Raw genomic sequence first — 53,492 nt, forward strand, 5'->3', positions numbered from 1 at the left:
CTTATGGATTACATGCTCGCTTTGCTCTCATGCATATTGAGGCTCTTCTTGTTCGTCTGCTTCTTATTCGTCTAGCTTTTATTCCAAGTTCTGCACATAAGAGCCACTTATGGATTACATGCTCGCTTCGCTCTCATGCATATTGAGGCTCTTCTTGTTCGTCTGCTTCTTGTTCGTCTAGCTTTTATTCCAAGTTCTGCACATAAGAGCCACTTATGGATTACATGCTCGCTTTGCTCTCATGCATATTGAGGCTCTAATTCAGCAAAAGATGCTTCATAAGAGCCTCAACAAAACACCCCTTCCAACGCATTGAACACGTCAGAAGGGGTGCTAATTGTATATCTTATATCACTTACTTGTCGATAATTCGTGTAACACGGAAAGCTCTTTCTCAAGCGTGCTCAATAAACTCTTGCCTTCCGCTCTATCAATCAAACCCAACCTCACCGCAAAATTTATCTCTCGCGACAAGCCGTACATTTGGGTATCCAATACTTCTTCATAGGCCGGACATTGAGGTAAAGTTAAATTATCCATCTGCACTTTAATTAACTGCAAAATTCTTTTCGCGTCTTCTTTAAGAAGAGTAATTGCCTCTTCTCTGTGATCTATTTGTTTATCTGTCATCACAGAACCCCCCATTCAACACACACTCGTATGCGCTTAATCAATCTATTATATCGAAAGCATAATTTTGCAAATTTTATCCTCTTTAGTATAGCATATTTTTTTTGCCATGTAACCTGATATCCTAACATTTTTTAAGAAAAGGATCTCGTTGACAGCTCGTATAAAAAAAAGGTAAAGCACAAGCTCAGTGGTATGGACAAATAAATGATAACCTTATCAAAAAACTGGAAACGGCGATAGAACGATCGGATGAATGAAACTAGCGTAATTAGCACGTATACCAGGACTAGCGCAAACCCAATACCGAATGCCCAGTAAAAACTATCGAACCAAAATACTGCTCGTCGAACAAATATTAATGCTAAAAAAGCACCAACTGATGCCAATAAAGTACACACCATTTCTTTATGCCCCGCTTTTTTCTCTAATACCATTTCTTTAACCTCCGCTAAATTGCCATTGTTTATCTTTTATTTTTTTCATGCTATAATAAAATTACGAGGTGAGCGCAGTGAAAGCACAATGCATTTTATGTGAAACAATAGATGAACTAGATGATAAGAAATTTAAAACGAAACAACTTCGCAATAAGCCGATTCGAATGTATCTTTGCCCAGACTGTGAAGGGCGTATCGCTGACAAAACAGTGGCTCGAATCAATTCTGGCAAGTTCGAATTCCATAAACCAAAAACAAAAAGCTTTATCGAAAAACCCGCTAGCATCAAATAGCGGGTTTTTTCGTTGCCCTCAAGCGTGATTGTGTGCTCACACATACTTAGTGCTTGCAGGCTTTTGTTTCTAAACTAATCATTCGCCAGATCCACCGGGGTTGGGTAATGCTATTCTCGCTCGGATTTTATTCTGTAATCCTAAAATCTAAATCGATAGCTTTCGCGGTTTTCGTTGGTAATGCTTTTTCCGCAAAGTCATTTGGATTTGGCACGGCTAGCTTGGTTAGATGCACAAGCGTGTAGTAATTCTGTTTGTTGAGCATGTATGTGATTGCACCTTCTCGTTTTGATTTCGCTGGGAAGATGTTATGCGCTGATGGGCTACCAGATAATTGATAGGCTGTTGGTACGAAATTCTCTAAGCTAGCGCCTTTGGAAATGCCACCACCATTAATTTGGATGCGTTCTGCCAAATAGTTAATGTTACTTGCAGATGTATTTTCAATGATTACATCTGCTGTCACCACGAAACCGTCTCGGTTCGCTAAATACGATTCCGGGCTATATGGATCCATTTTTTTATTTGCTCCTGTCACACTTTCCAACTTGTATTGCTTTACAGTTACTTTTAACGGGCCAAAATCAGCTGTTTCAGGCGTTGTATTCAAATATACGAGCGACACTGTTCCACCTGTTTTCGGCGCTACTGCGGATTGTTTAAAGCCCTCTGCACTTAAAGAAAAGTTAACTGCTTTTGGCGTTACAGCTTCTGCTGGTTTTTTTGTAGTATCTTTTTTAGGTGTTTCTGTCGCTTGATCAGGAGTTGTAGCTTCTGCCTCTTTCTCCTGCGTGTCCTCTGCTGTTGGTACATCTTCTTTTGTTGTTACTTCTTTATCTTGTTTTGCTTCTGTTTTATCTTTTGCTTCTTCGCTGGAATTCACATCTTGTTTTGCTGTCTCTGCTTTTTTCGTCTCCTGCTTTTCCTCTGTTTTCGTTGCTTGTTCCCCTGATTCAGAGCTTTTCGAATCCTCCCCTGAGCCACAAGCTGCCAGTCCAAAAACCAATACACTCATTGTGCCTACCATCAGTAATTTCTTCATGTAAATCCCTCCTTCTTTTACGTTTCCCTGTGTATTAACTATACCAAACAAAGAGACATATTACAATCATGTTACAAAAATATTTATCTTTGCGAATTTTTCAGCAACTAAAAAAGCCGCCCAATAAAGGACGACTTTCTAAAAAATTTATTCTGATACTTTTGTACGTTTCGCAGCTTTTTCACGTTCGTTTTTGTTCAAAATTTTCTTACGCAAACGAATGTTTTCAGGTGTGATTTCGCAATACTCGTCATCGTTTAGGAATTCTAATGATTCTTCTAGTGTCAATGTACGAGGTTTTTTGATCACGTTTGTTTGGTCTTTATTTGCTGAGCGAATATTTGTCATTTGTTTCGCTTTTACAATATTTACTGCGATATCGCCTTCACGATTATTCTCGCCGACAATCATGCCTTCATAAATATCTGTACCTGGCTCTACAAAGATAGTACCGCGATCTTCTACTTGCATTGTTCCGTAAGTAGTTGATTTACCAGTTTCCATCGATACAAGAACACCTCGGCTACGTCCACCAACACGTCCCTTTTGCATTGGTTGGTAAGAATCGAATGTGTGGTTTAAGATTCCATAACCACGAGTCATCGATAGGAATTCTGTTGTATAACCAATAAGTCCACGTGATGGTACTAAGAAAATCAAGCGTACTTGACCTGAACCGTCATTGACCATATCAGCCATTTCACCTTTACGTAAACCAATAGATTCCATGATGCTACCAACATATTCTTCAGGAGTATCAATTTGTACGCGCTCCATTGGCTCACACTTCACGCCATCAATTTCGCGGATGATAACTTCTGGTTTAGATACTTGGATTTCGTAACCTTGACGACGCATGTTCTCGATTAAAATAGAGAGATGCAACTCACCACGACCAGACACAATCCAAGCGTCAGGTGAAGCAGTTGGGTCGATACGCAAACTTACATCTGTTTGTAGCTCAGATAGCAAACGCTCTTCAATTTTACGGCTTGTTACGTGTTTACCTTCGCGACCTGCGAACGGACTATTGTTCGTTACGAAAGTCATTTGCAAAGTAGGTTCGTCAATACGCAAAATTGGTAATGCTTCTTGGTGATCGTCTGGTGTTACAGTTTCCCCAACGAAGATATCTTCCATTCCAGAAACGGCAACGAGATCGCCAGCTTTTGCTTGTGTAATTTCGATACGTTTTAGTCCAAGGAAACCGAACATTTTCGTTACACGGAATTTCTTCACGGTGCCATCTAATTTCATCAAGGCTACCGATTGACCAACTTCCATCGTTCCACGGAAGATACGACCAATACCGATACGACCAACGTAGTCATTGTAATCAAGTAAAGAAACTTGGAATTGCAATGGCTCATCACTGTTATCCACAGGTGCTGGTACATTATTAATGATAAGATCAAAAATTGGGTCCATTGTTTCTTCTTGATCTTCTACTTTATCGCTTAATGAGCTTGTTCCATTAACCGCCGCAGCGTATACAACCGGGAACTCCAATTGATCCTCATCTGCACCAAGTTCAATGAATAATTCTAAAACTTCATCTACAACTTCTGCAGGACGCGCGGATGGACGGTCAATTTTATTAACAACAACAAGTGGTGTTAAATGTTGCTCTAACGCTTTTTTCAATACGAAGCGCGTTTGTGGCATTGTACCTTCATAGGCATCAACGACTAAGACAACACCGTCAACCATTTTCATAATACGTTCTACTTCCCCACCAAAATCGGCATGTCCAGGAGTATCTAAAATATTAATATGCACACCGTTATGATTGATGGCAGTATTTTTTGCTAAAATTGTGATACCGCGCTCTTTTTCAATCGCATTACTATCCATCGCACGTTCAGCTACTTGCTCATGATCATTGAATGTTCCTGACTTACGCAAAAGCTGATCCACCAAAGTTGTTTTACCATGGTCAACGTGGGCAATAATGGCTACGTTACGAATATCTTCTCTTAATTTCAAAATGTTTCCTCCTAATATTAAATTACCTTCCGGAAGCTGGCGTCTCAAAGTACGCTCAGCTACTCAAAAATGGCCTAACTAAAGTCAAGCGCTCTTTATATATGGTAATACGACTTAGCTACCAGAGCCAAAAGAAAGAGGAAAATTGGCTTATTTTCCCCGTTTCTGGATCGTTTAGTTTTAATCAACTTTCCAATTATAGCACATTTGCTCGGGTTTAGCACGATTTTTATTCCATAAAATGAAATTTAACGAACGTTTCAAGCTTCCAAACATTTAACGACCATAATCCCGCAGAATCTCTGCATGAACGCCAGGGCTCGCAACAAAAGAGTCACCTTTTTCTGTGATAATCATCTCAGAACCATCAACCCTTGTCACAACGGCGCCTACTTCTTCTGCAATAATTTTTCCAGCGCCAATATCCCACGGTGATAGGTTCGCACTCACATAAGCATCTGCTCGACCAGTTGCAACCGCCATGTATTCGAGTGTTGCCGCACCATATAATCGTAACCCGCGAGCCTTTTGAATCACAGGAAGCATATGTGGGAATTTCCGTACCGATGCTGAATTAATAATCACGAGGGCATCTTCTAATCTTTTATCCACCGCGAGTTTCGGAATTTCTACATCATTCACAAATGCGCCCTCTCCACGCTTAGCGAAGTAAAATTCACCACCAACGATATCATATATATAAGCAAGCTCCCCGACACCATTCTGATAGATGCCAAGTGAAATAGCAAAATTCCGTTTCTGTTCAACAAAATTCACCGTACCATCAATCGGATCCAGCACCCAAACAATGCCTTCTAAACTCGTAATTTCTACGCCATAGCCTTCTTCACCTAGTAAGCGATGTTCCGGGAAATAAGCCTCAATTTTTTCAGCAAAATAACGTTCTGTTGCTTTGTCTACATTCGTCACTAAATCATTGCGATCCGATTTTGACTCAACTTCAACATTAGACTGCTCAAGTGCCATAAAAATCCGATTACCCGCTTCTTCCAGCCATTCTCGCGCTAGTTGATCTATTTTCTCTAGTACCACCTTCGCACCACTCCTTCTTTTGTTTTTCCTAGCTTATCATAATTTCAAGCTAAATACAGCCTCAAAGTTCTATTTTACGTTATAATGAACTATATGAAAGTGAGGAATTTTAATGACTTTTACAAAAAAAGATTTTAAAGCGATGCAAACGCCTGGGCTTGAAGAACGGATGGAGGCAATCCAAACACAGATTCAGCCAAAATTTCGCGAAATTGGTGAGAGCCTCGCAACTTATTTAAGTGCCAAAACTGGAACCGACATGTTTCTACATATTGCGCGTCACGCTCGTCGTTCGGTAAACCCACCTGATAGTACTTGGCTTGCAGTAGCTAACAGCAAACGTGGCTACAAAAAACACCCGCATTTCCAAGTTGGGATTTGGGATGATTATGTTTTTATCTGGCTTGCCTACATATACGAAACAGAAAACCGCCAAATAGTCGTGCATAATTTCCTAGAAAACCTTAGCCAATTAGAGAAATTACCTGTAAACTTCTCAATTTCACCAGATCATACAGAAAAACCAACGAGCCCTATTCAAAATACAGATTTAAAAAAAGTTTTAGAGCGATTCCGTGACGTAAAAAAGGGCGAATTTATGGTTGGCCGTATTTTCAAACCCGGTGATAGTGCTTTGAAAAATGATGCTACGTTTACAAATGAACTCGAGAAAACGATAGACTTGTTGTTGCCATTCTATGCTATGAGTTTTGAAATGCAAGAAATTTAAACGATAGGATGTACAAAACCGCTAAATCTCTGTATAATGGTGAGGTTGTGATTATTTGAGAAAAAGGAGTTGAGCACCATGAAAACGAGTATCGCGCCAAGCGAACCAGATCCGTATCAGAGGTCATACAGGGATTCAAGTCATGGCTTGCAACAGCACTCCATATGGCCGAATCCTTAGAAAAGGAGGAATACGCCTATGCATCAAATTTTCAAATCGAATGAAGCTGGTAAATTAGAAGAATTAGAGAAACCTGAACGTAATTGCTGGATTAATATCGTGGCGCCATCATCGGAAGAAATTAATCAAATTGCCGATCAGTATGGGATTCCACTTGAATTTCTTGAAGATCCACTGGATAAAGATGAAAGTGCACGGATCGAGCGAGATGACGATACGGAAGCGGTCTTAATTATTTGTGACTTTCCGATTGTCGATGAGGATGATATTCACTATGCTTCGTTTGAAACCATTCCGCTTGGGATGATTATGACGAAGGATTATTTTATCACGATTTGTACGATTGATTCATCGATTATCCAGTCCTTCATTAAAAATCGGATAAAGGGCTTTTTTACACACATGAAAACGCGCTTTGCACTGCAGATACTGTATATGATTTCCACTCAATTCCTCCGTCATTTGAAACGGATGAGCCGCCAAACGGATGATATTGAAAAAGAACTACATGAATCAATGAAAAATAAACAACTCTATGATTTAATGGGGATTGAAAAAAGTTTGGTTTACTTCTTGACTGCCCTCAAATCAAACAAACTAGTGCTCGATAAAATGATGCGTCAACATATCGTGAAGATGTACGAGGAAGACCAAGATTTACTAGAAGATGTTATTATTGAGAACCGACAAGGGATTGAAATGGCGGAAGTTCACTCAAACATCTTGAGCGGGATGATGGATGCCTATGCCTCCATTATTTCAAACAACATGAATATCGTAATGAAATTTTTGACGTCGTTTACTATCATTTTGACGATACCAACAATGGTGTTTAGTTTTTATGGAATGAACGTTGATTTGCCTCTATCTCAAGCACCATTGGCTTGGATCCTAGTCATCTGTATCTCGTTTGGAATCGCTGGGATACTCGGATTTGTCTTTTGGAAACGGAAATTTTTCTAACTTTAAACCACTTTCTATTACAGGAGGTGGTTTTCTTATGTAAAAAGCGGGAAAACCTGTAGCAAAGAGGTGAAAAGTAATGAATGCTAAATTTATGATCATTCCAGTCGTTTTTAGTACGCTACTTCTTGCAAGCTGTGGTGGTTCTTACTCCTCAAACAGTTCGGATAGCACAAATTCTTACGGCAGCAATAATAATAGCTATGGCAGTTCTGCAAACGATAGCAACAAAAACGACATGCGTAGTGATTCAAAACCGACGATACTGACGCAAAAAGATGTTTTGAAAACGGTAAAATCAAAAATCAACTCAGATATTGTGGTGATGCTTCCAAAAGATATTCCCCTTTCATCTGATAGTCACTTTTTAAGCGCAAAAACAAGCGATTCTCCGGATGCCTACCAAGTTATTTTTTACGAAACAAAAACACCTATTTCGGTGAATAGTAACGATTTGAAAGATGTATCTAAAGCCACAGCCATTGCTACTGTTTCCGGTAAAAGCTACATGACAGAGCAAGAAGCAGCGGACGCGACTGGTCATATGGATAACGTCAATACAGGCGTGAATGGCGTAGATCTTGGCTCAAATATTACTGGGTATGCTGATGCTGGCGCCGGTTCAACTTTCCTCAACTGGGCGGAAGGTCGTTGGAGTATGAGCGTGCGCAACACGACAAGCGCAGACCAGCAAGATTCCGTTAATCTCGCAAAAAAAGTAGTGACTATGCTTGAAAAAGAAACACTTCCTGCTCCGCATCAAGTTGGGGGTATGAAGCTAGAAGCCGCGCCAAATAAGGCTGAAGGCAATATCATTAGCTGGCAAAACGACAAAACAGATTATACAGTTAGTAATTTCGCAGACCCGCTAGATGGCGTGAAGATTACCACAAGTTTTACTAAATAAAAATAAGCGGCGACTCCAGCTTTTGAAGTCACCGCTTATTTTATTCTTTCCCTACTTCTTCTAAAATCAGTTTTTCCAATTCTTCCGGTGAAATATGTTCATCAAAAATATGTTCTCCAATAATCACAGTTGGCACAAGACGGATATTTGCAGCATTTGCTTCTGCAATAATTTTCGCCGCCTGTTCCTTATTATCTTGCTCCGAAAGTCCAAGCTCATCTTCTGCAAAATTGGCAACTTCTTCGTGCGTCAAAGAGCCCCAAAGATCCTGTCTGGCATACACCTCATCTAAAACTTCAAGCGTTTGCTCTGGCGCTGCGTAATCTAAATAATGATGTATAATATTACCGCGTTGCAATGACTCTTTCTCTTTATCAAATGGCTTAACAATAAGCTCAATCCGCCCTGAATCCAAATAACGACTGATTACATCACGTGATTTTTCATGCCACTCACGGCAAAATGGACAACGCACATTCACAAATGAAATCACTTTCACTGGTGCATCGCTCTTCCCAATATGAATCCCTGCCTCTGTTCCTACATTACCTGCAATAATTTCACTAATATCCATCTAAAATTTCCTCCTTATGGTTGCATTTTGATTTTACTTGTCGTCGCATTCTTCACGAGTTGCATGACACGATAGGGTGAATAACCGCTTGCCTTCTCAAACTCTTTGCCTAGGCTTTTTTCTTCACCGATGGAGCGTACGACTTGCTTAAAATCACTATATTTCGCTTTTATTTCTGACGCATCGATACCTACTTCATAGGCTTTCTCAACGGCTTGATAAAAGTTAATAACTGTCGCCATTTCTTCTTTGGACCAATCTAAATTTATCGGATAACTATATTCCATGTTTCGTCCCCCCTTCATTTGGCAAACCTGCTTGTACAGCATTTTGTAATGATTTTACAGTTACTGCTAGCCGTTTTTGCTCAGAATCAGAAAGTGTTAAAGGAACAATCGTCTTCACACCAGATGCGGCAATGACAGCTGGAACACTAATAAATCCTGATGTCATTCCGAACTTATCTTGCACGTGAACGCCTACCGTCAAAATCATTCCTTCATCCTCTAAAATAATTCTTGTCAGTTCTACTAAAGCAAGCGCAATGCTGCAATCAAACAAACGGCCCTCAGCTAACGGCTCCTTAGGTAACTCTTGCATCTGTTTCACGATGGGCTCTAACTTCTCAAAAGAATAGCGATCCGGATCGTCCATAATGTAGCTCAAAATTGGTCGGCCTCCAATAAAAGCCCTACTCCAAGCTGGAACACCATTTTCCAGCGTACTTCCAATCATATAAGCATGGACATTTTTTGCGTTAACTTGAAAATAGCGACCCAATTCCGATTGCAGAAAAGCTGTATCAAGCATCGTTCCTAGCGCAATGATTTTTTCCGAAGCAAGACCTGAAAATTTCATAATCCAATGCGCCACCACTTCACTCTGCGGCGTTGCAACTAGACAAATACCCTGAAATCCCGTCTCCATCCACCGATTGACGAATCTCCGAACAACCGATGAAGCTTGTTGCGGATTTTCAGCGTCCAGAAAAGGATCATGTGCAAAGATAATCATGGTAGCATTCCGACATTCTGCAAAACTACCCGAAGTAAGTCCCGTTTTAGGTCTAAAATAAGCACCGTACATCATGTCTCTCAGGGATTGCACCTTCTTATCTGCAATCAGACAAACCTCCGCATTTAGCTGTCGATTTATCACCGCAAAAGCATAACTTGTGCTTATCTTATTATTTCCGATAACCGCAATCCTCTTCTGTTCTACTGCCAAACCCGCCTCACGCTCCCTTTTTCTGATGTCCTACTTCATTTTATCATGAAAGCGGCAAGCTTAAAAATAATGTGATTATAAAAAACGCCAACTCTACTCCCGCAGAATCAGCGCCAAAACTATTCATCTTCGCTTTCTAAGGCAAGACGTTTATTTTTTCGAATATAATGTGTTGCAATACAGAAAAACGTTGGTAGAACATAACTCACGATACATAGTAAAATGATTTCTATAACAGATTTTTGGATAGTTCCACTCGTCAGCTTGATAAAACCAGTAATTGGTGTTTCTAAAATTTGTATCACGGATTTTATCCCACCAGTATCATGCATATGATGGAAAAATCCGATGATAAAAGCGATAATCGTTAGTACAAAACAAATTCCTGATATGATATAAGCCAACCACAATAGACCTCGTTTCCATGTCCCCATTTTTTCACCCATCTCTCCTTGTATTTTGTGTGTTTACCTTGGTATCATTTTACCCCTTTTATTATGTAAAATCACACAAAGACAATTTTAGTGAAGAAATCGACTGTTTTCGTGTGTCTCCAAGTAGTCTTGTTTCAAGAAATAAGTCGCTACACAGAAAAACGCTGGCATCAAATAGCTGATAATAATTGCTAAAAGCATCGACCAAACTGGATTTGTCATATGAATAGTAAACATAGCAGGATCAGTTACCGGACTTGCTAAAATACGAAGGACTGCTCTCCAACTATCGGTTTCATGCATGTGAATAATAAAGCCATGAACGATATTAACAACAAAACCTAGAAAGAAAATCGCGGAGAAGCCATAAACGATACCAAAAATAATTTTTTCTATCTGCTTTTTCATTTTTACACCTGGATTCTTTTAATTTATATATTTATCATACTACTTTGTTTTTAATTTCACAATACTTTAGTCCATAGGTAAGACGCTATCCGGAATGTTCCCCAGATAGCGTCATTTTTATTACATGTGGATTGGGCGTCCTAATGCTAGTTCTGCAGCTTCCATTGTCAACTCACCTAAAGATGGGTGAGCATGGATTGTAAGCGCGATGTCTTCTGCTGTTACGCCTGTTTCGATTGCAAGTCCGATTTCAGAGATAATATCGGATGCATTCATTCCTGCAACTTGCGCACCGAGGATAAGGCCGTCTTCTTTACGTGTTACAAGACGTACAAAACCTTCTGGAGCGTCAAGAGATAGGGCACGGCCATTACCACCAAATGGGAATTTAGCAGCTTTTACGTCAAATCCTTTTTCTTTTGCTTCTTTTTCTGTTAAACCAACTGTTGCTAGCTCGGGATCACTGAAAACGACTGCTGGTAATGCTGTATAATCATTTTCAGCAGTTTCTCCCGCAATTGCTTCAGCAGCAATTTTTGCTTCATAGCTTGCTTTATGGGCAAGTGGAACGCCGGGAACAATATCACCAATCGCGAAAACGTTAGAAATATTTGTGCGACCTTGTTTATCTACTTCAATCAAGCCACGTTCGCTTAATTTAACGCCTAGTTGTTCTAAGCCAATATCGTCTGTATTTGGACGACGACCTACTGTTACTAGTACATAGTCAGCTTCAATAGTTTTTGTTTCGCCACCAGCTTCATACGTTACTTTTACACCGTTTTCTGTTTCTTCGGCAGATTTTGCAAGTGCTTTTGTTACGATTTCTACGCCTTTACCTTTAAGGTTACGTTTTACAAGAGAAATCATATCTTTTTCATACGTTGGCAAGATTTCTGGTCCGCCTTCAAGAATTGTCAGCTCTGTACCAAGGTTGGCAAATGCGCCACCAAGTTCTGTACCGATATAACCACCGCCGATTACGACAAGTTTTTTTGGAACTTCTGTAAGAGCTAGCGCACCTGTTGAACTAAGAACGCGTTTACCGAATTTAAAACCTGGAATCTCAATTGGGCGAGAACCAGTAGCGATAATTACGTTGTTGAATGTGTAAGTTTGCGCTGATTCAGGGTGGATAACACGTAGGGAATGCTCATCAACAAAGAAAGCTTCTCCTTCTAACATTTCCACTTTGTTCTTTTTAAGCAAACCTTTCACGCCTGTTGTTAATTTGCTAACGACAGAGCCTTTCCATTCTTGCGCTTTTGTGAAATCTAGGTTTACGTTATCTGCTGTGATACCCATATTATCGGAATGTTTCGCTTCAGCAAAACGGTGACCAACTGTGATCAATGCTTTGGAAGGGATACAGCCAACGTTTAAACAAACGCCGCCGTAATGTTCTTTCTCGATAATCGTTACTTTTTGTCCTAATTGTGCTGCGCGAATTGCTGCAACATATCCGCCGGGTCCTGCACCAATGACGATGGTGTCTCTTTCTTCTGGAAAATCGCCTACTACCATTTTTTACGCCTCCATTAGTAAAAGTTCTGGGTCATTTAATAACCGCTTGATATTGTTCATAGCCTTTTGAGCTGTTGCGCCGTCGATTACGCGGTGATCGAAGCTTAGCGATAGAGCAAGTACAGGTGCCGCTACGATTTCACCATCTTTAACGATTGCTTTTTCAGCAATACGACCTACACCTAAAATCGCAACCTCAGGGTAGTTGATAACTGGTGTGAACCATTGTCCGCCAGCAGATCCAATATTAGAGATTGTAGAAGAACCATGACGCATTTCTTCTCCTGTTAATTTGCCGTCGCGTGCTTTTGTAGCCAATTCGTTAATTTCATTGGAGATTGCGAAAATCGATTTTTTGTCAGCGTCTTTGATAACTGGTACGTAAAGACCGTGATCTGTGTCAGCTGCAATACCGATATTGAAATAGTGTTTATATACTAGTTCGTCCGTTGCATCATCGAGTGTTGTATTTAAGACTGGGAACTCACGCAACGTGTTTACTAGCGCTTTTACCATATAAGGTAGGAATGTGAGTTTGATACCTTTTTCAGCTGCTACATCTTTGAAACGTTTACGATGAACCATCAAAGCAGATACTTCGATTTCATCCATTAACGTTACATGTGGTGCAGTATGTTTTGAGTTAACCATTGCTTTTGCAATAGCTTTACGTGTTGGTGTTAATTTCTCGCGTGATTCTGGGTATGTTCCACCGCTAACAACTGGCGCTACTTTTGTTGCCGGTTTTGCTGTTGTAGTTTCTTGTGTAGCCGCCACTGGAGCCGCTTCATTTGTCGCTACTGCTACAGTATCACCATTTAGGAATGCATCAACATCTGCGCTAAGAACGCGGTTGTTTTTGCCTGAACCTGCAACTTGACGAAGGTCTACACCTTTTTCACGTGCATATTTACGAACAGATGGCATAGCGATAACAAGACCATTTGAATCTTTTTGTGATGATGGTGTACCGTTTCCACCTGATACCGGTGCTTTTGCTGCGTCATTGTTTGAAAGTTTCGCAGTGTCCGCCGGTGCTTCTGGGGTAGATGAGTGATCTGCTGTTGCCTCACCTTCAAAATCACCCTCGAATGTGATTAACACTTGACCAACTGTTGCTACTACGCCTTCACCAACTAGAATTTCTTTTACAGTTCCCGCTACAGGAGATGTAATTTCTTCAACAGATTTGTCGTTTTGTACTTCAAAAATAGTCGCGTCTTCCTCGATTTGATCGCCTGGTTTTACGAACCATTTCACGATTTCGCCTTCATGAATTCCTTCACCAATGTCTGGCAATTTGAATTCGTAAATGCCTTTGCCACCTGCCGGTGCCGGAGTTGCTGCAGGTGTTGTGGCCGGTGCTGCTGGCGCTTCTTCTGCATCATTTTCGTGACCTTCAACACCGTCAAATGTGATTAGAACTTGCCCAACTGTTGCTACTACGCCTTCACCAACTAGAATTTCTTTTACAGTTCCAGTTACGGGAGATGTAATTTCTTCAACGGATTTGTCATTTTGTACTTCAAAAAGAGATGCATCTTCTTCAATTTTATCGCCTGGTTTGACGAACCATTTGACGATTTCTCCTTCATGTATACCTTCACCAATATCCGGTAATTTAAATGAATATGCCATTTTTTAAAAGCCTCCTGTTTTGTTGAAGCTCTTAGGAAATGTACTTTATTTCCCTAGAGCCTCAATATGCATGAGAGCAAGGCGAGCATGTAATCCATGTGCTCCGCTCTTCATGTTTGGTATCTTCGAATTCAGATTCACCAGCTAACTCCTCGAAAACTTCACGCCCTCCACAAAAACCAAGTACAGGTTTTTCTTGCGATCGCTCCAGTTTTTTTCGGAGCTAGACGGGCTGGTTCAGCTTTTCTAATTTAGAAAGCAAGTACTTCTTTCACACACTCAACAATATCGTTATGGTTTGGTAACCAAACTGTTTCTGCTTGTGCAAATGGGAAAATGCTGTCTGGTGCTGTTACACGCATCACTGGTGCTTCTAATGAAAGGATAGCACGATCATTAATTTCAGCAATAACATTAGCAGCAATTCCTGCTTGTTTTTGCGCTTCTTGAACGACTACTACGCGATTTGTTTTCTTAACGGAAGCAATGATTGTGTCGATATCCAACGGGCTGATTGTACGAAGGTCAATAACTTCAACAGATACGCCTTCTTTTTCTAGTTCTTCTGCTGCTTTCACAGATTCTTGAACCATTGCACCATATGTGATAACAGAAACGTCTGTTCCTTCACGGCGAACAGCTGCTTTACCAATTTCAATCGTGTACTCACCTTCTGGAACTTCTTGACGGAATGAGCGGTATAATTTCATGTGCTCCAAGAAAATAACTGGATCGTTATCACGGATGGCCGAAATTAAAAGACCTTTTGCATCATATGGAGTTGATGGAATAACTACTTTTAGACCTGGTGATTGTGCCATTAAGCCTTCTAAATTATCCGCGTGAAGCTCTGGAGTATGAACCCCACCACCAAATGGCGCGCGAATTGTGATTGGAGCAGTACGCGTACCACCCGTACGGTAACGCATACGTGCCATTTGACCAGACACAGAATCCATTACTTCAAAAACGAAACCAAAGAACTGAATTTCAGGGACTGGACGGAATCCTTCAAGGGCAAGACCAATTGCCAAGCCACCGATACCTGATTCTGCAAGTGGCGTATCGAATACACGATCTTCGCCAAATTCTGCTTGAAGACCTTCAGTAGCACGGAAAACCCCACCGTTATTACCTACATCTTCACCGAAAACTAAAACGTTCTCGTCATTTCTTAGTTCTACTGCAAGCGCATCTGTAATCGCTTGAATCATTGTTTTTTGCGCCATGATTATTTCGACTCCTTCGCTTCAAAAATTGCCAGTTGCTCTTTGATTGGAGCAGTTGGTGTTTCGTACATATTTTTAAGAAGGTCTGATACTTTTTGTTTTGGTGTAGCGTCAGCTTCTTTGATAGATGTTTTGATTTCTTCTTTTGCTTGCTCGATTACTGCGTTTTCCTTCTCTTCATTCCATAGTCCTTTTGCTTCTAGGAAAGTACGGAAACGAACGATTGGATCTTTTAATTCCCATTCGCCATCAAGCTCTTTCGTACGGTAACGAGTTGGATCATCACCTGAAAGTGTATGTGGTCCATAACGATAAGTCATTGTTTCGATTAGAGTTGGACCATCACCTGCAACTGCACGATCACGCGCAAATTTTGTTACCGCATAAACTGCTAGTGGATCCATGCCGTCTACTTGAACGCCTGGGATACCTGCTGCAACAGATTTTTGAGCCAATGTTACGGCTGCCGATTGTTTTTCACGCGGTGTTGAGATAGCGAACATGTTATTTTGAACAACAAAGATTGCTGGAGCTTTATAAGCACCTGCGAAGTTCATACCTTCATAGAAATCACCTTGTGAAGATCCGCCATCACCTGTATATGTGATAACAACTGCATCTTTTTTACGCTTCTTAAGTCCCAAAGCAACACCAGCTGCTTGAACGATTTGTGCACCGATGATGATTTGTGGCGAAAGAACGTTTAAGTCGTCTGCAAATTGGTTTCCGACAAAATGTCCACGTGAAAATAGGAACGCTTTTGTTAATGGAAGACCATGCCAAATCATTTGTGGCACATCACGGTAACCAGGAAGCACGTAATCTTCTTTTGTTAAAGCATAGTGACTTGCAAGTTGTGAAGCTTCTTGCCCAGCTGTTGGCGCGTAGAAACCTAAGCGACCTTGGCGGTTTAAGGAAATCGAACGTTGGTCAAGAACACGTGTCCAAACCATGCGTGTCATTAATTCTACCAGTTGCTCGTCTGTTAAATCAGGCATCAAGTCAGGATTAACAACCTCTCCTTTTTCATTTAAAATTTGGACCAATTCAAATTGATCGGCAACAGCTTGAAACTGTGCTTGTACATCTACTACAGTCTTCTTTGTTTTAGAAGCCATCGTGTAATCTCTTCCCTTCTGGTTTGAAATATTTTAAGAATTGAATGCGCAAACATTAGTTATTCTTTTCACTACGTATAATGTAGCAAAAGTTCCGCTTGTCAGGCAAGCAATACAATGTATGGTTCACTTCTCAATTTTCCTAACTGGATTCATGTATCATTCGGCAAAATGAAAAACTGCTACTAGCGAAATCTATCTATCTTGTTGCTTATTCCCAGCTTTCACAACTGAAAACATGATTTTGGGATGAGTTTGTGAAAAAGATACGAAATACCTTCCTATTCACAAATTCATCTCACTTGCCCAGATTTAGACTTTGCTGTTACATTTTTTTAATGCCTTAATATTAATACACCAATCTTCTTCTTTAATTTACACCATCTGACCACTTTCGTCAACAGCTTAAGCTTACTTTGTTTTTATCGCAATACCAAGGTTTTACGCCCAAACATTCGCTTTCAAAAACTGTATTAGGAATTGTATTTCTAAGATAAAACTGTTATATAATAAAGCAAAGATGGCTTAGGCTTCATCTTTAGAATTTTATTTAAAAGAGCTTTATATTGTTTGCGAACTCACAAACAAATGTATTTGTATAACAGATCGACATATCGAACAATACAATGCTTGTCATTTTTAACGTTCGTCTTTTTAAGTGCTTATATTTTAACATAAAAGTTATTTCCTTCCTAACATTTACCCTTTTGAATATGAGCTAAAAGTAAAATTCATTCACAATGAGAGCTTTTTTTGATAAAATGGAGATAAGTTTATAAGAACAGGAGAGAAAATAATGCTTACAATGGATGATATTGTCCGTGAAGGAGATCCTGTTTTGCGCACTGTCGCAGAGCCTGTCACTTTCCCACTATCGGATGAAGATAAGAAAACTGGTCAAGAAATGTTGCAGTTCCTCATTAACAGTCAAGATCCCGACATCGCTGAGGAGCATGAACTGCGGGGCGGGGTTGGTATCGCTGCTCCACAAATCGCCGTTTCTAAACGTTTGATTGCAATTCATGTTCATGACGATAATGATCGTTTATACAGTTATATTTTATACAACCCGAAAATTCGTAGCCATTCCGTAGAAAATGCTTGTTTAGGTGGCGGTGAAGGTTGCCTATCTGTTGATCGCGAGGTTCCTGGTTTTGTTGTGCGCCATGCGCGTGTGACATTAGAAGCTTTTGATATCGATGGAAAGCCCTTGAAATTACGTTTGAAGGGTTATCCCGCAATTGTCGTTCAGCATGAGATTGATCATTTGAATGGAATTATGTTTTATGATCATATCAATAAAGAGAACCCATCGTATCTGCCACCTGATGTTATTGTTTATGAGTAGAAGAGATACGAAAAGCAATCTGAGCACTGAATTAGGCTCGGATTGCTTTTTTGGTGGCTTTATTTTCAAAAAAATAGTACATCACAATTTTTGAAAGGTGATAATGAGCTTGTATCGTCTAATTTTACTGATGTGGTCAACTTAAACACACCTAGCGACTATACAGTAACTTTGCAGATCATTAATAGAGCTTGTATTCCGACAATTACATTACAGGTGACAGTGCACGTTGTTACTGTAACCCCACCATTATCTGATAAACCTCTGTTTGTTTGATTTAATATAGCTCTTGAATATCGTATTGATTTGGTCCAGTACTGGATTTCACGCACATGAGCAACAAAATCATGGCCTGTCCAACTGCTGGAATCAGACCAATGAGCACAAACCAACCAGTTAAATTCATATCATGCAATCTACGCACAATTAATGTAATACAGGGCAAAATAATTGCAATTTGATATAGCACGAGTAAGACGTTTCCAACTGCTACGACAATAATCCCAACAGTGCTATCAAATCCTAATAAATCAAAAATATCACCCAGTTTCGTTGTTCCTGTTAAAATGCTCATAATGGCGATATGCCATAGCATAACATACCAGAATTCCCATCTGACAGATCTCCCCTTGAGCTCTGTGTAATTCAGCCAAAATAATTTGTATGCAAAGAATAAATTCATTGTTCTCCTCCTATTGATGTAAACTCCCATTATACATAAAAATCGTTCTGAATGGAACTAATTTTAAGCAATTACATGTTCTGCGTTTTTTTTCAAGCTTCCTACGCATTTTTCTGGTAAAATAAAAGTGCAGAAAGAAGGTGTTTCACATGGAGCGTTACGATCGGCAATTACGAGTGGCACAGATTGGGAATACAGGACAAGAAGCGTTGCGTTCGAGTACGATTCTTATTGTTGGAGTTGGAGCGATTGGTACATATGCAGCTGAGATTGCCACACGTATGGGGTTTGGCCGGCTTATTTTAGTGGATCGTGATTTTGTGGAATTATCGAACTTGCAACGGCAAACACTGTTTACAGAACAAGATGCGATGCATAAGGAGGCAAAAGCTTGGGCCGCAACGAAGGCTTTGCGTGCAATTAATCAAGATATTCAAATTGATTTCTTGGTGGATGATGCGAATGGCCAATCACTGTTACCTTTTGCTGGAAATCTGGACGCGGTTTTGGATTGTACAGATAATTTTGCAACGCGGCGATTTTTAAACCAGTGGTGCTTGGAACAGCAAATACCTTGGATTTTTGCGTCGTGCGCAGGTACATTTGCCAATGTGATGCCGATTATTCCAGGTGAGACGGCTTGTTTGCATTGTCTAATGGAGAAGATGCCACTTTTTAATGAAACGAGTTGTGACATTATTGGGGTACATGGTGCGCTGATTCCAATGTTGGCTGGGCTTCAAGTGTCACTTTTGACGAAATTATTACTTGGGGAGCGACGGACTAATTACTATCAATTGGATAATTGGGAGATGACGTTTCAGAAATTTGGTGTGACGCGAAATCCAGATTGTGTGGTTTGTGTCCATAAGAAGAAGCTTGATACCACTTTTTCAAAACAACCGGTGTTGCTTTGTGGGCGTGATACAGTGCAGTTTCAGATTGGCACAGCTATTGATTTCAAGGAGTTTCAGGCAGTGCTTGGTCAACAAGAAATCCCCAATAACGCCAACCGTTTCGTTCTTACTTTTCATTTTCAAGGATATGATTTTACGGTTTTTCAGAATGGACGTGTGTTGATACACGGAACAAATGATTTAATGATTGCTAAGAAACAATATCAGCACTTTTTTAATGAAATTTGAGGAGGCGCAAAAATGGAACAGAAGGAATTTATTCAGGCTCGTGTTGGGATTTTAACGATTAGTGATACGCGGAATTTGGACACTGATAAAAGTGGACAGTTACTTGCAAAGGCACTTGAGACAGCTGGACACCTTGTTGTGCAACGTATTGTCGTGAAAGATGACGATTTCTTAATCAATGAAGGACTTGCAAAATTGAAGCCGAAATGTGATTGTGTGATTTCAAATGGTGGCACGGGAATTGCCATGCGTGATGTAACGTTTGAAGCTTTATGGGATCAAGTGGCACAGGAGATTCCGGGTTTTGGAGAATTGTTCCGAATGCTTAGTTACAAAGAAATTGGAACACGTGCTATGTTGTCACGTGCATTTGCAGGATTTACGCTGGATAATGTGCTACTATTCGTGATTCCTGGCTCTTCCAATGCATGCGAGCTCGCGATTAATCAACTTATTATCCCAGAATTGCCTCATTTTTTAGCAGAACGACGAAAATAGAATAAATCCTAGCGGTTTGCATATCGCTAGGATTTTTTGCGTTTGTTAATATGTGCGAATTATTGGTGGTGTATAGGAGATTATAAATTGGTCTATTTCATCGAGCGAATCAGATATTAGTATCTTGTCTCGATCAGCTTGTGTCAAAAATCCTTCCTCTACCATTTGATTATAAAATTTCCCTAGCAGATTGTAATAGCCATCTACATTGTATAATATACATGGATTCTGATGTTCACCAATTCTTCCCCATGAGACAACTTCTGTAATTTCTTCAAGTGTTCCAGGGCCTCCTGGCATAGCCAAATATACGTTTGCAGAGGCAATCATTTGCGCTTTTCGTTCATGCATATTGGCTACGACATACAGTTCAGTTAGCCCTTCATGCGCAATTTCCCTGTTCTTTAGTGCTTCTGGAATAACCCCGACTACATCTGCGCCATTTGTTAAAACTTCATCTGCGAGAATTCCCATCAAACCTACTTTTCCACCACCATATACGAGACCATCGTATTTTTCTGCAATCCATTTTCCTAACGCCTTTGTTGCTTCTTGATAAACGGAGCTATTTCCCATACTTGCTCCACAAAATACTGCGATGTAATTCAAAACTAGTACCCCTATCTGTTTTTATTTGACTAAAAGACTAGCGAATTCACTAGACATAGATTGCAATGGTATTTTATAACGTGCGAAGTCTTTTTCAATATTTTTAAATTGACCGGACTCATCAAACATATCATCAGAAATATCTAGGGCCGGATTGGTAGCGATATTGTACATATGAAGCCCTTGCGTGACGAGTTTCATACTTAACGTTGCTTGAAAACCGCCGTGCCCACCGTAACACATAATACTTACAGGTTTCCCGCGCCACTCATCGTATAGAAAATCCAATGCATTTTTGAGAACTGCGGGATATCCCCAATTATATTGTGGAAAAACAAGGACGAATCCATCATATTCATTAATCACGCGACTCCAAGCTTTCGTGTGCTCCTGCTGATAATTACGATGTGCTGGAATCTCTGGTTCATCTAAAAATGGAAGATTTACCTCAGCAAGATCAATCAAACTTAGATTTAGCAATCCATGTTCCATCTCTTTCATTGCCCATTCTGCCACCGTGCGGCAAACACGCGTTGGACGGGTGCTCCCAATAATGAGGCCTATTCTTGGTTTTTCTGTCATTTTATTCGCTCCTATACAAGAAAGTCCGCACCTCCAAAAATGGGGATGCAGACCTTTCCTAATTTGCATACAAAATATCTTTTTTTACTCGGCGTACAGAGACTATCCACCTATCTGGCTCATGCGTCGTGTTGTCGGTTTATGAGACTGCATTTCATCTTGCAGCGCAATCGCCATCTCGTGACTTTCTGGTTTATTATCAATAGATTTTTGTACGAGTGCCATTAATTTTTCTGGGTCATTGATGAACGGGCGAATATTCATTTCCTCATCCCAATAGAGACATGCTTTAATGTAGCCATCAGCAGTCAAGCGCAACCTGTTACAACTCGCACAAAAATGAGAACTAACTGGGTGAATCAAGCCAAATGTGCCTTTCGCGCCTTCTAAGCGATAGTTCTCTGATGGTCCATTGCCACGAATCGAGTCTACTGGTTGATAGGAAAGCCCAGCCTCATCACATGCATCGAAAATAGTTTGTAATGATAAATACTGTTTTTTCCAACCATCACCAGCGTGACCAATCGGCATATATTCAATAAAACGGATGTTGATATCCTTATCTTTCGTAAACTGAAGGAAATCTAAAATTTCATCGTCATTCTGGCCTTTAATTAAAACAACATTCAACTTAATCGGGAAAAAGCCGACTTCTTCTGCTTTCGCGATGCCGTCCAATACTTTTTGTAGCTTACCACCACGTGTAATCGTTTTGAAACGGTCTTCATGTAAGGAATCTAAACTGATATTAACACGTGTTAACCCAGCTGCTTTCAGGGCTTCTGCTTTTTTGACAAGATACATCGCATTCGTCGTTACCGCGATATCTTCAATTTCTGGAATAGCGCTGATACCTGCAATAATGTCTACAATATCTGTTCGTAAAAGTGGCTCACCGCCCGTAATCCGAACTTTTTTGATGCCAAAACCGACCATGATTTTCATAAAGTCAATAATTTCATCTTTGGATAAGACTTGTTCGTGAGGTAGGAATTTCATACCTTCATCAGGCATACAGTATACGCAGCGCAAATTACAACGATCTGTAACAGAAATGCGTATATAATCATGGACGCGTCCAAAGCGATCGGTTAATAATTGCATAATACCTGCCTCCTATTTACTATTTATCGAAACGGAATTTTCCGCTTTTTCCTCCTGTTTTTTCAACAAGATGTGTGTTTTCAATGACTATTTTTTTATCTATCGCTTTGCACATATCGTAAACTGTTAATGCGGTCACAGTGACAGCCGTAAGAGCCTCCATCTCGACACCAGTTTTGCCGATAGTAACAACTTCTGCAATAATCGTCAAATGATCTTTGCCATCATCAGTAAACATGATGTTCACTTTGGTCGTCATAATCGGGTGACACATTGGGATTAGTTCACTTGTTTTTTTCGTAGCCATAATTCCTGCTACTTGCGCAACGGCGAGCACATCACCTTTATCGATAAGTCCATCTTTAATACGTGTCAAAGTCGCTTCTTCCATATGTAGCGTCGTTTGAGCAATAGCACGTCTTTGTGTTTCACTTTTCTTCGTTACATCTACCATGTGAGCGCGCTGTTCCTCATTGAAGTGTGATAATTCATCCGTCATTTTATCGTCTCCTTCATCTCATCCTCCGCTTACTGGAGGGATTATCGCGATTTCTGAAACATCTGTCAGTTGGTAATCATCTGCTTGGAACTCCATGTTGACCGCAATCATGCATTTGGCAACATCAGCTTCAATCGCTGGAATTTCCTTACTCACTAACTGTCTCACATCTGCGACAGTCTTGCAATCAGAAAGGTCGAAATTTATTTGAGAAAAGCCTGCTTTCTGGACGAGAAAAGCGAATAATTTAATGGGCGTCATCTCGCTCACCTCCCCACCGGACACGATCCGTATCCATCTCTTCTTTCCAAATAGGAACCCGTTTTTTTAGTTCCTCAATAATAAAACGTGAGCCTTCATAGGAAGCGGCGCGGTGAGGTGTTGCAACCCCAATGAATACAGCGATATCAGTCAACTGTAACTCGCCTAAACGGTGAATGACAATCACATCCGCATCATATTTCACTTCTACTTCATGCGCCAATTTCGATAGTTCCTTCATCGCCATTTCTTTGTATGCCGTGTAACGAATCGTCTGCGTCTGAATCTCGCCGGTCCATTCGCGAATCGTACCGACAAACATGTTCACAGCGCCGAACTTAGCATTCACTAACTCTTGGTATGACGAGCCAACATCAATTGGCTCCTGCTGCAATCTAACATCTATCATTGTAAAAATTCCTCGATTATCGTTTGACATAGTGCCTCTTGTGTGGCTTGCGTGCTTACTTTCAAAATGTCAGCTGGAAGACTATCATACAACGTTGCCATCGTATGGATTGCTGGCAGTGTTTTCAATGTTGCAATGTCCTCTTTATCTCGTACCATCACAATTTTTGGAAATGGCGCCTCCTTATAACCCTCGATTAAAATTACGTCAGTCGTCGGCAAACTGGCAATCATATCTTTCAGTGTAATTCCTCGATCTACCATAATCGCGTGTTGGGACGCAGAGGACAGAGCGACAATATCTGCCCCACTTTCGCGAAAGGAATAGGAGTCAGTATCTGGGTGATCGATTGCGAATGCATGCGCATCGTGCTTAATAACAGCAACCGTATAATCCTTCATTTTTAACTGTTGCACAAAGCAGTTTGTGAGCGTTGTTTTGCCACTTTTTTTGAATCCTGTTATTTGGAAAATAAGCGCCATACCTCAATCTCCTCTCCTTTATATTTGCCCGTTTTGCCACTCGGTATTCTAATAAGGCATTCCGTTAAGTGTAAATTGCCAAGCGCACTCGACATGTCGCTACCGACTGGAACCGCGATGAGTTCGCCTTCTTCATATAGCAATTGCCCGCGTAAAAAACGATCGTAAGCATTATTTTTCGAATAATCTGCGCCCATTTTTGCCCGTTGAAAAGTAAACTGGGTTTCGATATCTCCACTCATTTTGGCAAGGATTGGTGCAATTAGCAAATGGAATGCTGTAAAACATGCGCCGGGATTACCGGAAAGAGCTGCAACTAGTGTGTTTTCATAGCGCATCGCTGTCGTGACGCTTCCTGGTCGCATTTGAATTTTATTATAGAGAAGTTCGGCATCTTCTTTTGCAATAATTGCCATAAAATCGAAGTCCCCGACGGAAACGCCACCTGTTGTAAGAATGAGATCTGCTTGTTTGGCAAGATCGGTGAGCCGTTTTTTTGTTAACGCTAAGTCATCCTCTATTTGCTCTACTGCAATGACTTGTGCGCCTGCATCTTTTGCTAAAGCCGCCAACATAAGGTGATTACTATTGAAAATTTTGCCGTCGGGAAGAGGCTCTCCGGGTTGGATAAGTTCGGAGCCTGTGGATAAAATTGCGACACGTGGTCTTCGGAAAACTGTCACATTTGGAATTCCGAATGCAGCAAGTAAACTGATAGAGCCAGGATTCAAATGATGATGTGCTTGGAGTAGCGTAGCGCCTACTTCAAACTCTTCGCCGCGCTCTGTAATATTTGTATTTTTATGCGTATTAATGAGTGTAATCGTTGTTGGATCATCCGTTTCGCGTGATTGCTCCAACATAATAACTTTGCCAGCATTCTCTGGAACTTTAGCACCTGTCATGATACGCACCGTCTCATTCTCTTGTAAATCATGATTATAGGTAGCACCACATGGCACGTCTGCCACAACTTGAAAAATTCGCGGATAGTTCGTGTCGTCTTCCGCTCGAATCGCAAAACCGTCATAGCCTGAACGCCTGAAATACGGCATTGCCATCGCTGCTTTTACTTCCTGCGCTAGAATCCGACCATTTGCGTCTGTGATTGCAAGCTCTTCTACACCGAGCATGACAGCGTTCTCCATTAATCGCTTTTGTGCTTCCTCTATTCGAATTGCTACTCGTCTATCCAACATGCCAGACACTTTCCTTTCTTGCAAAATTCAACTAGTTCCACTATACATCAATCCTTGTGAAAATAACAGTGTAAGCGCTCACTTATTGCTACTTTACCTCACCAAATCCATACTTCTTTAAAATACGCTGCGCTTGCTTCCCTTTCATATATTCCATAAATTGAGATGCCTCATCAGCCATATCAGAATCTTTAATCACTGCTGCATAATAACCAATCGGATTGTACAGTGCACTATCGATTTTATACGCTGTTTGCACCTTTTTCGAAATCATTGCATCCGTTTTATAAACAAATCCAATATCTGCATTGCCTGATTCTACATACGCTAGGACTTGTCGAACGTCATTTGCCTTCACTAATCGTGATTTCACGCTGTCCATTAACTGCTCTTTCATTAAAAATTCCACTGCATATTTTCCAGCTGGAACAGAATTCGGGTCACCGATAGCAATAACATGTGCCTTTGCTAATTCTTCCTTAATATTATTAGTTGGAACACTCTTATTCGGCATCACAGCCACCAGCGTATTTGACGCAATTTGCTGTTTATTGTCAACTATTTTTTTATCCATCAATTTATCCACATCAGTCACACTTGCCAGTACAACACCATCAATTGGTGCCCCATTAACTGCACGCTCACGTATTTGCCCTGAACCAGCAAAGTCGAATTCCAATCTCACATGATTATGACTCTTCTCATACAAAGACTTCACGTCATCCATTACGTCCTTCAAACTCGCCGCCACGGAAATATGTATTGTTTGCGTTTCCTGTGTACCACACCCAGCTAAAATAGCTAGCGACACAACAAAAAGCAAGCCACTTACCACCCATTTTCTCATCTACTATTCCCCCTATGTTATCTATTTCCATTGTACGGAAATTTCTCAAAAAAAGACAGCGAAATAGCTCCACTGTCTCTTTTCAAATCAGTTTGCGACAGCTGGTTTGCGCACATAAACGGCCCAAACTGTTACAAGACAAATAAGTGCAAATACACCAAGTAGAATAAATCCAAGCATATAAGAACCTGTACTTTCTTTAATAACACCGAGTAGAAGCGGCGGGAAAAAGCCTCCAATCCCGCCAGCAGCACCAACGAATCCTGTCACTGCTCCCGTATTTCCTTTTGAAACCATTGGCACCATTTTGAAAACAACTCCATTTCCCAGCCCTATAATAAGCGCTGTTATGAAAATCAGTGTTGTAAATATACCGTACTGAGTCAATGAGAAAGCAATCAAGAACGCAGCCACTGCCACGAGTGCAAAACCAGTTGTTAGTAGTTTGGTTGGATTCAATTTATCTGCTAAAATTCCACCAACAGGACGCATAAATGTAGCCGTCGCTGCAAATCCAGCAGAGAATAATCCAGCATTTACTGCACCTATTGAGAACTGATCTCCCATGAAAGCTGGTAAATAATTACTAAGCGCTACAAAGGAACCAAATGTAAGGAAATAGAACAAAGATAAGTACCATGTATTTTTATCCTTCGCAACCGATAGCGACTGCTTCAATGTTTTCTTTTCATCTGGAAGTTTCATTTCTTTCGCAAAAATAGCAAAAATTACTGATATAGCAACGATGGCAATCATCAAAGAATAGTAAATCCAATCAAATCCCCAATTCTCACTAATACGCGGAATGATAAGACCCGCTAATGCATTACCGATATTTCCCATTCCAGCAATACCAAGAATTAAACCTTGCTTTTCAGGCGGAAAAAAAGTCGAAACATATGAAATCGCAATCGCAAAAGTTGTTCCAGCCATACCGATGAAAAAAGCACAAGTTATCAAGTACACATAAGAACTTGCAAATGGAATAAGAACGAGCGGAATCAGCGTGAAAAGCATCGTAATGATATAGATTTTTTTCCCACCGAACCTATCACTCAAAATCCCCATTGGAATTCGCATAATAGAGCCGAGAAGTACTGGTGTGGCAATAAGTAAGCTTTTTTGTGAAGCAGATAAGCCAAATTCCGTGGCAATCTGATTGGAAACTGGCGACAAAGAAGCCCAGACCATAAATGAAATCGCCATCGCAACCGTGGCAATGGTGAGCGCGATATACGCATCTTTTTTCGATGTGTGTTGCATTTTTATTTCTCCCTTCAGTTTAGAAAATTGTTGAGGTTCTTATGAAGCGTAATATGCTGAATTAGAACCTCAATATACATGCGAATGAAGTGAGCATGTAATCCATCAACGGTTCTTATGAAGCGTAGTTCGCTGAATTAGAACCTCAATATGCATGCGAACGTGGTGAGCATGTAATCCATCAGTGGTTCTTATAATACCGAGCTCAGAACAAAAGTCAGAACAAATAAGAAGCGAAAAACATTAGAACCTCAATATACATGCGAATAAAGTGAGCACGTAATCCATGTGCTGAGCCTCCCAATCCAGCCTCAGAAGCCAGCCCTTCTAAAATTTCGTGGCCTCCGTAAAAGTCAAAGGAGTACTCTTACTGCGTACCCTAGCAATTAAAAAGTTGTCAGTCTCGCATTGCTCCACTGCCTATTGATTCACTCAATCAAACCAAACGACTGTTTGAAAGTTCATCAACATAAACGGGCTTCTTCGACTTTTCATTTTCGATAAATAATATAGCTCCTCTTCAAATATGACAATGGGACGCTCCATGCATGTACTAACCTTGTATACGGGAACAACGCAAAAATGATAAAAGCACTAATGATATGCAACTGGAAAAACACCGGCACATTCGCCATCAAACTCGCATCTGGCTGGAAAATAAACAATTGCCTAAACCAAACAGCGATTGACTCCCGGTAATCAAATCCAGGATTCGCTGGATTGGCGAACAAAGTGCTCGCCATTCCAAGAAACAGCGTCAACAGCAATGTCACATTCACGATGATATCCATAATCGAGCTCGTCATTCGAACGCGATCATTTGACAATCTCCGGAACGTTAATAAAAACATCCCGACAAACGCCATAATCCCGAACACACTACCAATCCCAACAGCAACTAAATGATACATATGCTCACTAATCCCAATTGAAGTCGTCCAACTTTTTGGAATGACCAGCCCAATAAAATGACCGCCAACAACAAAAATAATACCGACATGGAACAAGATACTCCCAATCATTAATTGTCTCTTTTCAATCATTTCCGAAGACTTCGAGGTCACTGTAAAATGATCATAACGATAGCGGAAAATGTGACCGAACACAAAACTTGCCAAAACAAGGTAGGGTAAAACAATCCATAAAAAATTATTCCACATGCTGCTTCTCCTCTCCCTGCTTCACACAAATACGCAATTCATTTCGCATTGCTTCAATTACATAGCGATACGGATTCCCTGCTTCTTCAAGCGCTTGAAGCAAATGATACGAACCATCCTCAATAACACCAATCAAAAGCTCAATGCTATCTCCGGAACGATCATCCATATACCAATCGCCCGCATCAATAAACTCGAGCATCAGTGGCAAATAATCCGTTAACTCGGCATCATCTGGCAATAAACCGAACATCTCATATAGCACTTTCAGTTTCGCCAGCATCTGCCCACGTTCCCGCGCATCCTCAAATTTATAGAAAGTCATATAAAGCGTTGTTTTTTTATTAAAATCAAATGTATCCACATATGTCTCCGTTATCTGTCCAAATGTCAGCGTCGAAATTTCCTCCCAAAACGCCGTAATTAAATCTAGCGTTTTAGGATTCTTAAACGTTTCTAAAAGCAAAAACCGATCATTAATAAAGCGTTTCTCTGGATACGATAGCACCGCTGAAAGAGCGCCAAAAACAGCACGTTTTTCGTCTAGCAAGGCATAATTAATCACGCCAAATCCCCCCATAAAAACTTTCTTCATACATATCCTGCGTCGATTTCGAAGGTTGTTGCGTACTACTTCCCATCGGCATCGGTGTATTGGTCACATCAGGCTTATTAATCTGGTCCGCCAAGCTACAACCACCACAAACATCCTCAGAAAAACCAGATGATCCTTGCGCTCTATACGTATCAATGTACTCCTCTTTATGGCTCGCAGGGATTACAAAACGGTCCTCATACTTGGCAATCGCCAGCAAGCGGTACATCTTCTTAACCTCTTGCTCCGTCATACCCACCCGTGCTAATTTATCCGTATCAAAATCTTTACCAGAGCTCACCGCTCGCATATACATCCGCATCATCGCCATTTTTTGAAGCGATGTCTTAATCACATCTGTATTCCCAGCCGTCAGCAAACTCGCCAAGTAATCAACAGGAATCCGCATTTCATCAATCGCTGGGAAAATCATATCTGGATTATTAATCGAATCTTTCCCTTCAAAATAATTCATGATTGGTGAAAGTGGTGGCACGTACCAAACCATTGGCATTGTGCGGTATTCTGGATGTAGCGGGAACGCAATCTTATATTCCTTCGCCATTTTATAAACTGGTGAATTTTGCGCTGCCTTAATCCAATCTTCTTTAATTCCATCTTTACGCGCCTGCTCAATCACTGCTGGGTCATTCGGATCAAGGAACAAGTCTAGTTGCTTCTCATACAACTCTTTCTCGTCCTCCACCGAAGCCGCCTCCTTCACACCATCCGCATCATAGAGCATCACGCCAAGATAGCGAATCCGACCTGTACATGTCTCTGAACAAACCGTTGGCAAACCAGCCTCGATGCGCGGAAAACAGAAGGTACATTTTTCGGCCTTATTCGTTTTCCAGTTAAAGTAAACCTTTTTATAAGGGCAACCAGTCATACAATAACGCCAGCCACGACAAGCCTCCTGATCGACAAGTACAATCCCGTCCTCATCACGTTTATACATCGCACCACTTGGACAAGATGCCACACAAGATGGATTCAAACAATGCTCACATAAACGAGGCAAATACATCATAAACGCTGTCTCAAAATTCGTTTTTATCTCCGTTTCGATATTTTTCATGTTCGGATCAAGCGGCATCGTCGTTGGAGCACCCGCCAAATCATCCTCCCAGTTTGGACCCCATTCTATTTCCATATCTTTTCCTGTAATTACAGATTTTGGACGAGCAACTGGTTGATTTTTCTTCTCTTTCGGCGTGAAAAGCGTATCGTAATTATATGTCCACGGCTCGTAGTAATCGTTTAATTCTGGCATATCTGGATTGTAGAAGATTTTCCCGAGCATAACTTTATTCCACTTCGAACCAGCTGCAAGCTCCAATTTTCCTTTTTTCAGTTTCCAGCCACCTTTGTAGCGTTCCTGATCTTCCCATTGTTTCGGATAACCAATACCTGGCTTTGTTTCCACATTATTAAACCAAACATATTCAGCACCAGGGCGGTTTGTCCACGTATTTTTACATGTCACACTACACGTATGGCAACCGATGCATTTGTCTAAATTCATTACCATTCCAACTTGTGCTTTAATCTTCAAGCCAATTCACCTCATTCAGTTTCCGGACCGCAACATAGAGATCTCGCTGATTTCCAATTGGTCCATAATAGTTAAAACCGTAGCTAAGCTGTGCATAACCGCCAACCATTTGTGTTGGTTTCACGTGGATTTTTGTCGGAGCATTATGACTACCACCGCGTGTCCCCGTAATCGAAGTTCCTGGAACGTTGATATGACGGTCTTGCGCGTGATACATGTACATCGTTCCTTTTGGCATTCTATGACTAACGACCGCACGTGCCGTTACCACACCATTTCGGTTGTAAACTTCCAACCAATCGTTATCTTTAATCTTGCCGGCCTCAGCGTCTTCATGATTAATCCACACATTCGGACCACCACGGAAAAGTGTCAACATATGCTGATTATCTTGGTACATACTGTGAATATTCCATTTACCATGTGGTGTCAAATAGCGCAACACAATCGTATCTGGCGTCTCAACGATCTCTTTATCACGAGGTGCAAAAACTTGCGGAGGTAACGTCGGCTTGTAAACCGGAAGCGCCTCCCCGTATTGTAAAAACATCTCATGGTCAATGTAAAAATGTTGTCGCCCAGTCAGCGTTCGAAATGGAACTAAGTGCTCAATGTTCGTCGTAAATGGTGAGTAACGTTTGCCGTCTGTATTCGATCCTGTAAATACCGGCGTTGGAATTACTTCACGCGGTTGCGCCGTAATGCTTTGGAACGTAATCCGCTCCGCCTCACGCGGTTTTGCTAAATGACTAAGCTCTACACCAGTCGCCTCTTCCGCCACCTCCCAAGCACGAACTGCCACCTTCCCATTCGTTGCACTAGAAATATGCAAAATCGCATTCGCTGCTTGTCTTTCATTTTCCATAATAGGCATCCCGTCTTTAATCGAATCATCCTCATAAATCCCATTGATGCTTTTTATTTCTTCATACTCATTTGCAACTGGGAACTGTGTCCCATGCGCGCCAACCTTACCCGTTCCAACATTTGGACCCAGCGTAATAAATTTATCGTAAATCTTTGTATAATCACGTTCTACAAATTGGAAATGTGGCATCGTTTTACCTGGAATTGCCTCAATTTCACCTTTTTTCCAATCCTTAATTTCACCATAAGGTTGTGATATTTCCATTGGCGTGTCATGATTCAGTGGCAACATAATCACATCACGCTGTACCTCATGCAAATGATCTTTCGCCATCTCAGAAAATGCATGACTCAAATCTTTAAAAATATTCCAATCCGATTTCGACTCCCAAAGCGGACTAATCGCTGGGTTAAACGGATGCACAAATGGATGCATATCCGTACTCGAAATATCCGTCTTCTCATACCACGTCGCAGCAGGAAGCACCACATCCGAATAAATCGGCGTCGCCGTCATCCGGAAATCAAGCGTCACCATCAAGTCTAATTTTCCTTCTGCTTCCTCATCGCGCCACACCATTTCCTCTGGCTTAAACTCATCGTTTGGCGTCGACAACAAGTTATTCGTCGTTCCAAACAAATGCTTCATGAAATACTCCTGCCCCTTTCCACTAGAAGAAACAAGGTTCGAGCGCCATACAAAAAGACCACGCGGGAAATTCACAGGATTGCCCGGATCTTCCACCGCAAACTGCAATTTTTCCGACTTCAAATCATCCACAATTCCCGACACGATTTCCGCATCCGATTTGTCCTTATTTTCCGCTGCAAAGAGCAAACTATTCTTGTTAAACTGCGGATAAGAAGGCAACCAACCAAGGCGCGCCGCCAGTACATTATAATCTGCCGCATGTTTATAGCTCATTTTTTTGGCCAGAGGGGATTTCAAAGCATCCGTATCCATTTCTTCATAACGCCATTGATCCGTTGCAAAATACCAGAAACTCGTTGCATTTTGCTGTCTCACTGCGCCTTGCCAATCCTTCGCAAAAGCCACTGTTTGCCAGCCTTCAATTGGACGACATTTTTCCTGACCAACATAATGCGCCCAGCCTCCGCCGTTTACACCTTGAGAAGCAGTCAAAATTACTAAGTTCAAAATCGAACGATAAATCGTGTCACTATTAAACCAATGATTGATACCCGCACCCATAATAATCATCGAACGACCGCCAGTATCAATCGCGTTCTGTGCAAATTCCCGCGCAATCTGCGTCACGATATCTGCTTTCACACCCGTAATCGACTCCTGCCAAGCCGGTGTATATAAACTTTCCCCATCATCCAAACCACGCGCTGCCCGTTGATCTCCGTCATGTCGCGCCACACCATATTGGCTTAACATTACATCATAAACTGTTGCTACTAAGCGCTTTGAACCATCAGCAAGCGTAATTTCACGAACAGGCAATTCTCGTTCAAAAATACCATTCCCATTATTATCAAAGTAAGGAAACGCAACCGTATCGATTCTATCCAAACCAACCGTCATCGCAGGCGCAATCATCGAGCCATCCTCGCGTTCAAGCGACAAGTTCCATTTTACGCCCTCTTCCCAACGCTGACCCATCGTCCCATTCGGAACCACAATATCGCCCGTTGTCTCATCAATCAAGCACGTTTTCCAATCTGCATGCGTCACCTTTTCCAACCCTGCATGCAAGTCATCCTCACGTAAGAATCGACCCGGCGTCAAGCCCTTATCTGTCTCATCAAGCAACAGCAAGAACGGTAAATCGGTAAACTGTTTCGCGTAATCCACAAACAGTGGCTCCGCACGTTCCACATAAAACTCCTTCAAAATAACATGCGTCATTGCTTGTGCAAGTGCTGCATCCGTCCCAGGATTCGGTGCTAGCCAGTTATCCGCAAACTTCACGTTCTCTGCGTAGTCTGGCGCTACCGCAACTACCTTCGTCCCCTTATAGCGAACTTCCGTCATGAAATGCGCATCTGGCGTCCGAGTAAGTGGCACATTCGACCCCCACATCATGATATAACCTGCGTTATACCAATCACTAGACTCTGGCACATCTGTTTGCTCACCCCAAATTTGTGGAGAGGCAGGCGGTAAATCCGCATACCAATCATAGAAGCTCAACATTTCACCACCGAGTAGCGTCAAGAACCGCGATCCAGCCGCATAACTAATCATTGACATTGCGGGAATTGGCGTAAACCCAGCCAAGCGATCCGGTCCATATTTCTTAATCGTATAAATCAGCATCGCCGCGACCATATAGTACGCTTCTTGCCACGACACCCGAATTTGTCCACCTTTACCACGCGCGCTCTTATAACTCTCCGCCTTCTCAGGGTCTTCCACGATACTCGCCCAAGCCTTAATCGGATCACCATACTGCTTCAACGCATTTTGCCATAGACGCCATAATTTCCCACGCACATACGGATATTTCACACGTAGCGGACTATACTCATACCAAGAAAAACTCGCACCACGCGGACAGCCACGAGGTTCAAATTCTGGCATGTCCGGCCCACAGCTCGGGTAATCCGTCGCCTGATTTTCCCACGTGATAATCCCGTTCTTCACGAAAACCTGCCAACTACACGAACCCGTACAATTGACACCATGCGTTGTGCGAACCACCTTATCATGACTCCAGCGATCTCGATACATCTTCTCCCAAGCACGGCTTTTCTCCTCCATCACCGTCCAGTTACCATTAAATTTCTCCGTCCGTTTAAAGAATCGCAAACCTTTCTTCCTCACTATGTACCACCTCATTTTTTGTTATTTTTTTCACAAAGGAAAACAGAAAAATTCCTACTTGCTTTGATAGTACAACTTCTATCTTTTGTACGCATCGGGAGAATCCCTATATTTTTAAAATAACCTTTTTTTGACGCCATTTTCAAATAGTGCTATAATAAAAACGAAAAGAGAGCCATGCTCGACACATGACTCCCTTTAAGAGTAGAACCCATTAAGATGGTAGCTCGAGTTAATTAAATAGTTCTTGTATAACCATCTATTACTCCGCTAAAAGTGAATAGATGGTTATTCTTTGTCTTTTTGTATTGCTTTCACAATCACGACAATTAGACCGATTAAGGAAACAATAAAGCTTCCAAAACCGAGCATAAGTGCCATTGCTTCTGCAACAGACATCGGCTAGTCCTTTCCAAAGGGTTTGAACTTATTCGCATAAGCACCACCACCTTTATGATGAGATAGCCACCATCTTTCACTTCTCTACTTTTTCTAGTATATCAAATTAAAACAGAATAACACACTCAATTTGTGGTGTTTTTCTTTTATTCCCTAAATACATACACAATTCGGAGGTTCATTCATGCTCACACCAGTCCTACACTCACTCATCGTAGCGCTCGCATCCACCATTCTTGCTTTCCTCACCATGCTCCCGCTCAGCTACTATTTCGCAAATCGCAAATCACGATTCCAACTAATCATTGAAATTATCATCCTATTACCACTCGTCCTACCACCAACAGTCGTAGGCCTTATCCTACTCAACCTGTTCGGCAAAAATGATCTCATCGGCGCTTTTTTATGGAGTAACTTCAATTACAGCTTCATCTTCACGCTCGCTGGTGCCATCATTGCCACAACCATCATCATTCTACCAATCATGTACCAAGGCCTAAAAAGCGCGTTCCTCTCCATTGATCACGACCTCGTCTGGGCCGCGCAAACCCTATCCGCAAACGCCAGAACCATCTTCGTAAAAATCATTCTGCCAAACTGCTGGCAACCAATTTTAGCAGGGATTTTACTTAGTTTTTGCCGGGCGATGGGTGAATTTGGAGCAAGCCTCATGGTTGCCGGTTACGTCGAAGGAAAAACGGATACCATAGCCTCCAGCATTTACTTCATGGTCCAACAAGGAGACATGCGCACTGCCATTTATCTTGGTCTCATCAACGTCATTATCGGCATTATCGCGCTGATGGTCATCCACATCCTAACCGTCCGCCAAACCAACTTAACGAGAGGAATGTAACCCATGGGACTACGCTTACAATTTAAAAAGAAACTACCCTTTCACGATCTTGACATCAACTACGATCTCATTGCTCCAATAACAGCAATCATGGGCGCGAGTGGCTCTGGAAAATCAACTTTATTCCAGTGCATCAGCGGCCTTAAAAAAATCGACGAAGGCATTATCGAATTCGGCAATACCGCTTGGGACGACACATACAGCGATATCTCCGTTCCAACAGCCGCGCGCAAAGTAGGCTATCTCTTCCAAAACCTAGCCCTATTTCCAAATATGAACGTTTTTCAAAATATCGCATTCGGCCTTACTGTCCATAAAAAAAATCGCACCGAAATCGAACAACAAGTCCGTAAAATAAGCGACTACTTACAAATTTCCCATCTCCTTTTTTCCTCCGTCCAAAAATTATCGGGCGGTGAAAAACAACGCGTAGCCATGGCCCGTGCAATGATTATCAATCCGAACCTCCTGCTCCTTGATGAACCATTCAACGGTCTTGATGAGAACACGCGCAACATCTGCATCGAACTCGTCGGTCAAATGGCGCGCGATTTCGACATTCCAGTCATCTTCGTTACCCATTATCACCAAGAAGCCGAATCCCTCACAGGAGAAATATTAAAAATAAAGGATGGTCGCCTTGTCAAAAACTAAAACAATCGCAGGAATCGTGCTCGCAGGCGGAAATTCCAGGCGTTTCGGCGAAGATAAAGCACTGCACAAAGAAACACCCAATTCGAAAACTTGGGTCGAACAAACCGCTGATAAATTGCGCCCAGTCGTCGATCACGTGTTCATCGTCACGAATAAACGTCTATTCTTAGACATACAATCTTTGTTCAGCGATGACACTGTAACTGTATTGATCGATCAAGAACCATTCCTAGATAAAGGTCCACTTGGCGGTATTTACGCAGTTATGTGCAGCACTAAATATGAGCGCTATCTCGTCACACCAACCGACACACCACACGTAACGACAGCTATTTTTATCGAACTCATCCATCAGGGAAATGCCTATGCCGCGACTAAAAACGCCGAACATTATCTCACCGCTTGCATCCCCTACTGCAAAAACGAAACTCAAGTCTTGCTAAATACAGATAACCTTCGTATCCGACAACTTTTACAAACAATCAACACCCAAAAATGCGTTTTTCCAAGCGAATCTCCATTCCAAAATAAAAACTACAAATAACCATCTTCAGGAGGTACTACATGCGGTTTCTATCTCTACTCTGGCAATTCACATGGACACAAATACTTTGCTGCATCTTCCCAGCCATCATTTTTCTCTCGCTTGCCTTTTCCAAATACATTGACATCCCCTTCCTTCCGAGATACGATTTACTGCTCATCATCTGCATTATCGCGCAACTACTTTTAATCAAATTTGGCCTGGAAACATGGGATGAACTCAAAGTCATTATGCTTTTCCACATCATCGGCCTCGCCCTTGAAATCTACAAAATTCATATGGGTTCCTGGGCTTATCCAGAAGACGCTTACACAAAAATACTCGGCGTTCCACTTTACAGCGGCTTCATGTACTCAAGCGTTGCCAGCTACATTTGCCAAGCCTGGAAACGCTTCGATCTCACCGTCAAAAATTGGCCCAAAAGTAGCTATGTCATCACGCTCTGTGTCGCAATTTATCTCAACTTTTTCACGCATCATTACATCTGGGATTTCCGTTACATACTTATCATCGCCGTCCTGCTTCTTTTCCTACGCACCATCGTATCATTCACGGTCGGCGACAAACGCTTAAAGATGCCGCTATCCCTGTCCTTCCTGCTCATTGCGTTCTTCATCTGGGTAGCAGAAAACATCGCCAGCTTCTTCGGCGCATGGTACTATCCCGACCAAGCAATCACCTGGCAACTCGTTGGCTTCGGTAAAATCACCAGCTGGTATCTCTTAATCATCATCAGTGTCATGATCATCGCCGAACTGAAATTTCTCAAAAAAGAGCGACGAGAAGACAGCAAAGAAGCCATCGATTCGTAATTAATCGCCGGCTTCTTTTCGTTTTCGTATATATTTATTGATATTGAAATAAAACATAAAAGCGACTACAAAAATAATAACTTGATAAATACGCGGAAAACCATAATCCAATCCTAAAATTGCAACACCAATGAATCCAGCAATAATACACCCCAATATATTAAGCCAAACTTTCTTAGTCATAGCTCCGTTCCTCCCTTTTTACCCGCTTCTCATAAGGTAGCAATTCCAAATCAATTCCCTTCTCCTTTTTAAATTTCGTAAAAGCCGCTAAATCCATCGGTCCATACGATTTTTCCCACTCTAAATCAAAAATCCAATATTGGGGATTATGGTGTTTTAATCGCCGTTCCCCAACTTCCTCCGTGTCCTCCGATTTAGCAATCAAATACACCTCATCCCAATCCAAAGCCACGATATTTCCAATCGTCTCCTCCGTCGTTCCTTCTGCATCCTCCATGACTACTTTAAACACATTATCCATCGCCCCATCAGGATATTTCCGCACAAAATCGTGTTCCATCGTGTTAATCGCGACAATTTGATACTTATCATTCACATCAATCTCATAATCACCGGCCCCAGAACAACCAGCTAGTACCAATACACTCAAACTACCAATCCATTTCTTCAACATTTAAAACCACTCTTTTCTGCCATTTCCCATATAGCTATCCCATCCCACCATATCATAGCCCCAATAACGAAACAACAAAAACAGCGAAAATTAACGATCTACCCCATAATCAACTTCTCTACAGCATAAAGTCGCGGCGCCTCAATCCCATATTTCCTAGCCTCAACTACCATCTCCCTCACAGCCGGCCCAACCTGATAATGATTATGTTCCACAAGCGCATAACTAATACTCTGAGGCGAAAATACCAATTTACTCAGAAAAAAACCGACCACTTTTGGCGGTAAAACATTCAAAATCCTTGTTAAAGCGCCCAATTGAGAGCCTTTTGCTTTCAAAACAAGACGGAGCTCTCTCATATTACTACCAATCCCAGCCAATGACTCCGACGACGAAACGACCTTTTTAAAACTCCCGCTTTTTAAAACCTCCATCTCCATCGCCACATTGAATGCAAAATGATTTTGAAGCCAACTCTGAAAATCTTTTGGCGTCTTTACTCTGAAACCAGCATCCACAAAAAGTCGCTGTACTTCTAAATTTCTATCACTAAAACTAGATGCAAACGTTCCAAATTCAACCGTCTTATAAAGTCCACCGTAAAGCGTGTTCCCCTCGAATCCGCCACCAGCGCCAGGAAAACCATACACAATCCGGTCTGGTGAAATCGGATTAAGCGCTACCTCAGGATTTCTCCAAAAATTACAGAAAAAAAGAACAGTTGCCTTTCCAATTCGAGGCGCAATGTACTTCGCCGAATCAGACACTTGCTCTGGGTTCACACTCAAAAAAATAAGATCATAGTCATGATTTTTCGGTATTTCTTCCCGTATAACAATTGGCCACCTCTCTTTTGTCCGCCTATCCTTCTTACTTTTTCGAGCATCCCACATTTCTAAATCCACATGAGAACCATATATTGCTTTCCTACCTTCGCGAACATAAAATTCAACTGTGTGGCCCGCCTTCTCAAAAGCCCAAGCATATTGTGTCCCGATAGCACCGCGTCCAAAAAACAGTATTTTCATAAGTTTTCCTCCTATCATATTGACTATCCAACAACGTGTTGTATAATGAATTATACGGCCTTAATAAATATTCATCAACCTACAATTTTTTCAAATCTGTTGGATTGTGAAAGGAGATTACCATGAGAAAACAACCTGAAATAACTAACAAAACAAGACAGGCATTAATCGATGTGTTTTGCGAACTTTACAGTCAGAAACCGATAGAGAAAATCACCGTACAAGAAATTGCCAATAAATCTGGCTATAATCGCAGTACTTTTTATCAGTATTTTACGGATGTTTATGATTTGCTTGATTTTATGGAAAATGACATATTAGATTACATTCATGAAAACGCGCACAACAAAGAACAGACCGATCCACAAGGTATACTCTTACTTTTTGAAGAAAAGGAATTATACCTCCACGCTTTACTGAGTGATTACGGCAATATTCGCTTTATTGAGAAGCTGAAACGTGAATTTTTTTCTGACAAACTGGATTATTGCATCCCAAAAGATAGTTCGATGACGCCTTACTTATTAGAATTTAACATTTCAACCGCTTTTTCATTGATTCGTCTTTGGCAACGTCGACAAAAAGATTTACCACCAGAACAATTATTTCGCTTAATAGACACGTTAGTTAATTCAGGTACATCTTCCATTCAAAAAAAGTAGCGAAGATCAAAACACCGATCTCCGCTACTCTCTTCATCCTCTTTTCCACTTCAACCAACTATACGAATCCATGATTTGCAAAAACCGGACCAATCTCGATAAACTCATCCCATCCTCATTCCCAAACGTACGTGAAAACCGCTCCTCCATCTCCGGAATCGTCGTCTCCCCGTCCATCTGTGAAAGAATGAAATAACCATGCTCATCCAGCTTAATCCGCCGTTCTGTTGGTTGCTTTAAAAACTTCGTCGCCACGCGTTCCAACCAAGCAGAACGCGGCACAATCAAATATCTCTCCTGCTCTGCGACTTCCAGAACTAACCCATTCTTCAAAACTGGAACTTCTTCCAACATATTTCGCCGTTCTTTTTTTCGCATAGAATAACCCCCTCCTTGTGTCTAAACATTTGGTACTACGAAACTTTGCTACACCGTCAACCAAAGTGGAGCGACAAATGATTAGATGCTAGGCAAAGACAAGTACCAGCGCGGAATCTACGACTTGTACACCAACTAAAAACAGGGAGGGAGTCTCACCCCCAACCATGTGAGAAGTTATGCGAAATACAGCATAGAAGAGCACTGGAACGGAGCCTTTAACGACGCAGATGAGCGTTTGTCGCTACGCTTTCTTCTTTTTAGGTACTGTTGAGATGTAAAGCAATGTACACACAATCAAGAATACCAGGAACGGTAGCCATTGATTTGTCAACAAGTACTCAGTTGGAATAATATTTGGGTTAATCGAAATCATAAAGGCAATAATAACGCCCAGCAACGATTCTCCAGCAATTAAGCCAGATGCAAATAATGTTCCACGCTCAATACGTGCTGCTTTTTCCTTATCTTTTTTCGCTTTGATAACTTGGTTTACGATTAAGCGAACGAACCCACCGAACATAACGGTTGCACTAATGTTTAATGGCAAGTAAAGACCTACTGCGAACACAAGCGAGTTCATACCTAGAAATTCAATAACAATCGCAATCGAAACGCCGATAAAGATTAACGTCCACGGCAAATTGCCATTTAAGATACCTTCTGCTAAAATTTTCATCAACGCAGCTTTTGGAGCTGGTAAAGCTTCTGAACCCATGCCATATGCGTTATCTAGTAGTGTCAAAATATAACCCATTACAAGACCACTGGCAATAACACCAATCATCATCGCAACCTGTTGTTTCCAAGGTGTTCCACCAACGAGGTACCCTGTTTTTAAATCTTGTGAAATATCACCTGCAACAGCAAGCGCCGTACAAACAATCGCGGCAACCGTCAATGTCAGTACAATACCTTCTGTGCCACTATAACCGAATGATTTATAAGCAATCGCTACAATCAGAAGTGTCGCAATGGTCATCCCAGAAACTGGTGAGGAAGAGCTACCAACAATTCCAACAATTCGCGATGCAACCGTAACAAATAAGAATCCGAAAATCGCAATTGCTAAAGCGCCAATAATGCCAACATTCGTAAATGGATCAAACGCGATAATAACAATTAATACAGTAATCCCAATCAAAACCCATTTCATTGGAATATCTTTATCTGTGCGCTCAATTTCAAGCATTTTCTGTCCTTTATTCTTATTAATTCCAACCATCGTACTACGCAGCGTCTGGATAATCGCTGGCATCGTTTTCGCAAGCGTAATCAAACCACCAGCCGCAACTGCACCGGCGCCAATATAGCGAATATAATTATCCCAAATCATGCTCGCATCTAACGTTTTCAATGCCTCTGAAGCTGGAAAAATAATGTCTGAACTACCAGCACCAAAAAATGCTATGGAAGGAATCAAAACAAGCGAAGCCATCAAACCACCAGCTACCATCTGACCCGCAATTTTTGGCCCGATAATAAAACCAACACCGAGTAAAGCCGGATAAATCTGCGTCCCGATAAAGGCGTTTTGAAAATTATAAATCCCCGTCTGTACATCACTTCGGAAAACTTTGAAACCATCTGTAAGAACTTTCACAAGAGCCCCAATTCCGAAACCAAATACAACGAGTTTTGCTTGTGCCCCGCCACCTTTCTCACCTGTTTTTAGAACTTCCGCACAAGCCGTTCCTTCTGGATAAGGCAACGTCTCATGTTCATTAACAATCAGCATTCTTCTAAGCGGTACCATCATGAACACACCTAGGAATCCCCCGGTCAATACGATGAATACTAGCATAATCTGGTTGATGTCTACACCTAGCATAAATAGCGCTGGAATCGTAAACACCGCACCAGCACCGAGCGCTTCCCCTGCTGTTGTCATCGTCTGCACAATGTTGTTCTCCAAAATCGAATCGCGCCTAAAAATCCCGCGCAAAATCCCCATCGAAATAACAGCTGCCGGAATTGACGCAGATACCGTCAAGCCTACTTTGAGCCCTAAGTAAGCATTTGCTGCGCCAAATAAAATTGCAAGAATAATACCAAGAACGATAGAAGTTACTGTCAATTCCGGCAGTGATTTGGAAGCAGGTATGTAAGGCTGAAACTGCTTGCTACCCATTTTATCACTCATTTTGTAACTACTCCTTTAAGTTTTATGTAATCTTTGTTCCTTTAAAGCAAAGATCCAATTCTATTTTACCCCTACATACCCATTTTCGCAATGGATATCTGGAAGAAAAAACAAGAAAATACAATCCTTTGAGCAGAAGGACGCCATCCTTTAATCACTTTACTATAGACACCAAAGCGACGAACCTACGCTCTGATTCGCCGCTCCCCTACTTATAATAATCCTAAACGTTGCAATCCCTTCAAAACCCCATCATTATCGACAGAATCCGTCACGAAATCGGCAATTGCTTTCACTTCATCGCGCCCGTTAGCCATCGCGACTCCCGTGCCAACTTCTTGTAACATTTCAATATCATTCAGACCATCGCCAAACGCATACGCATCCTCAATTTTGAAATCCAAGCGCTTCAACATTTCTCGAATACCAACTGCCTTCGAACCGTTTGCAGGAGCCACATCCATCGACACATCATGCCAGCGCAAGAAACCATACTCTGGAAAATTATCCTTGTAAAATTCGTCATGACTCTCATCGGCAAACAATAAACATTGATACAATGTCCGGCCTTTATAAAATTCCGCATCAAGCTCTGGATACCCCTCTTTCAGCGAGTTCATACCTTCATGTACCTTATGATGATCCGGAATATTCGTCCGTAGCGTCTCCTCATTCATAAATACAAGCGGATGATCCAAATTCTCCGTAATTTCAATTAAGCGCTCCATTGAATCCTGTGGCAAGGGGTTATCAAATACCATTTCCCCCTCAAAAACAACATATTGTCCATTAAAACTCACATAAGAATTAATATTCAATTCCTCACATATATCTTTCAATAAAAAAGGAGCCCTCCCAGATGCAATCGCCACATAAACACCTTTATCTTGTAAGGCTTTCACAGCTTTTCTTGCGGAATCTGGAATCTCCTTGTTGTCATTGACCAACGTACCATCTACATCAAAAAACACAATTTTCTTCATCGCTCAAATCTCCTCAAACCAAATTTGCGGGAAAAATGCACCCAATTACTAATCTCATCATTAAGTATACCAAAAAAAATACGATAGCGGATAGAAACTACGTAATTAATCTCATCACCTTGAAAACAAATGATACCTCTATAAAAAATTATCTGTACAATCAAAATATGATTTTCCAGCCTCCTATCACTTTTTCAACCTATTTGAGTAGATTGTAGTAGCATTTATCTTTTTTTATGGTATATTAGAATTCAAGGATAAAAGTTCGGATTTTATTTTTACAAAGAAGTGACTTATGAAACCTACCGTGAATTGAAATCATTTGCTGTCCATTTTGTTTAAAATGCGCAGAATAATGGTATTCAATTGGAGTAGGTGAAAAAAACGCAGAATGTCATGTATATTCTAAAATCGTAGCCAAACTTTACTAACGGCTACCATTGTTTCTTTTTGCCTTTTTCACAAGTCACACCATTTTATCCATGAATTTATTATGTAAATAGATTGCAAATGAGGAGCAATGCTATTTTTACAATGAATAATAACGAAACATAAAGGAGAGAAAAAAATGATTTTTAAAGTTTATTATCAAGCAACAAAAACCGAAACACCTGTCAGAGAAAAAACACAATCCATCTATGTGGAAGCAAGTGGCGTGCCAGAAGTGCGCGTTATTCTTAAAGACCAACCCTTCCATATTGAGTTAGTAGAGCAATTGAGTGAAGCCCATCTGCAATACGAAAAACAAAATGAAGATTTCCAACTGTGGGGGCAGTAATCCGCTATGAAATTTGTAAAAAATAATGAAACAGCTGTTTTCGCACTCGGTGGTCTAGGCGAAATCGGAAAAAACACTTACGGCGTGCAATTTCAGGATGAGATAATCCTCATCGATGCCGGTATTAAGTTCCCAGAGGACGAGTTACTCGGTATTGATTACGTTATTCCCGATTACACGTATTTAATCAAAAACAAAGAAAAAATTAAAGGTTTATTCATTACGCACGGTCACGAAGATCATATTGGTGGCGTTCCTTACTTGCTTCGCGAATTAAACATTCCCGTCTACGCTGGGAAACTAGCGGCAGCGCTTATCCGCAATAAATTAGAAGAACATGGCTTACTGCGCCAAACGAAGATTTACGAGTTTGAAGAAGACGATGTTTTCAAATTCCGCAAAACAAGTATTTCCTTCTTTGCAACAACACACAGTATTCCTGATTCTTATGGCGTTGTTGTCAAAACACCGTCTGGAAATATTGTTCACACAGGCGATTTCAAATTCGATTTCACACCTGTTGGCGAACCTGCAAACTTAACAAAAATGGCAGAAATAGGAAAAGAAGGCGTACTATGCCTCCTTTCAGATTCTACCAATGCAGAAGTTCCTAATTTTACAATGAGTGAGCGTATCGTTGGGGAAAGTATTAAAAATATTTTCCGTGATGTGGATGGTCGGATTATTTTTGCAACGTTCGCATCCAACATTTATCGCCTACAACAAGTTGTGGAGTCCTCTGTCGCAACTGGTCGCAAAATTGCTGTTTTCGGTCGTAGTATGGACTCTGCTATCACAATTGGTATCGAGCTTGGCTACATCCAGGCGCCGAAAGATACGTTTATCGAATGGGGACAATTGAATAAACTACCTGCCAATGAAGTCACGATTCTTTGTACCGGTAGTCAAGGTGAACCGATGGCTGCACTTTCGCGTATTGCGAACGGTACCCATCGTCAAATCCAAATTCAACCTGGCGATACCGTTGTCTTTTCTTCTTCACCAATTCCAGGAAATACACTTAGCGTAAACCGCACAATTAACCTACTTTTCCAAGCTGGTGCAGAGGTTGTTCACGGTAAAGTTAACAACATTCATACGTCTGGTCACGGTGGCCAACAAGAACAGAAACTGATGCTTCGTCTCATGAAACCTAAATATTTCATGCCAATTCATGGAGAATTTAGAATGCAGAAATTACATGCCCAGTCCGCGTTTTACTGCGGTGTTCCTCATGAAAATAGCTTCATCATGGAAAATGGAGATGTGCTGGCTCTAACTGCTGATACCGCGCACGTTGCAGGAAAAATCCAATCTGCCAACGTGTATATCGATGGTAGCGGAATTGGTGATATCGGTAATATCGTTTTACGCGATCGCCGTGTCCTTTCCGAAGAAGGCTTAGTTATCGTTGTTGTCTCCATCAGTGCGGCTAAAAATAAAGTAATGGCTGGTCCAGATATCATTTCCCGCGGCTTCATCTACATGCGTGAATCTGGCAATCTGATTAATGAGGCACAAGGATTATTGCGCCGTCATTTAAACAAAGTAATGGACAGCAAGACTACACAATGGTCCGAAATTAAAAATGAAGTCACAGATACGCTACAACCATTTTTATATGAAAAAACAAAACGCCGTCCGATGATTTTACCAATCATTATGGAAGTTTAGTATAAAAAAGACTCCAATCAGAATTTCCTGATTGGAGCCTTTTTTTGCATGATTAGGCTTTTCGTCTTACGTAATAAAGTCCAACACCGATTAACACTAATCCACCTAGCACAATGCCCGTTTGATCTTCGTCACCAGTCTGTGGCAAGTTCTCATTTTTCACAGGGACAATCGCTGATTCCTTATCCCCTGTTGCTGGAGGAATAATCGGTTCCGGCGTTACTGTGCTATCTTTTCCATTATCTGTATCCGGTAAGTCTGTGCCACTCCCGTTATTATCGCCAGGAATTTCTTCACTACCACCGTTATCAATTGGATCTGCAGCCATAACAGCTACTGTAAATGTCTTGCTATAACCGTCCGCATCCGTTACCGTAACGCCAAATGTATCTCCTTCTTTCAAGTTTTCACTACTCATATCAATTTCAAAATTACCATCTACATCCGCAACAACCGGTGCTACTTTTGCTTGCACTGCCAAAGTGTCTAACGAAACCGTCGCGCCTGGAATTGTTTTTCCTTTAAATACAGCATCTTTTTCTTTATACGATACAAAAGTCGTACTGTCCGCAATCGCTTGAACTGCTGCATCTTCTTTTTCCTTCGCTATTTCTGCTTCTGTTTTGAACGTTTTGCGACCAAGTTCAGGTGTTACAAGTTTGCTTTGTGATTGAATATAATTGATAAATGTGTCTGTATCAGGATCAATAACATCGACTTGTTTTCCTTTCGTGAAAGCAGAGAAAGAATCACCTCCGCCAAATAGGAAATCATTAATTACCACACGATACGTTGCCGCTGGGTCTAATTTCGTGCCATCTTCCTTCATCACATCAACTACACGCTTTTCACCAGCGTCATTTTTTGTGTACGTGTATGTCAAACCAGAAACTTGTAAAAAGTATTTTTCAGATTCGTCATATTGCTGATTTAAAGCTTCAATAATATCTGCTCCAGAAAGTTCAACTACTTGCAAAATGTTTCCAAAAGGCTGTACGGCTTGCGCTGCGCCCCAGGTAACTGCATATGAACCGTTCGCCGCCGTTCCAACAAGATCTGCGCGAATTCCACCATTATTTGTCATCGCAAAATCAACCGGAATTCCAGCTTGCTTTGCCATTTCGCGTTGACCGTCTGTAATTAAATTTCCAAGCGGTGATTCATTATCCGCATTTGTATCGCGTGTCAGCACTGCACTGTCCATTTGTCCAATCGGCTTGCTAATGACAGGATTCACCAATGAATAAGCTTCGTCGATAACACTGCGAACCGCCACATCTGGCGTTACGTCTTGTAAATTGTATTTAATTTCCGCATTAGGAGTTGTCTCAAAATCTTTTGTCGTTTTGTTAAGTACACCTGTTACATTCGAATACGCTTTCCCATTGTTATAGCTCTGCACTAAGCGTGTATTACTTACTTTTCCGTTCGTATATTGATGATTGTGTCCTGCTAAAACAAGGTCGACGCTATTGTTAGGCGCTATCTGATTCACTTTGTTAATCATATCCACGGCTGCACCAGAAACTGCACCTTCTCCATTTGTTGGATTACCTGGTGTTAGCGCTGGAACGTGTGACAAGACAACGATTGCATTCACGCCCTTTGCTTGTAATTCCGCCGAGTATTTAGCGATTGTCTCCGCTTCATCTAAGAAATTGAAATTTTGAATATGATTCGCTAGTACTAGTGATGGAATCTCAGTCGTTACAACGCCGATAAAGCCAACGTCCACGCCGCCCATATTTTTAATCTCATACGGCTTGAAGCCATAAGGAATTGAGCCATCAGACTTGTTCACCACGTTCGCAACGACAATCGACATATCGGATGCTTCATGATTATAGTTTTGCGTGATTTCATTAAAATCGGACGTATCTCCACCATCTAAAATTCGCTTAAATTCCGCTAAGCCTTCATCAAACTCATGATTGCCAAGCGTCCCAATTTCGAATTTCATCCGATTTAGCACTTTGATTGTTGGCTCATCTTGCAATAGACCTGATATTGCTGGACTTGCACCGACCATGTCCCCCGCTTGCACACGTATCGAATTACTTGCCGAGTTATCCACTAAACCATTCGCTGCTAAAAATGTTGCTTCTGTATTGTTCAAGTTTGTCGCCAAGTAATCCGCGCCACCAATTTTACCAAGTGGTGAGCTTGAAGGCGTATCCAATGCCCCGTGAAAATCATTCACTCCTAAAATTTGGACAGGCACAAGATTAGGATCGACTGCTGCGTTTGCTATATGGGCGCTACTCCCAATCGCTGTTGTACCAATTCCAACCGTTAAACTCGCTGCTAAAACAATTTTTAATCCCTTTTTGTAAAAATACTTCACGTTTTAAATCCTCCCTTTTTTGCGTGCAGTAAAATATTAGATATGTTATGTATATAAATTAGCTGTCTATACCACACTTGTAAGCGTTTTAGTCGTACCTCATCATTGTAACAAAAGCCACACGCCATTTCAATGGATTAAAATACCTTAACAAAGAACTCGCTCAAGTTTGTTTTGTTAAGGTATCGCTAATCTATTTCAATTGAACTTTAAAAGTTTTTACCTCATAAGGTGTAACTGAGAAACTCCATTTACCAGTCTCTTTCTCAGCAATTGGCCGTTCCATCAAATCACATTCCTGCCATGATTCTATTTGAAAGTCACTTGTTAACACTACATTACAACGACCGCCCGTGAATTCATGCAAACGAACAATAATCGCATCACCATCCTCCGCTTTTTTCACGGCATCAATTTGAATCTGCTCACGATTGGATCTTAACAATGATCGATTGTCATGCGATCCAAGTGCAACACGTAGCGGATTGTTAAGCGCCCAAGCTTCCTGCACTACATCGCCTTCTACAAAATTACCTTTATGTGGAAATAAGGCATACGTAAACATGTGCTCACCTTGATCTTGCGTGACGTCCGGATATATTGCCGATTTCAGTAGCGTTAAGCGCATGACATGATCCTTAATATCGTGACCATATTTGCAATTATTTAAAATACTGACACCGTACCCCGTCTCACTCAAATCTGCCCACTGATGTCCAACCGTCTCAAAACGCGCATAATCCCAGCTCGTATTCCAATGCGTCGGTCGCTTCACATTTCCATATTGAATATCGTATGTCGCATCTGATGCCATAACGTCCACTGGGAATGCCACTTTTAGCAACTGTTGTTTTTCATACCAGTCAAGCTCCGTTTCAAAATCAATTCGCGCACTATCTCGGTAAAAATGAATGTTTTGCGCAATCGTCGAGCTACCATATAGCCACTCCATTCGCACTGTCGCTTGAAGTTCACCATTTTGAGTCACCGTCACATTTTCTAGCTGTGTCACCTCACGCATTTTTTCCTGGTAATAAATATCAATATCCCAAGCATCAAAATTCAGCGGTTTATCCTCAAAAACCTGCAACACATTGCCGGCCTCATTCTTTGCCAGAACCTCACGCGCCTGTCTTTTATCAAAAATTTGGGTAAACTGTCCCGCTTCATTCCAAGTCACACGATAATGATTCGTCTCCAAGCCATTATGAATAACTTGCGCTAACGGCTTCACCTCGGTAATTTCAGCAGTCACTTCATACGTCAATGTTTCCGTCCCAAATGGAGTCAGACCATCCAACGCAACTAACCAACTCCCCGCCAAATTCCGTTCAGCATCCAAACGTTTCCCAGCCGCATCCTTCCAAACCACCGCCTCTAATGTTGGAATCGCAATTTCAGCCAAACGCGGTCGCTCCCAAATCGAACTATTCATTAACGTCACACAATTTGGTGCATCCTCATCCATCGCGCTCATCTCGTCATATGCCATCAACGCCAAATTTTCCGCCTCATCATACTCCACAACACAATCCTCATACACTTCCTGAATCGAGGAACCCGGAATAATATCGTGAAACTGGTTGCGCAACACAATTCGCCAACTTTCACGAAGAAGGTCACTTGGATACGCTTCAAAATCTCCTGTTTCCGCTATTTGCAATACTTGAAACCACTCAGCATCTCGAAGCAACAACTCCAATTTTCGGTTCATTTTCTTGTTATGCGCCTGCGAAGTATATGTGCCGCGATGGTACTCAAAATAAAGCTCCCCATTCCACGTATGTACATACTCCTCCGAATTTTCTACACGTTCATGCAATCTTTCAAAATAAGGCCCCGCATGCCCCGTTTCTACTTTTGGCATACCCGGCATCTTGTCAAATCGGTCAATCATCTCTAGCATCTCGCGTGTTGGCCCCCCGCCACCATCACCAAAACCATACGAAACGAGCAGCTCATTATTCAAATTTTTATCATTATAACTGTTCCAAACGCCCTTCACCGCACGCGCTGTAATATTTCCATTATACGTATAATAAATATCATGTGCATTATCCGGTGTCGTAATAAAATGCGTCAAAATCTCTGAACCGTCAATCCCACGCCACCAAAATGTATCATGTGGCATTTTATTAAACTGATTCCAACTTATCTTCGTCGTCATAAACGTCTCTAGGCCCGATTTCTTCAAAATCTGCGGTAACGCCCAACTATAACCAAACACATCTGGCAACCATAAAAACTTACTTTCCTTGCCAAACTCCTCCTTAAAGAATCGCGTCCCTTGTAAAATTTGGCGCACTAACGACTCACCAGAAGGAATATTACAATCCGCTTCCAGCCACATCCCGCCATCTGCCTCCCAGCGTCCATCCGCAACTCGCGTCTTAATCTTTGCATAAATATCCGGATAATCCTCTTTAATATACGCATATAGCTGCGGCTGTGACTGCAAGAACTCATAATTCGGATACTGCTCCATCAATCGCATCACCGTTGAAAATGACCGTGCCGATTTCTCACGCGTATGCTTCAAACGCCACAACCAAGCTACATCAATGTGCGTATGACCAACACACGTCACCGTCACATCAAAGTTTTTCGGCATCGCATCAATTCTCAAATTAAGCAACCGTCCAGCCTCATGTAACGACGCCATATGCTCCGTGCTTCTAGGATTCGCCCAATCAATCACTCGAAAACTATGATCTAGCGCCTGCATCAAACCGTAACGCTCTGTGCTATTCTCCGCCAAATAGTCAAGCGTCTGTAGAGCCGCAAAAGCCGTGTAATAAAGATCATCCACAGCCACATCTAAGTAGCCGATAAAAGCCTCCTTAATCCGATGCTCCTGCTCCCTAACTTGACCACCACCCTCAAGACCCGACCACAATCTAAAAATCAGTTCCACTCGTGTTCCCGCCAAATCATCCGCAAAAAACACTTCCTTATGATTCTGATCCACCCCTTGATATGGCTCCCCATTCATGAACAATAGTGACTCAAAACCAGTATTATTACCGTCTCCTGTTTTCCCAAAATCAAAAAAGCCCAAAATCCGATGCCCTTCTCGTTTAGCTGGTAATACAACACTTCCCCTCAACCAAACATAACGATCTCGGCCACTCCAATCCTCCCCAAGCGCAATTTTATCCTTAAAATTTAGTCCAGTAGGATAACTCCCAGTCGCTCCCAACGCATCTTCTATGATACCAAAATCTGAAATCAGCTCCGATATCACATAACGATATTGACTAAGCTCCCCATTTCGATTTTGAACCTTTTCTTTCGTCCAAAACATGCCATCACACCTTCCAATTATTTAAACGCTTTCATAAGTGAAATATATCATAGAAATCCAACAAGTCAACTAGACAAACTAAAGAAAAAGAAATTCGCGTCTCATCACGAATTCCCTTTCAAACTATCAACAAAGCGCGCTGTAATCAATTGCGGTCTCGTAATTGCACCACCAACCACAATCGCAAAAACACCAATATCTTGAATCTTTTTCGCAATTTCTGGCGTCAAAACATTCCCTTCCGCAATCACCCTAGCCACCCGAATCTCGCGCACCATTTGACGTAAAAGAGCGAAATCATCATCCGCAATTTTTTTCCCATCCGTCTCTTCCGTGTAGCCAAACAAAGTAGGTGCTACAAAATCAAATCCTAATCGCTCTGCCTCAACCGCTTCCTCCAGTGTAGCAACGTCTGCCATAAAAAGCTGCTTAGGATATTTTCGTCTAATTTCCGGAAATAACTCTGCAATCACCGTCCCATCAGGTCGCACTCGACTCGTCCCATCCATCGCCACAACCTCCGCCCCTGATGCGACAATCTCGTCCACCTCAGTCATCGTTGGCGTAATAAAAACTGGACACGCACCATAGTTTTTCTTATGAATTCCAATAACCGGTAATCCAACTTCCGCTTTTATCGCCACAATATCCACCGCAGTATTGGCACGAATCCCGACCGCCCCGCCAATCTCAGCAGCAAGCGCCATTTTAGCCATAATATGTGAACTATGTAACGGCTCATCTTCCAAAGCCTGGCACGAAACAATCAAACCTTGCGACATTTTTAAAACCTTCTTTTCTTCTTTCATGGCAAAATTCCTCTCAATTTATCATTAAATTCTAATTTGATTTATAGCCTTTGGAGTGATACCATTATGATAGTATTAAGTTTAACAATAACGGTCAATTTATACCACTTATAAATATTACTTAGATAAAATAAGACGTGTCAACACACAGAAAGATAGGACTAAATATGGATACAATTCGCTTTCAACCCTTCGAGAAAAAGCCATCCAGATTGATGCATCGACTGCAAATCTCCTTTGTTATCCTACTAGGCATTATGTTCACATTAGGTGCCTTTGCGATTCACTATTATAACGGTATCCAACAAACATTGAACAGCATCCACGTACCATTGTCTAAAGATAAACCCTCGACTAGTACACTAACAGATGGTCATGCTTTTTCCATTCTAATGATTGGGACAGATGCCCGAGCTGGTGAAACAAATGGACGTTCTGATTCTATGATTCTCGCGACAATTAATAAAGAAAAAAATTCTGTCAAAATGCTTAGTATCCCACGAGATACGAAAGTGACCTATGATGACGGCAATATAGGCAAAATTAATGGTAGCTACTCTAAAGGTGGCGCAGAAGGTACTGTAGGCGCTGTAGAGAAACTGATGAACGTCCCCATCGATTATTACGTGACTATCAACATGAAAGGCTTCAGCGACCTAGTATCAGCTGTAGGCGGTGTCCGCGTTACTAACGACATTAATCTAACCGAAGTCAACAAACGCTTTGTGAAAGGCAAAATTGACTTGAATGGGAAAGAAGCCTTACAATACGTCCGAATTCGTCATGAAGACCCCCGCGGAGATTTTGGCCGTCAAGATCGGCAACGCGATGTCATCATGGGTATCAGTAACGAACTAGCCGGCACTTCCTCCATCACTCATTTTAATAAGCTTCTAAAAGCAGTGGGTGAGAACTTTACGACAAACCTTGCGATGGATGATATCCTGGAAATCGCTACTAGCTACTCCAGCGTGAGAAATGATGTCGACACACTCAAAATGGAAGGCGAAGGTGTCTCCATTTACAGTGAAGCTTACGGTTTCAATCTCTATTACTACGAACCAGAATCCAAATCAAAAGCTGCGGCAACAAAAACTTTCCGTGAACATTTAGGTTTGAAGAATTAAAAAACGAGGATGGGACAAAAGTTGATCTACAAATCAACGGATGTTCCATCCTCTTTATATGTATATAGAAATAAGTACACAA

Annotated in this window: 54 protein-coding genes; 16 read left to right on the forward strand and 38 right to left on the reverse strand. The window is 41.4% G+C overall.

What is annotated here, in order from left to right; all coding sequences use genetic code 11:
* Positions 1 to 351: 351 nt before the first annotated feature.
* Positions 352 to 630: an Fpa/YlaN family protein gene (locus R8925_RS09815; RefSeq protein WP_430535698.1), complete on the reverse strand. Its 279-nt coding sequence runs from the start codon at positions 628 to 630 to the stop codon at positions 352 to 354.
* 514 nt (positions 631 to 1,144) lie between these two features.
* On the opposite strand from R8925_RS09815, the gene R8925_RS09820 reads away from it, so the two are divergent.
* On the forward strand, positions 1,145 to 1,363 hold the full coding sequence (locus tag R8925_RS09820) for a YlaI family protein (protein WP_430535699.1): 219 nt from the start codon (positions 1,145 to 1,147) through the stop codon (positions 1,361 to 1,363).
* Between the two features lie 127 nt (positions 1,364 to 1,490).
* Here R8925_RS09820 and R8925_RS09825 read toward each other — a convergent pair whose 3' ends face one another.
* The 3 genes from R8925_RS09825 to R8925_RS09835 all read right to left on the reverse strand — a co-directional run bounded on the left by R8925_RS09825 (position 1,491) and on the right by R8925_RS09835 (position 5,444).
* Positions 1,491 to 2,405, reverse strand: coding sequence for a DUF5068 domain-containing protein (locus R8925_RS09825; protein ID WP_430535700.1), 915 nt, complete (start codon positions 2,403 to 2,405; stop codon positions 1,491 to 1,493).
* A gap of 147 nt (positions 2,406 to 2,552) precedes the next feature.
* A complete protein-coding gene (gene typA, locus R8925_RS09830) occupies positions 2,553 to 4,391 on the reverse strand; it encodes a translational GTPase TypA (protein ID WP_430535701.1) in 1,839 nt (612 codons plus the stop codon).
* A gap of 276 nt (positions 4,392 to 4,667) precedes the next feature.
* Positions 4,668 to 5,444, reverse strand: coding sequence for an inositol monophosphatase family protein (locus R8925_RS09835; protein WP_430535702.1), 777 nt, complete (start codon positions 5,442 to 5,444; stop codon positions 4,668 to 4,670).
* A 112-nt stretch (positions 5,445 to 5,556) separates the two neighbouring features.
* On the opposite strand from R8925_RS09835, the gene R8925_RS09840 reads away from it, so the two are divergent.
* From R8925_RS09840 to R8925_RS09850, 3 genes are all read left to right on the forward strand, one after another.
* Entirely contained in the window at positions 5,557 to 6,174 is a 618-nt protein-coding gene (locus tag R8925_RS09840) for a YktB family protein (protein ID WP_430535703.1), read from the forward strand.
* Positions 6,175 to 6,372: 198 nt separating this feature from the next.
* Entirely contained in the window at positions 6,373 to 7,317 is a 945-nt protein-coding gene (locus R8925_RS09845) for a magnesium transporter CorA family protein (RefSeq protein ID WP_036070040.1), read from the forward strand.
* Positions 7,318 to 7,396: 79 nt separating this feature from the next.
* On the forward strand, positions 7,397 to 8,224 hold the full coding sequence (locus tag R8925_RS09850; protein ID WP_430535704.1) for a hypothetical protein: 828 nt from the start codon (positions 7,397 to 7,399) through the stop codon (positions 8,222 to 8,224).
* Between the two features lie 40 nt (positions 8,225 to 8,264).
* On the opposite strand, the gene R8925_RS09855 is transcribed toward R8925_RS09850, so the two are convergent.
* From R8925_RS09855 to pdhA, 9 genes are all read right to left on the reverse strand, one after another.
* The gene (locus R8925_RS09855) at positions 8,265 to 8,798 is read right to left on the reverse strand and encodes a DsbA family protein (RefSeq protein ID WP_036070038.1); all 534 of its coding nucleotides are present in this window, start codon (positions 8,796 to 8,798) and stop codon (positions 8,265 to 8,267) included.
* Between the two features lie 14 nt (positions 8,799 to 8,812).
* Positions 8,813 to 9,085 (reverse strand): UPF0223 family protein, encoded by a 273-nt coding sequence (locus R8925_RS09860; protein ID WP_430535705.1) that lies wholly within the window; start codon positions 9,083 to 9,085, stop codon positions 8,813 to 8,815.
* On the reverse strand, positions 9,075 to 10,025 hold the full coding sequence (locus R8925_RS09865) for a Rossmann-fold NAD(P)-binding domain-containing protein (RefSeq protein WP_430535706.1): 951 nt from the start codon (positions 10,023 to 10,025) through the stop codon (positions 9,075 to 9,077). The genes R8925_RS09860 and R8925_RS09865 overlap by 11 nt, the downstream gene beginning before the upstream one ends.
* A gap of 119 nt (positions 10,026 to 10,144) precedes the next feature.
* Positions 10,145 to 10,471, reverse strand: coding sequence for a hypothetical protein (locus R8925_RS09870; protein WP_430535707.1), 327 nt, complete (start codon positions 10,469 to 10,471; stop codon positions 10,145 to 10,147).
* 75 nt (positions 10,472 to 10,546) lie between these two features.
* Complete coding sequence (locus R8925_RS09875) at positions 10,547 to 10,867, reverse strand: hypothetical protein (protein ID WP_430535708.1); 321 nt, start codon at positions 10,865 to 10,867, stop codon at positions 10,547 to 10,549.
* 120 nt (positions 10,868 to 10,987) lie between these two features.
* Positions 10,988 to 12,391, reverse strand: a complete 1,404-nt coding sequence (lpdA, locus tag R8925_RS09880) for a dihydrolipoyl dehydrogenase (protein WP_430535709.1) — start codon at positions 12,389 to 12,391, stop codon at positions 10,988 to 10,990.
* A gap of 3 nt (positions 12,392 to 12,394) precedes the next feature.
* Complete coding sequence (locus R8925_RS09885; RefSeq protein ID WP_430535710.1) at positions 12,395 to 14,029, reverse strand: dihydrolipoyllysine-residue acetyltransferase; 1,635 nt, start codon at positions 14,027 to 14,029, stop codon at positions 12,395 to 12,397.
* A gap of 251 nt (positions 14,030 to 14,280) precedes the next feature.
* The gene (locus R8925_RS09890; protein ID WP_430535711.1) at positions 14,281 to 15,258 is read right to left on the reverse strand and encodes an alpha-ketoacid dehydrogenase subunit beta; all 978 of its coding nucleotides are present in this window, start codon (positions 15,256 to 15,258) and stop codon (positions 14,281 to 14,283) included.
* Between the two features lie 2 nt (positions 15,259 to 15,260).
* Complete coding sequence (gene pdhA, locus R8925_RS09895) at positions 15,261 to 16,376, reverse strand: pyruvate dehydrogenase (acetyl-transferring) E1 component subunit alpha (RefSeq protein ID WP_133620089.1); 1,116 nt, start codon at positions 16,374 to 16,376, stop codon at positions 15,261 to 15,263.
* A gap of 796 nt (positions 16,377 to 17,172) precedes the next feature.
* Between pdhA and def the strand changes: the two genes are divergently transcribed.
* Together def and R8925_RS09905 are read left to right on the forward strand one after the other, a co-directional pair.
* On the forward strand, positions 17,173 to 17,724 hold the full coding sequence (def, locus tag R8925_RS09900) for a peptide deformylase (protein WP_430535712.1): 552 nt from the start codon (positions 17,173 to 17,175) through the stop codon (positions 17,722 to 17,724).
* Between the two features lie 90 nt (positions 17,725 to 17,814).
* Positions 17,815 to 18,000, forward strand: a complete 186-nt coding sequence (locus R8925_RS09905; RefSeq protein ID WP_430539432.1) for a hypothetical protein — start codon at positions 17,815 to 17,817, stop codon at positions 17,998 to 18,000.
* A 1-nt stretch (position 18,001) separates the two neighbouring features.
* Here the strand turns inward: R8925_RS09905 and R8925_RS09910 are convergent, their stop codons facing one another.
* Positions 18,002 to 18,406, reverse strand: coding sequence for a DUF805 domain-containing protein (locus R8925_RS09910; protein ID WP_430535713.1), 405 nt, complete (start codon positions 18,404 to 18,406; stop codon positions 18,002 to 18,004).
* A 149-nt stretch (positions 18,407 to 18,555) separates the two neighbouring features.
* Here R8925_RS09910 and R8925_RS09915 point away from each other — a divergent pair, with 149 nt between their 5' ends.
* Both R8925_RS09915 and R8925_RS09920 read left to right on the forward strand, forming a co-directional pair.
* Entirely contained in the window at positions 18,556 to 19,551 is a 996-nt protein-coding gene (locus tag R8925_RS09915; RefSeq protein WP_430535714.1) for a ThiF family adenylyltransferase, read from the forward strand.
* Positions 19,552 to 19,563: 12 nt separating this feature from the next.
* Positions 19,564 to 20,049 (forward strand): MogA/MoaB family molybdenum cofactor biosynthesis protein, encoded by a 486-nt coding sequence (locus R8925_RS09920; RefSeq protein WP_430535715.1) that lies wholly within the window; start codon positions 19,564 to 19,566, stop codon positions 20,047 to 20,049.
* Positions 20,050 to 20,094: 45 nt separating this feature from the next.
* On the opposite strand, the gene R8925_RS09925 is transcribed toward R8925_RS09920, so the two are convergent.
* From R8925_RS09925 to R8925_RS09995, 15 genes are all read right to left on the reverse strand, one after another.
* The gene (locus R8925_RS09925; protein WP_430535716.1) at positions 20,095 to 20,658 is read right to left on the reverse strand and encodes an LOG family protein; all 564 of its coding nucleotides are present in this window, start codon (positions 20,656 to 20,658) and stop codon (positions 20,095 to 20,097) included.
* Positions 20,659 to 20,679: 21 nt separating this feature from the next.
* A complete protein-coding gene (locus R8925_RS09930; protein WP_430535717.1) occupies positions 20,680 to 21,240 on the reverse strand; it encodes an NADPH-dependent FMN reductase in 561 nt (186 codons plus the stop codon).
* Between the two features lie 102 nt (positions 21,241 to 21,342).
* Complete coding sequence (gene moaA, locus R8925_RS09935) at positions 21,343 to 22,344, reverse strand: GTP 3',8-cyclase MoaA (RefSeq protein ID WP_430535718.1); 1,002 nt, start codon at positions 22,342 to 22,344, stop codon at positions 21,343 to 21,345.
* A gap of 19 nt (positions 22,345 to 22,363) precedes the next feature.
* A complete protein-coding gene (moaC, locus tag R8925_RS09940; RefSeq protein WP_430535719.1) occupies positions 22,364 to 22,843 on the reverse strand; it encodes a cyclic pyranopterin monophosphate synthase MoaC in 480 nt (159 codons plus the stop codon).
* An 18-nt stretch (positions 22,844 to 22,861) separates the two neighbouring features.
* A complete protein-coding gene (gene moaD, locus R8925_RS09945; RefSeq protein WP_036072160.1) occupies positions 22,862 to 23,104 on the reverse strand; it encodes a molybdopterin converting factor subunit 1 in 243 nt (80 codons plus the stop codon).
* The gene (locus tag R8925_RS09950) at positions 23,091 to 23,513 is read right to left on the reverse strand and encodes a molybdenum cofactor biosynthesis protein MoaE (protein ID WP_430535720.1); all 423 of its coding nucleotides are present in this window, start codon (positions 23,511 to 23,513) and stop codon (positions 23,091 to 23,093) included. Before R8925_RS09950 ends, moaD begins: the two co-directional genes overlap by 14 nt.
* Complete coding sequence (gene mobB / locus R8925_RS09955) at positions 23,510 to 23,995, reverse strand: molybdopterin-guanine dinucleotide biosynthesis protein B (RefSeq protein WP_430535721.1); 486 nt, start codon at positions 23,993 to 23,995, stop codon at positions 23,510 to 23,512. The genes R8925_RS09950 and mobB overlap by 4 nt, the downstream gene beginning before the upstream one ends.
* A complete protein-coding gene (locus tag R8925_RS09960; RefSeq protein WP_430535722.1) occupies positions 23,974 to 25,194 on the reverse strand; it encodes a molybdopterin molybdotransferase MoeA in 1,221 nt (406 codons plus the stop codon). The genes mobB and R8925_RS09960 overlap by 22 nt, the downstream gene beginning before the upstream one ends.
* An 88-nt stretch (positions 25,195 to 25,282) precedes the next feature.
* Complete coding sequence (gene modA, locus R8925_RS09965) at positions 25,283 to 26,041, reverse strand: molybdate ABC transporter substrate-binding protein (RefSeq protein ID WP_430535723.1); 759 nt, start codon at positions 26,039 to 26,041, stop codon at positions 25,283 to 25,285.
* Positions 26,042 to 26,128: 87 nt separating this feature from the next.
* Positions 26,129 to 27,304 carry a nitrate/nitrite transporter gene (locus tag R8925_RS09970; RefSeq protein WP_430535724.1) on the reverse strand — a complete coding sequence of 392 codons (1,176 nt, stop codon included), beginning with the start codon at positions 27,302 to 27,304 and terminating at the stop codon, positions 26,129 to 26,131.
* Positions 27,305 to 27,795: 491 nt separating this feature from the next.
* Complete coding sequence (gene narI / locus R8925_RS09975; RefSeq protein ID WP_430535725.1) at positions 27,796 to 28,464, reverse strand: respiratory nitrate reductase subunit gamma; 669 nt, start codon at positions 28,462 to 28,464, stop codon at positions 27,796 to 27,798.
* Positions 28,454 to 29,029: a nitrate reductase molybdenum cofactor assembly chaperone gene (narJ, locus tag R8925_RS09980; protein ID WP_430535726.1), complete on the reverse strand. Its 576-nt coding sequence runs from the start codon at positions 29,027 to 29,029 to the stop codon at positions 28,454 to 28,456. Before narJ ends, narI begins: the two co-directional genes overlap by 11 nt.
* Positions 29,022 to 30,617: a nitrate reductase subunit beta gene (gene narH / locus R8925_RS09985; RefSeq protein WP_430535727.1), complete on the reverse strand. Its 1,596-nt coding sequence runs from the start codon at positions 30,615 to 30,617 to the stop codon at positions 29,022 to 29,024. The genes narJ and narH overlap by 8 nt, the downstream gene beginning before the upstream one ends.
* The gene (locus R8925_RS09990) at positions 30,607 to 34,281 is read right to left on the reverse strand and encodes a nitrate reductase subunit alpha (RefSeq protein ID WP_430539433.1); all 3,675 of its coding nucleotides are present in this window, start codon (positions 34,279 to 34,281) and stop codon (positions 30,607 to 30,609) included. The genes narH and R8925_RS09990 overlap by 11 nt, the downstream gene beginning before the upstream one ends.
* Before the next feature lie 285 nt (positions 34,282 to 34,566).
* Positions 34,567 to 34,677 carry a putative holin-like toxin gene (locus R8925_RS09995; protein WP_430535729.1) on the reverse strand — a complete coding sequence of 37 codons (111 nt, stop codon included), beginning with the start codon at positions 34,675 to 34,677 and terminating at the stop codon, positions 34,567 to 34,569.
* A gap of 184 nt (positions 34,678 to 34,861) precedes the next feature.
* Between R8925_RS09995 and R8925_RS10000 the strand changes: the two genes are divergently transcribed.
* Genes R8925_RS10000 through R8925_RS10015 form a run of 4 tightly spaced genes read left to right on the forward strand, consistent with a single transcriptional unit; the run spans position 34,862 to position 37,543 of the window.
* Positions 34,862 to 35,533 (forward strand): molybdate ABC transporter permease subunit, encoded by a 672-nt coding sequence (locus R8925_RS10000; protein ID WP_430535730.1) that lies wholly within the window; start codon positions 34,862 to 34,864, stop codon positions 35,531 to 35,533.
* A 3-nt stretch (positions 35,534 to 35,536) separates the two neighbouring features.
* Positions 35,537 to 36,187 carry an ATP-binding cassette domain-containing protein gene (locus R8925_RS10005; RefSeq protein WP_430535731.1) on the forward strand — a complete coding sequence of 217 codons (651 nt, stop codon included), beginning with the start codon at positions 35,537 to 35,539 and terminating at the stop codon, positions 36,185 to 36,187.
* Positions 36,174 to 36,731: a molybdenum cofactor guanylyltransferase gene (locus R8925_RS10010; RefSeq protein ID WP_430535732.1), complete on the forward strand. Its 558-nt coding sequence runs from the start codon at positions 36,174 to 36,176 to the stop codon at positions 36,729 to 36,731. Before R8925_RS10005 ends, R8925_RS10010 begins: the two co-directional genes overlap by 14 nt.
* Before the next feature lie 20 nt (positions 36,732 to 36,751).
* Positions 36,752 to 37,543 carry a DUF817 domain-containing protein gene (locus R8925_RS10015; RefSeq protein WP_430535733.1) on the forward strand — a complete coding sequence of 264 codons (792 nt, stop codon included), beginning with the start codon at positions 36,752 to 36,754 and terminating at the stop codon, positions 37,541 to 37,543.
* On the opposite strand, the gene R8925_RS10020 is transcribed toward R8925_RS10015, so the two are convergent.
* The 3 genes from R8925_RS10020 to R8925_RS10030 all read right to left on the reverse strand — a co-directional run bounded on the left by R8925_RS10020 (position 37,544) and on the right by R8925_RS10030 (position 39,208).
* Positions 37,544 to 37,726 (reverse strand): hypothetical protein, encoded by a 183-nt coding sequence (locus tag R8925_RS10020; protein ID WP_430535734.1) that lies wholly within the window; start codon positions 37,724 to 37,726, stop codon positions 37,544 to 37,546.
* Positions 37,719 to 38,180 (reverse strand): DUF3997 domain-containing protein, encoded by a 462-nt coding sequence (locus R8925_RS10025; protein WP_430535735.1) that lies wholly within the window; start codon positions 38,178 to 38,180, stop codon positions 37,719 to 37,721. The genes R8925_RS10020 and R8925_RS10025 overlap by 8 nt, the downstream gene beginning before the upstream one ends.
* A gap of 98 nt (positions 38,181 to 38,278) precedes the next feature.
* Entirely contained in the window at positions 38,279 to 39,208 is a 930-nt protein-coding gene (locus R8925_RS10030) for a ketopantoate reductase family protein (protein WP_430535736.1), read from the reverse strand.
* Between the two features lie 122 nt (positions 39,209 to 39,330).
* On the opposite strand from R8925_RS10030, the gene R8925_RS10035 reads away from it, so the two are divergent.
* On the forward strand, positions 39,331 to 39,870 hold the full coding sequence (locus tag R8925_RS10035) for a TetR/AcrR family transcriptional regulator (protein WP_430535737.1): 540 nt from the start codon (positions 39,331 to 39,333) through the stop codon (positions 39,868 to 39,870).
* Between the two features lie 33 nt (positions 39,871 to 39,903).
* On the opposite strand, the gene R8925_RS10040 is transcribed toward R8925_RS10035, so the two are convergent.
* The 3 genes from R8925_RS10040 to R8925_RS10050 all read right to left on the reverse strand — a co-directional run bounded on the left by R8925_RS10040 (position 39,904) and on the right by R8925_RS10050 (position 43,374).
* On the reverse strand, positions 39,904 to 40,248 hold the full coding sequence (locus tag R8925_RS10040) for a PqqD family protein (RefSeq protein WP_430535738.1): 345 nt from the start codon (positions 40,246 to 40,248) through the stop codon (positions 39,904 to 39,906).
* Between the two features lie 244 nt (positions 40,249 to 40,492).
* A complete protein-coding gene (locus R8925_RS10045; protein ID WP_430535739.1) occupies positions 40,493 to 42,391 on the reverse strand; it encodes an OPT family oligopeptide transporter in 1,899 nt (632 codons plus the stop codon).
* A 212-nt stretch (positions 42,392 to 42,603) separates the two neighbouring features.
* On the reverse strand, positions 42,604 to 43,374 hold the full coding sequence (locus R8925_RS10050) for a Cof-type HAD-IIB family hydrolase (protein WP_430535740.1): 771 nt from the start codon (positions 43,372 to 43,374) through the stop codon (positions 42,604 to 42,606).
* Positions 43,375 to 43,942: 568 nt separating this feature from the next.
* On the opposite strand from R8925_RS10050, the gene R8925_RS10055 reads away from it, so the two are divergent.
* Complete coding sequence (locus R8925_RS10055) at positions 43,943 to 44,152, forward strand: DNA-dependent RNA polymerase subunit epsilon (RefSeq protein ID WP_036072188.1); 210 nt, start codon at positions 43,943 to 43,945, stop codon at positions 44,150 to 44,152.
* A 6-nt stretch (positions 44,153 to 44,158) separates the two neighbouring features.
* Complete coding sequence (gene rnjA, locus R8925_RS10060) at positions 44,159 to 45,826, forward strand: ribonuclease J1 (protein WP_430535741.1); 1,668 nt, start codon at positions 44,159 to 44,161, stop codon at positions 45,824 to 45,826.
* A gap of 52 nt (positions 45,827 to 45,878) precedes the next feature.
* Here the strand turns inward: rnjA and R8925_RS10065 are convergent, their stop codons facing one another.
* The 3 genes from R8925_RS10065 to R8925_RS10075 form a co-directional block, all read right to left on the reverse strand.
* Positions 45,879 to 48,170, reverse strand: coding sequence for a 5'-nucleotidase C-terminal domain-containing protein (locus tag R8925_RS10065; RefSeq protein WP_430535742.1), 2,292 nt, complete (start codon positions 48,168 to 48,170; stop codon positions 45,879 to 45,881).
* 193 nt (positions 48,171 to 48,363) lie between these two features.
* Complete coding sequence (locus tag R8925_RS10070; protein WP_430535743.1) at positions 48,364 to 51,474, reverse strand: alpha-mannosidase; 3,111 nt, start codon at positions 51,472 to 51,474, stop codon at positions 48,364 to 48,366.
* Positions 51,475 to 51,578: 104 nt separating this feature from the next.
* On the reverse strand, positions 51,579 to 52,283 hold the full coding sequence (locus R8925_RS10075) for an N-acetylmannosamine-6-phosphate 2-epimerase (protein WP_430535744.1): 705 nt from the start codon (positions 52,281 to 52,283) through the stop codon (positions 51,579 to 51,581).
* Between the two features lie 167 nt (positions 52,284 to 52,450).
* Between R8925_RS10075 and R8925_RS10080 the strand changes: the two genes are divergently transcribed.
* A complete protein-coding gene (locus R8925_RS10080; RefSeq protein WP_430535745.1) occupies positions 52,451 to 53,410 on the forward strand; it encodes an LCP family glycopolymer transferase in 960 nt (319 codons plus the stop codon).
* The last annotated feature ends 82 nt before the right edge of the window (positions 53,411 to 53,492 follow it).

It is taken from the genome of Listeria rocourtiae subsp. hofi (assembly GCF_963575615.1).
Classification (GTDB): domain Bacteria; phylum Bacillota; class Bacilli; order Lactobacillales; family Listeriaceae; genus Listeria_A; species Listeria_A hofi.

Excerpts from the sequence above, each read along its gene's own strand:
- R8925_RS09855 (WP_036070038.1), bottom strand. The coding sequence starts at position 8,798 with ATGGATATTAGTGAAATTATTGCAGGTAATGTAGGAACAGAGGCAGGG.
- R8925_RS09825 (WP_430535700.1), bottom strand. The coding sequence starts at position 2,405 with ATGAAGAAATTACTGATGGTAGGCACAATGAGTGTATTGGTTTTTGGA.
- R8925_RS09960 (WP_430535722.1), bottom strand. The coding sequence starts at position 25,194 with ATGTTGGATAGACGAGTAGCAATTCGAATAGAGGAAGCACAAAAGCGA.
- R8925_RS09995 (WP_430535729.1), bottom strand. The coding sequence starts at position 34,677 with ATGTCTGTTGCAGAAGCAATGGCACTTATGCTCGGTTTTGGAAGCTTT.
- R8925_RS10000 (WP_430535730.1), top strand. The coding sequence starts at position 34,862 with ATGCTCACACCAGTCCTACACTCACTCATCGTAGCGCTCGCATCCACC.
- R8925_RS09930 (WP_430535717.1), bottom strand. The coding sequence starts at position 21,240 with ATGACAGAAAAACCAAGAATAGGCCTCATTATTGGGAGCACCCGTCCA.
- R8925_RS10050 (WP_430535740.1), bottom strand. The coding sequence starts at position 43,374 with ATGAAGAAAATTGTGTTTTTTGATGTAGATGGTACGTTGGTCAATGAC.
- R8925_RS09885 (WP_430535710.1), bottom strand. The coding sequence starts at position 14,029 with ATGGCATATTCATTTAAATTACCGGATATTGGTGAAGGTATACATGAA.
- def (WP_430535712.1), top strand. The coding sequence starts at position 17,173 with ATGCTTACAATGGATGATATTGTCCGTGAAGGAGATCCTGTTTTGCGC.
- R8925_RS09860 (WP_430535705.1), bottom strand. The coding sequence starts at position 9,085 with ATGGAATATAGTTATCCGATAAATTTAGATTGGTCCAAAGAAGAAATG.
- R8925_RS10005 (WP_430535731.1), top strand. The coding sequence starts at position 35,537 with ATGGGACTACGCTTACAATTTAAAAAGAAACTACCCTTTCACGATCTT.
- R8925_RS10070 (WP_430535743.1), bottom strand. The coding sequence starts at position 51,474 with ATGTTTTGGACGAAAGAAAAGGTTCAAAATCGAAATGGGGAGCTTAGT.
- R8925_RS09850 (WP_430535704.1), top strand. The coding sequence starts at position 7,397 with ATGAATGCTAAATTTATGATCATTCCAGTCGTTTTTAGTACGCTACTT.
- pdhA (WP_133620089.1), bottom strand. The coding sequence starts at position 16,376 with ATGGCTTCTAAAACAAAGAAGACTGTAGTAGATGTACAAGCACAGTTT.
- R8925_RS10035 (WP_430535737.1), top strand. The coding sequence starts at position 39,331 with ATGAGAAAACAACCTGAAATAACTAACAAAACAAGACAGGCATTAATC.
- rnjA (WP_430535741.1), top strand. The coding sequence starts at position 44,159 with ATGAAATTTGTAAAAAATAATGAAACAGCTGTTTTCGCACTCGGTGGT.
- moaC (WP_430535719.1), bottom strand. The coding sequence starts at position 22,843 with ATGACGGATGAATTATCACACTTCAATGAGGAACAGCGCGCTCACATG.
- R8925_RS10045 (WP_430535739.1), bottom strand. The coding sequence starts at position 42,391 with ATGAGTGATAAAATGGGTAGCAAGCAGTTTCAGCCTTACATACCTGCT.
- R8925_RS09910 (WP_430535713.1), bottom strand. The coding sequence starts at position 18,406 with ATGAATTTATTCTTTGCATACAAATTATTTTGGCTGAATTACACAGAG.
- R8925_RS09970 (WP_430535724.1), bottom strand. The coding sequence starts at position 27,304 with ATGCAACACACATCGAAAAAAGATGCGTATATCGCGCTCACCATTGCC.
- R8925_RS09840 (WP_430535703.1), top strand. The coding sequence starts at position 5,557 with ATGACTTTTACAAAAAAAGATTTTAAAGCGATGCAAACGCCTGGGCTT.
- lpdA (WP_430535709.1), bottom strand. The coding sequence starts at position 12,391 with ATGGTAGTAGGCGATTTTCCAGAAGAAAGAGACACCATCGTCATTGGT.
- R8925_RS10055 (WP_036072188.1), top strand. The coding sequence starts at position 43,943 with ATGATTTTTAAAGTTTATTATCAAGCAACAAAAACCGAAACACCTGTC.
- narI (WP_430535725.1), bottom strand. The coding sequence starts at position 28,464 with ATGTGGAATAATTTTTTATGGATTGTTTTACCCTACCTTGTTTTGGCA.
- R8925_RS09870 (WP_430535707.1), bottom strand. The coding sequence starts at position 10,471 with ATGGGTGAAAAAATGGGGACATGGAAACGAGGTCTATTGTGGTTGGCT.
- moaA (WP_430535718.1), bottom strand. The coding sequence starts at position 22,344 with ATGCAATTATTAACCGATCGCTTTGGACGCGTCCATGATTATATACGC.
- moaD (WP_036072160.1), bottom strand. The coding sequence starts at position 23,104 with ATGACGCCCATTAAATTATTCGCTTTTCTCGTCCAGAAAGCAGGCTTT.
- R8925_RS10080 (WP_430535745.1), top strand. The coding sequence starts at position 52,451 with ATGGATACAATTCGCTTTCAACCCTTCGAGAAAAAGCCATCCAGATTG.
- R8925_RS09875 (WP_430535708.1), bottom strand. The coding sequence starts at position 10,867 with ATGAAAAAGCAGATAGAAAAAATTATTTTTGGTATCGTTTATGGCTTC.
- R8925_RS10015 (WP_430535733.1), top strand. The coding sequence starts at position 36,752 with ATGCGGTTTCTATCTCTACTCTGGCAATTCACATGGACACAAATACTT.
- R8925_RS10030 (WP_430535736.1), bottom strand. The coding sequence starts at position 39,208 with ATGAAAATACTGTTTTTTGGACGCGGTGCTATCGGGACACAATATGCT.
- R8925_RS09890 (WP_430535711.1), bottom strand. The coding sequence starts at position 15,258 with ATGGCGCAAAAAACAATGATTCAAGCGATTACAGATGCGCTTGCAGTA.
- R8925_RS09845 (WP_036070040.1), top strand. The coding sequence starts at position 6,373 with ATGCATCAAATTTTCAAATCGAATGAAGCTGGTAAATTAGAAGAATTA.
- R8925_RS09915 (WP_430535714.1), top strand. The coding sequence starts at position 18,556 with ATGGAGCGTTACGATCGGCAATTACGAGTGGCACAGATTGGGAATACA.
- R8925_RS10075 (WP_430535744.1), bottom strand. The coding sequence starts at position 52,283 with ATGAAAGAAGAAAAGAAGGTTTTAAAAATGTCGCAAGGTTTGATTGTT.
- mobB (WP_430535721.1), bottom strand. The coding sequence starts at position 23,995 with ATGGCGCTTATTTTCCAAATAACAGGATTCAAAAAAAGTGGCAAAACA.
- R8925_RS09950 (WP_430535720.1), bottom strand. The coding sequence starts at position 23,513 with ATGATAGATGTTAGATTGCAGCAGGAGCCAATTGATGTTGGCTCGTCA.
- R8925_RS09920 (WP_430535715.1), top strand. The coding sequence starts at position 19,564 with ATGGAACAGAAGGAATTTATTCAGGCTCGTGTTGGGATTTTAACGATT.
- R8925_RS10020 (WP_430535734.1), bottom strand. The coding sequence starts at position 37,726 with ATGACTAAGAAAGTTTGGCTTAATATATTGGGGTGTATTATTGCTGGA.
- R8925_RS09815 (WP_430535698.1), bottom strand. The coding sequence starts at position 630 with ATGACAGATAAACAAATAGATCACAGAGAAGAGGCAATTACTCTTCTT.
- R8925_RS10040 (WP_430535738.1), bottom strand. The coding sequence starts at position 40,248 with ATGCGAAAAAAAGAACGGCGAAATATGTTGGAAGAAGTTCCAGTTTTG.
- R8925_RS10025 (WP_430535735.1), bottom strand. The coding sequence starts at position 38,180 with ATGTTGAAGAAATGGATTGGTAGTTTGAGTGTATTGGTACTAGCTGGT.
- modA (WP_430535723.1), bottom strand. The coding sequence starts at position 26,041 with ATGAGAAAATGGGTGGTAAGTGGCTTGCTTTTTGTTGTGTCGCTAGCT.